The following is a 57,671-nucleotide window of genomic DNA, read 5'->3' as shown; positions in this document are numbered from 1 at the left end:
ACGTTCTCCATAGCGTTGGCGGTCTGTCGCAGCCGGGATTATGGCTGACGGCGATTGGTCTCTCGCAGGTGATCAGTAACGTGCCGTCCACCATTTTGCTGCTTAACTATGTTCCCCCTACGGTACTGCTGGCGTGGGCGATCAACGTCGGCGGCTTTGGGCTGCTGCCCGGCTCGCTGGCTAACCTCATCGCCCTGCGGATGGCCAACGATCGCCGCATCTGGTGGCGCTTCCATTTATGGTCAATCCCGATGCTGCTCTGGTCAGCGGCGGTCGGTTTCGGACTATTCCTTCTCATATAGTGCGCAATTTGTCAGTTTTTCCTGGCAAATGTATAGCAACGTCCTAGCTTTAGTGAACGGCATAGTGTGATGCCGCTCACTGACAGGACCGTTGCTGAACTATGGCAGAAGATCAAAACCCACCTGCTGACGAGCAGGATCAAAACAATAACGAGCGCAAGCGCCCGGGGAAAAAACCGTTAATTATCCTTGGCATCGTGGTCATCGTGATGGTGATTGTGGCGCTGGTCTGGTGGTTTATAACCCGTAACGAAGAGACCACCGACGACGCCTTCACCGATGGCGACGTAGTGACCATTGCCCCAAAAACGGCAGGCTACGTCACAGAACTTCGCGTACGGGATAACCAGCGCGTGAAAAAAGGGGATGTGCTGGTGGTGATCGATCCGCGTGATACCACCGCCCAGCGCGATCAGGCTCAGGCCCAGCTTGGGCTGGCGGTTGCGCAGTTGCATCAGGCGCAGGCGCAGCTGGCGCTCTCGAAGGTGCAATATCCCGCCCAGCGTGATGAAGCCAAAGCCCAGGTACTTAAAGCCCAGGCGGATATGGTCAACGCGCAGGCGGAGTACCGCCGTCAGCGCGGCGTTGACCCGCGCGCGACCACGCAACAAAGTATCGATGCCGCGAACGCTCAGCTGCGCAGTGCGCAGGCGGGGCTGGCCAGCGCCCAGGCGCAGCTGGAGGTGGCGGAGCAGGTCCAGCTGCAAATCCGCCAGCAGGAGACCAACGTCGAAGCCCGCGAACGGCAGGTCGATCAGGCCAGAGCGCAGCTGGAAACCGCCAACCTGAACCTCTCTTATACCGAAGTCCGCGCCCCGTTCGACGGTTTCGTCACCAAACGCAACGTCCAGCCCGGTACGCTGGTGCAGGCCGGCACGGCGCTGTTCTCGCTGGTTTCCCCGAACGTGTGGGTGGTGGCGAACTTTAAAGAGTCCCAGCTTGAGCGCATGAAGCCGGGCGACAAAGTGACCGTGTCCGTCGATGCCTGGCCGGATATGGAGCTGGAAGGCCATATCGACAGCATCCAGCAGGGCAGCGGCTCGCGCTTCTCCGCCTTCCCGTCGGAAAACGCCACCGGTAACTTTGTGAAGATCGTTCAGCGCGTACCGGTGAAAATCGTGATTGATAAAGGGCTGGATCCGAACAAGCCGCTGCCGCTGGGGCTGTCGGTGGAACCGAAGGTCACCGTGGAATGACGGATCACAGCCACGATAACTGGAAGCCCGCCAGTAACCCGTGGGCGGTGGCGATTGTGGTCACCCTGGCGGTGTTTATGGAAATTCTGGACACCACCATCGTCAACGTGGCGCTGCCCCACGTCGCGGGGTCGCTCTCGGCCAGCTATGACGAATCCACCTGGGTGCTCACCAGCTACCTGGTGGCGAACGGCATCGTGCTGCCGATTTCGGCCTTTCTCAGCCGCCTGTTTGGCCGCAAACAGTTCTTCCTGATCTGCATTGTGATGTTCACCATCTGCTCGTTCCTGTGCGGTATCGCCACCGAGCTATGGCAAATCATCCTGTTCCGCGTGATGCAGGGGTTCTTTGGCGGCGGGTTGCAGCCTACCCAGCAGTCGGTGCTACTCGACTACTTTAAGCCGGAGGACAGGGGCAAAGCCTTTGGCCTTTCATCCATTGCCATTATCGTCGCGCCGGTACTCGGCCCCACGCTGGGGGGCTGGATCACCGATAACTACTCCTGGCGCTGGGTGTTCTTTATCAATATCCCGGTAGGGATTGTGACGGTGCTGGCCATCTATCAGCTGCTGGAAGATCCGCCGTGGGAGAAAAAGTCGGAAGAGAAGCTCACCGTCGACTGGACGGGGATCGGCCTGATCGCCCTCGGTCTTGGCTGTTTGCAGGTGATGCTCGACCGGGGCGAAGATGATGACTGGTTTTATTCGAACTTTATCCGCACCTTCGCAGTACTGACGCTAGTCGGTATTATCGGCGCGATCTACTGGCTGATGTATGCCAGAAAGCCGGTGGTGGATCTGCACTGTATGAAGGACCGCAACTTTGCGATCTCCAGCCTGCTGATGGCGGGGATGGCGATGATCCTGTACGGCAGTTCGGTGGTTATTCCGCAACTGGCACAGCAGGATTTGGGCTATACCGCCACCTGGTCCGGGCTGGTGCTCTCGCCCGGCGCGGTGCTGATTGTGCTGACCATCCCGCTGGTGCTGAAGCTGATGCCGGTGGTGCAGACACGCTGGATCATCGCCTTCGGCTTTACCTGCCTGGCGGTGTCGTTCTTCTGGTCCCGCACGCTGACGCCGGATATCGATTTCGAAACGCTGGTGCTGTTCCGCAGCGCTCAGTCGATTGGACTGGGGTTCCTGTTTGTGCCCCTTACCACCATTGCTTTTATCTCGATCCCGAGGCGGCTTAACGCCGACGCGGCGGCGCTGTTTACCATGTTCCGCAACGTGGCCGGCTCGATTGGGATTTCGCTCTCGACGGCGGCGATCACCGAGCGCTCGCAGGCGCACAGCGCGCATCTGGCTTACCACGCTTCGCCGTTTAACGAGCAATTCCAGCTGGCGATTCGCGAAAGCGCCCAGGCGATCCAGAACTTCACCACTCAGGTGGGCGATCCGACCGGCATTGCCACCGGACGGATGTACCAGACGATGATCGAGCAGTCGCGCTTTCTGGCCTACATTGACGTCTTCACCATTCTGAGCGCGGTGGCCTTATTACTGATTCCGTTTTGTTTATTGCTCTCGCCGGTTAAGAGCGAGGGGAGTGCAGGAGCACACTGATGATACACAGACGTTTACACCCCCTGATGATAATGATGCTGCTGGTGGGTTGCGCCGTCGGGCCGGACTACCAACAGCCTGCACCGCTCGCCACCACGCACTGGAACGATAAGGGCGACAGCGCGGTGAAATCGCAAACTTCCTCCGCCGCCACTAACCCGCGCTGGTGGAAAACCTTCGGCTCGCCGCAGCTCGACAGCCTGATTGAACGCGCCATCGCCGGAAATCTGACGCTACAGCAAACCGTATTACGCATTGCCGGGGCGCGCGAACAGATTAACCAGGCCGGCGGGGCGTTTTTCCCGTCGGTGAATGGCAATGTGCAGGCGACGCGCCAGCAGCTTGGGCTGGAAGGGGAGCTAAAATCCCACGGTGTGTACGACCAGTTGAATAATGTCGATCCTGAACTGCGGGGCGCGTTAGGCCCGCTGACGCAGCCGATTAACCTCTATCAGGGCAGCTTCGACGCCCAGTGGGAAATCGACCTGTGGGGCAAGGTGCGCCGTCAGGTAGAAGCGGCCGAGGCGCAGCAGCGGGCAGCGATCGAGCAGCGTAACGATGCGCTGGTCTCGCTGGAAGCCGAAGTGGCGCGGGCGTGGCTACAGCTGCGTGGGGCGCAGAGCATCATTGCCACGCTTAATACGCAAATTGAAAGCGCACAGCAGACGCTGGATCTGACCGAAAGCCGCCAGCGGGGCGGGCTGTCGCCGCAGATGGACGTGGAGAACGCCCGGGCACAGTTGGGCAATCTTGAAGCCCAGTTGCCGCAGTATCAGGCGCAGGAACGCCAGGCGATGAACGGGCTGGCGATCCTCCTTGGCAAACCGCCGGGGGCGCTGGATGCCGAACTGCAATCCGTGCAGCCGATGCCTGCCCTGCCGGATATTGTGCAGACCGGTATTCCGTCCACCCTGGCGCGCCGTCGCCCGGACGTGCGCGAAGCGGAGGCGAATCTCCATGCCGCCACGGCGCAGATTGGCGTCTCGGTGGCAGAGCTGTTCCCGAGCTTTACCCTCTCCGGGCAGTTTGGCTTGCGCAACAGCGAATCCAATTGGCTAACCGACTGGAGCAGCCACTTCTACAGCTTTGGCCCGCAGGTTTCCATACCGATTTTCCAGGGCGGTCGGCTGGTCTCCAGCGTTAAGGTGGCGCGCGCGCAGCAGGGGGCGGCGGTGCTGGACTATCGTCAGACGGTGCTGACGGCGCTCGGCGACGTTGAAAACGCGCTGGTGAGCTATCGCACCGACCAGCAGCGTGAAGCGGGCCTGGCGAAAATCATTGATGCCCTGCAAAACGCCTTTGACCTGGCGAGCGACAGCTATCGTCAGGGGATCGCCAGCTTTATCGACGTGCTGGACGCCCAGCGGCAGCTGGCGCAGGCCGAGCAGCAGCGCGTGCAGGCGCAGGTGCAAAGCGCGCTCGATCTGGTGGCGCTCTACAAAGCCCTCGGCGGCGGCTGGGAGCCGTATCAGCAGGTGCGGCTGCCAGACTACAGCGTCTTTGGCGACGCCCCGCGCGGATAATCTTTTAACCGCGATGACTCTGGCCGGAACCGCGCAGCGAATCCGGCCTTTTTATTGGGCGCGAAATTAATATTTTGGCCGGACAAATTTAAGCATTATTTAACCAACATCAGGTTAATGACTGGCACAATAATTCCGTTCTTACTTACTTAAGGGAACTAAGAATGAGTTGGAATAAAGATGTTGCTATTTCACACCTCCGGTCACACGCTCTTGGTCGTTCGCATAACGAATGTGCGACTTTTACCAGAGAGGCTATAGCGGCAGGCGGCATTCGTCTGGAGAGAACGCTAAACGCAAAAGATTATGGGCCATCATTATTGCGGGCGGGATTTCGTGAAGTCCCGCCGGGTTCAACATTATTGAGCGGTGATGTCGCAGTGATCCAACCTTATCCGGGAGGAAACTCCAGTGGGCATATGACAATGTATGATGGGACACAATGGATCTCCGATTTCCGACAGCGCAGCATGTACCCTGGTCCAGGGTATCGCGCAGCTCAACCGACTTTCAAAATATACAGGATGAATTGATGCGAGCCGCAATAGTGTTAGGCGTATGCTTGCTCTCAGCTTGCTCAGTTAAGCCGGAACAGAGCGCGCCGACGCGAGTACATTCTTTTTACGCCACGTATCTGATGTCACTTACAAGTAGCGACAATGAATATTCGCCGTCTGATCTGCGCGTATATGTCTCTGCTGACACGATTAAGAGACTGGATGATATAGAGTCGATACCCGAACAAGACCTGCTTGGATCTGATTACTTCGCTTATGCGCAGGACTATGATCCCGCCTGGGTGTCGGCGTTAAATGTCGGGCCAGCCAAATCGTTTATGGGAGGTGAGGTTATGCCAGTCTGGATCGGGAGAGAAAACGGCGGAAAAGTAGAGTTGCAGGTATTCGTTCGTCGTGAGGCTGGCGCATGGAAGATATACAGGGTTCGTGATGTCACCGACAACTATGAGCATCCCATATTCAATGCCGGAGCAATTGCCCAGGCAAAAGTTGCAGCCGAAAGCGGGCTTTAAACGTTAAACAGGAACTTAGCCTCGGCAACTGCCGGGGCTTTTTATTTCCATCAACCTCACAAAAAACGATCCACACCTTTGATCGACATTTCATCTTCGCCTATATGACTAGTCATGAAATTTAAATGACTAGGCATAAAGGGAGCAACCATGAACAAATCACTGCCAGCCAACTTTTTATGGGGCAACTCGGTATCCAGCATGCAGACGGAAGGGGCCTGGAATGAGGGCGGGAAGGGGATGTCGGTGTATGACATTCGGGAAGCCGGTGAAAACATCTCTGACTGGAAAGTGGCGACCGACTCCTACCACCGCTACCGGGAAGATTTCGACCTGATGCAGGATCTGGGCATGAACTGCTACCGCTTCCAGATCTCCTGGAGCCGCATCTGCCCGCAGGGTGACGGCGAGTTCAACGACGAGGGCATCGCCTTTTACGACCGCTTTATTGACGATTTGCTCGCCCGCGGTATCGAGCCGATGGTCTGTCTCTACCACTTCGATATGCCGCTGGCGCTGGCGCAGGAGTACAACGGCTTCAACGATCGCCGCGTGGTGGACGCCTTTATCCGCTACGGCAAAAAGATGATCGACTGCTTCGCTGACCGGGTGAAGTACTGGCTGACCTTCAACGAGCAGAACATTTTCCATATGCCGGAAGCTTTTCGCATTTCCGGTTACATGAAAGGTGAGCAAACCCTGCGTGAGCTGTATGAGCTTCAGCACCATGCGATGGTGGCGCACATGACTCTGACCGAATACCTGCACCAGACTAAGCCGGGCAAGCTGATGGGCGGCATGCTGGCGCACCAGCTGATTTATCCGGCCACCTGCAAACCGCGCGATATCTTCTGCGCCCAGCAGTACGACGAATTCCTCAACCAGAACCTGCTGCGCGTCTTCGCGGGCCAGGGCTACAGCCCGGCGGTAATGGCGGTGGTGGAGCAGGAGGGCTTCGGCGATATCTACCGCGCAGACGATCTCGCGCTGTTTGCGCGCACGAAGAACGACTTTATGGCCTTCAGCTACTACGCCAGCAAAACGCTGGACAGCGATGCCATCCCGGAAGGCACGCCGGTTAACTATTACCTGCTGCACGGCGAGAAAAACAATCCGTACCTGAAGGCCACCGAGTGGAACTGGCAGATCGATCCGCTGGGCTTTCGCACCATCATCACCCGCTACGCCAACGACTGGCGGATGCCGGTATTCCCGATTGAGAACGGTATTGGGGTGATTGAGTCCTGGGATGGCGTGGATCCGGTTGAGGACACCTACCGCATCGACTACCACCGGGCGCACATCGAGGCGATGAAAGCGGCAATATTCGAGGATGGGGCAGAGGTGATGGGCTATCTCGGCTGGGGGTTGATTGACATTCTCAGCTCGCAGGGTGACATGCGCAAGCGCTACGGCGTGGTCTACGTCAACCGTGAAAATCACGACCTGAAAGACCTGAAGCGCGTGCCGAAGAAGAGCTACGCGTGGTTAAAACAGGTTATCCATACTAACGGACGCGAGATGTAAGCCGTACGCTGCCGGGCCGTTTTTGTGACTGATTAATGGGAACACTCCGCTATGTCTGAAACAAAAATAACACCGCACATGCAGTCTTTTGTCGATAAATTTGTAGAGTTCTCGGCGCGCCTGGCAAACCAGGTGCATCTTCGCTCCCTTCGCGATGCCTTCGCCACGGTAATGCCGATTTTCATCCTTGCCGGTCTGGCGGTGCTGGTGAATAACGTGGTCTTCCCGTGGATTTTTGCGGGCGACACGCTTACGCACTTTAAGGTGTGGGGCGAGGCGATTATCAACGGCACGCTGAACATCGCCGCGCTGCTGCTGGCCCCTATGATCGCCTGGTCGCTGGCGCGCAACAAAGATTTCGACAATCCGGTCTCGGCAGTGGTTATCGCCGTCAGCAGTTTCATTATCATGATGCCGATGCGCTTACAGATTACCCCCGTCGGCAGCGACGCCACGGTAAACGTCACCCAGGTGCTGACGTTCGCCAACATTGGCTCCACCGGGATTTTCGCCGGGGTGCTGATTGGGCTGCTCTCAACCGAGCTGTTTATCGCCATTTCACGGCTCAGAGCACTGCACATTTCGCTCGGGGAGAACGTACCGCCAGCGGTGAGCAAATCCTTTACCGCGCTGATCCCGACGATCCTCACGCTCTCCCTGTTTGCGCTGCTGGCGGCCATACTGGCGAACGTGCTGCACACGGATCTGATCCATCTCATTACGACATTTATTCAGCAGCCGCTGCGGTTGATCAACACCAGTCTGCCCGGGACGATTTTCATCTACAGCTTCGGTAACTTCCTGTTCACGCTCGGTATTCATCAGTCGGTGGTCAACAGCGTGGTGCTGGAGCCGTTCCTGCTGATCAATACCAATGAAAATATGCTGGCCTTCGCCAACGGCCAGCCGATCCCGCACATCATCAACAACATCTTTGTGCCGACCTTTGGCATGGTGGGCGGGACGGGCAGCACAATCTCATTGCTGATCGCTATCTTCATCTTCTCAAGACAGAAATCAGCGAAGCAGGTGGCGCGTCTGTCGCTGGCGCCGGGTCTGTTTAACATCAACGAGCCGGTGATTTTCGGCCTGCCGATAGTCTTTAACCTGCCGCTTATGATCCCGTTTGTGCTGCTGCCTGCTATCGGGATTTACTTTGCGTGGCTCTGTACCACGCTGGGGTTCATGTCGCGCTGCGTGGTGATGATCCCGTGGACGACCCCGCCGATCCTCAGCGCCTGGCTGGCGACGGCGGGGGACTGGCGCGCGGTGGTGGTGCAGTTGGCAATCATCGTATTTGGTGTATTCTTCTACCTGCCTTTCCTCAAGATTGCCGAGAGAGTGGCGATGAAAAACAGCGGGATAGAAAACTAACTGAAAGGAAGGACGATGGCGGCGAAGTACATCACCATAGCGCGGGAAATTAAGAAACGCATTATCACCCAGCAGTACGCCGCCAATGAACCACTGCCGGACCAGTTCGCGCTGGCGGCGGAGTTCAGCACCAGCCGGATGACCATTCAGCAGGCGATGCGTCAGCTGATTGTCGAAGGGCTGGTCTATACCCGACAGGGGCAGGGCACGTTCATCCGCAAAAATTTCCTCCAGCTTTCCCAGTGGGATCTCTCCGGCAGCGACTACTTCGGGGCGACCAAAACCTGGGAACATTTAGGCACGGTGACGAGCCAGGTGGTGCACTTCGAACTGCGCTTCCCGAACGAGAAAGAGCAGGCATCGCTGATGATAAATCCGGATACGCCGATCTATGACTTTATCCGTCTGCGTTTACTGAACGGTGAGCCGATGTCTCTGGACGCCACGGTAATGCCGCTCAATCTGGTCCCCGGTCTGAACAAAACCCATCTTGAAAGTTCGGTATTCCGGTATGTGCAGGAGACGCTGGGGCTGAAGATCATGGGATCGTATCGGGTGGTGCGGGCGCTGAAGCCCAGTGCGCTGGATATGCAGCACCTTGTCTGCGAGCCAACCGACCCGGTGCTGGAGGTAGAGCAGGTGATCTATCTGGAAGATGGTACGCCGCTGGAGTACGCCCATTGTCACTATCGCTATGACCATGGCGGCATCGTTATCGTGAATAACGGATAAAAAAAAGCGGACTTTAAGGTCCGCTTTTTTAATTATCACGATTAGTTTAAACGCACCGGCATACCGGAACGGTTCTGAATCGCCTGGTCAACGATGGTCGTGTCAACATCCGCCTGAGAGGTGACGGACTGCACCGCGCTGGTCAGCTTAATCGGTACGATTTCGTTGTTGTTGATCTGATCTTCGCTGGTGGACAGCGGGTTATGCACTTCAATGTAACGGCTGCCGTCCGGCTCTGACGTCGCTTTCACCGGTTCGTTAATGAACTGCACGCGCGTACCAACCGGCACGTTATCGAACAGGAATTTGATGTCTTCATTACGCAGACGCACGCAGCCGTGGCTTACGCGCAGGCCGATACCGAAGTTGGCGTTTGTACCGTGGATGGCATACAGACGACCAATGTACAGCGCGTACAGACCCATCGGGTTATCCGGGCCGGCAGGCACAACGGCTGGCAGCGGTTCACCGGCAGCAATGTACTCAGCGTGCATTTTGGCGGTCGGCGTCCAGGTTGGGCCCGCTTTCTTACGCTCCACTTTGGTGGTCCAGTTCAGCGGGGTGTCTTTACCCAGTTGACCGATACCGATAGGCAGAACGATCACGGTGTTGGTGCCTTTCGGGTAGTAATACAGACGCATTTCGGCGCTGTTAATTACGATACCTTCGTGCACGGTATCCGGCAGGATCAGCTGCTGTGGAATGTTGAGTACGGTACCCGCTTTCGGCAGATACGGGTCAACGCCCGGGTTCGCTTCCAGCATGTTAGACAGGCCGAGCTGATACTGCGCCGCGAAGTATTCCAGCGGCTGAGTGTTACCTTCCGGCACCGTCACCACCTGGTTTTCACCCACCAGACGGCTTCCGTCTGTCGGCAGGGGATACGTCACCGCAGACGCGGTCTTACAAAAACCTACTACGGCTAACGCCGCCGCAAAAAGCGTTGTTAATTTCATGTTCATGTTATGCGAGGTATCTAAGCCATTCTGGCGATGAGTTGATAAGTCTGAATCAGTAATGGGAGCGCATTATATGTGCATTCCCGTTAACTGGGAATTCAGATGTGTACGAAATCACATTTTTTTCGATTTTGTTAAAGTTTAGTGGATTACTGCAACACGGGATCTCAATTCGGAATTGTGGCATAATGCCGCGTTTATCACACTTTTCGCAGGAATCTCTCCGTGTTAGTTACCAGCAACGTCACTATGCAGTTTGGCAGTAAGCCGCTGTTCGAAAATATTTCCGTCAAATTTGGCGGCGGCAACCGTTACGGCCTGATTGGTGCCAACGGTAGCGGAAAATCCACCTTTATGAAGATCCTCGGCGGTGACCTGGAGCCAACGCTCGGTAACGTGTCGCTCGACCCTAACGAGCGCATCGGTAAGCTGCGTCAGGATCAGTTCGCCTTCGAAGAGTTCACCGTGCTCGACACCGTGATCATGGGGCATGCGGAGCTGTGGGAAGTGAAGCAGGAGCGCGATCGTATATACGGTCTCGCTGAGATGAGCGAAGAAGACGGTTACAAAGTGGCCGACCTGGAAACGCAATACGGCGAAATGGACGGCTACTCTGCGGAAGCGCGTGCGGGCGAGCTGCTGCTGGGCGTCGGCATTCCTGTTGAACAGCATTATGGTCCGATGAGCGAAGTTGCGCCAGGCTGGAAGCTGCGTGTGCTGCTGGCGCAGGCGCTGTTCTCTAACCCGGACATCCTGCTGCTCGACGAACCGACCAACAACCTGGACATCGACACCATCCGCTGGCTGGAGCAGACGCTGAACGATCGCGACAGCACCATGATCATCATTTCGCACGACCGTCATTTCCTGAACATGGTATGTACCCACATGGCGGATCTGGACTACGGCGAGCTGCGCGTTTATCCGGGCAACTACGATGAGTACATGACGGCGGCAACCCAGGCACGTGAACGTCTGCTGGCCGACAACGCCAAGAAGAAAGCGCAGATTGCGGACCTGCAATCCTTCGTCAGCCGCTTCAGCGCCAACGCCTCTAAGTCGCGTCAGGCGACCTCGCGTGCGCGTCAGATCGACAAAATCAAGCTGGAAGAGGTTAAAGCCTCCAGCCGTCAGAACCCGTTCATCCGCTTCGAGCAGGACAAGAAGCTGTTCCGTAACGCGCTGGAAGTGGAAGCCCTCACCAAAGGCTTCGATGAAGGCCCGCTGTTCAAAAACTTCAACCTGCTGCTGGAAGTGGGCGAGAAGATTGCCATCCTCGGCGCCAACGGCGTGGGTAAATCCACTATGCTGAAAACCCTGGTGGGTGAACTGCAACCGGACAACGGAACCGTGAAATGGTCTGAAAACGCGCAGATTGGTTACTACGCGCAGGACCATGAATATGAATTCGAAAACGATCTGACTGTCTTCGACTGGATGAGCCAGTGGAAGCAGGAAGGCGACGATGAGCAGGCGGTACGCAGCATTCTGGGGCGTCTGCTGTTCAGCCAGGACGACATCAAAAAGCCCGCCAAAGTGCTCTCCGGTGGTGAAAAGGGCCGTATGTTGTTCGGCAAGCTGATGATGGAAAAACCGAATATTCTGGTGATGGACGAACCGACTAACCACCTGGATATGGAATCGATCGAATCCCTGAACATGGCGCTGGAGATGTATCAGGGCACCCTGATCTTCGTCTCTCACGACCGTGAGTTCGTCAGCTCGCTGGCGACCCGCGTGATCGAAATTACGCCAGAGCGCGTGGTGGACTTCACCGGTAACTACGAAGATTACCTGCGCAGTAAAGGTATCGAGAGTTAAAAAATAGCCGGGTGGCGGCTTCGCCTTACCCGGCCTACATTTTATCCCCTCTCCCTGTGGGAGAGGGTTAGGGTGAGGGCTACAGGCCGCACTACACCACCCACTCGCCCCCTTCAACTCCATTCACCCGCAGCGTACGTTTTTCCTCCGCCGGTAATGATACCTTCAGCGCCTTCCATGCCGGACGATAGTCGCCGCGAGCGTTCACCTTCAGGTTGATACTTGCGCCATCACACACCATTTCCCATTCCACCCACAGCGCATTGCCGTTCAGGTAGCCCCAGCTTTCACCGTCGTCTTCAAACAGCAGCCCCGAGGTTGTGCCGACGCCTTTCACCGGGAACAGCTTCAGCTCACGGGTATCGTCTTTATCGGCGCTCACGTGACGGATGCGCTCGCTGAGCGGCAGACCGGCCCCGGCGCGCACCAGCAGCGGCAGTCTTTCCAGCGGCGCATCCAGGACGATGGATTGCCCGCCTGCATACCACGCGTGAGTGTAAAAATCGTACCAGCCCGTTTCGTTATCCGGCAGCCAGACGCGGCGCTCGCGCTGCCCGGCTTCGACGACGCTGGCGACCAGCAGGTCGCGGCCCAGCAGGAAGTCGTCGCACTCTTTGAAGGTTTGCGCATCGTGCTCGTGGTCGAGGAAGGTCGGGCGCAGCATCGGTTCGTCGTCGGCGTGCGCCTGCCAGAGCAGGGTGTAAAGATACGGCAGCAGGCGGTAGCGCAGCTCAATCGCGCCGCGGATGGCAGGCGTGACGCCCGGATACATCCACGGCTCGTTCACCGTGTGGTCATCGTTCCACGAGTGAATGGTAAAGCGCGGGTGCATCACGCCGTTCTGTACCCAGCGCACGAACAGCTCGGCATCCGGCTTGTTGCCGGAGAAACCGCCGACATCGTGACCGACGTTGAACAGTCCGGACAGGCTCATGCCCAGCCCCATGCGGATGTTATAACGCAGGGTGTCCCAGTTGGTGCGGTTGTCGCCGCTCCAGGTCTGAACGTAGCGCTGCATCCCGGCGCAGCCGGAGCGGGAGATCAGATACGGACGTTTCTCCGGCGCAAAGCGCTGCTGGGCCTCCAGCGAAGCGCGCATCATCAGCAGCGGCATCACCGGGCGAATGTGCTTGATGGCGATCTCCTGGCCGAAGCCATAGCAGCGCGCTTCCCCGTCCCACACTTCATACTCGTTGTTGTCGTTCCAGGTGGAGTCGATGCCCATCTCCAGCAGCTGCGTGGTCACGCCGTTCTGCCACCACTGCACCGTCTGCGGGTTGGTGAAGTCGAGGTGCGATCCTTCGTCATCCCAGAAGCTGGAACGTTCAGGCGCATCGGTTTCTGAATCGCGAATGAACAGGCCGCGTTCCGCCACTTCGCTGTAGCGGGGATGATCCTGCAACAGACAAGGCTTGATGTTGGCCGCAAGCCGCAGCCCCGCGTCGTGGAACGCCTGGCTCATCACCTTCGGCTGCGGCACTTTGTCGTAGTTCCAGTTAAAGACGTAGCGCTTGCCGTTAATCGAGGTATAGCCGGAGGAGAGCTGGAACGAGTCGCACGGAATGGCATGCTCTTCGCACAGGCGAATAAAGTTCATCAGCTGATTCTGCGCGTCCGGCGCGTCGGTGTAGTGCATGGTTGAGCCGCTGTAGCCCAGGCTCCATTTCGGTCCGAACAGCGTTTTTCCGGTCAGGCGAACAAAGGCTTTAGTGACGTCCAGCACGCGCTTGCCGGTAAAGATGTAGTAATCGATATCGCCCGCTTCCGCCTGCCAGCGGCGGTAGGCGGTGTGATAGTTGTCGATCTCGTTACCCAGATCCAGCCAGCAGCTGCTCAGGTTATCGTAGAACAGACCGTAGCTCACATCATCGCGACGGGTGAGGGTGAACGGGATGTGCTTGTACAGCGGATCGGTGCTGGCCGCGTTATAGCCCATCGCGTCCAGGTTACGCATCTCGTAGCGTTTGCCGTTGCGCTGTAAATCGCCCGCTTTCTCACCCAGACCGTAAAAACGTTCATCCTTACGGCGGCTGAGATAGTGCGCCACGCCGTCACCGTGGGCGTTCAGCAGGTAGGCGCTGGTCGGGCGGTCATTGACCAGCGGCTGCCACTCGCCCGCGTCATTGCGGTAGTGCCACTCCAGCCACAGCGGCTGGTGGACGGTGACGCGCAGCTGCTCGGTTGCCACGGTTAACGTATCGTCCTGCTGCGTCAGCGTCCAGGCGGGGCAGGAGAAGCCGCTGATATCGTCACGACGGCGACCTTCCCACGGCACGTCTTTTTCCGGTGCGATGCTCCAGGTGCGGTCCAGCGCCAGCTCGCCTTTACGCTTGATCAGCACGCGGAACAGGTTCTCTTCCAGCACATACAGGCACAGGCAGTGCTGGCTATCGACCAGCAGTTCCAGATGGTTTGCCGACTGCGTATCAAGGGTCCAGTTTTTCAGGGTTTTCATATGCAATACATCCACTATCAGGCGCGCTTCGCGCGACGTTCAGCAATAAATGCTACCAGGAAGAGAGCGCCAATCAGGTCAAAGAAGCCCATGGCGATAAAGAGCGGGTTAAAGCCGATTTTGTCGGCGGTCACACCGATTAACAGCGAGAACAGGAAGCTGGCGATCCACGCCGCCGAGCCGCGCATGCCGTTGACGGTCGCCATCTGGCCTTTGTCGAATGACTCCACGACCAGGGCGCTGAGCATGCAGGAGATGATCTGGTGCCCGAAGCCGCCGATGGAGATCAGCACGATGGTGATATACGGGTCGCGGGTAATGGCCACGATGGCCAGCGAGATCATCAGGAACGCGCCGGTCACGGAGCTGGCGACAACCGAGTTCACGCGGGAGCAGCCGAACAGGCGGGTATACAGACGCGTCAGGTAGCCGCTCGCCACGCTGCCGAGGTCGGCGGCGAGGAACGGCAGCCAGGCAAACATCGCAATCTGCTTCAGGTCCATGCCGTGCTCTTTGGCGAGGTACAGCGGCACCCAGAAGCTCAGCACCGCCCAGGCGGGTTCTGCCATAAAGGCCGGAATGGCGATACCGTAGAAACGTTTGTTTTTTGAAACGGTTTTCAGCGCGGTCAGGAAGGGCAATTTGACCGGCGCTGGTTCGTTATCCTGCTTGATAAACGCCAGCTCGTCCTTGCTCAGGTTCGGGTGCTGCTCGGGGTTGTGGTAGAACGCCCACCAGAGGATCACCCACAGCAGCGCCAGCACGCCGGTAAACATAAACGCGCCCTGCCAGCCGAACGAGGCGTGAGCAAAGTAGATGATAGGCGGAGCCAGCATCGCGCCGATGGAGAAGCCCACGCCTGCCCAGCCAGCAGCAACGGGACGCTCTGATTTCGGGAACCATTCGCCGATGGTTTTGGCGTTCGCCGGGGTGGCAGCGGCTTCTGAAGCCCCCATAAAGAAGCGCAGTATGGCCAGGTGCAGCCAGCTTCCGGCGCCCGCGTGGAAAATACACATCAGCGCCCAGATCCCGGCGCAGACCATAAAGCCAATCTTCAGGCCAATGACGTCAATCAGCCAGCCGCACAGGGGCTGGAAAATGGTATAGGCGATCTGAAACGCGCCGACGATCCAGGAGTATTGCTCGGTGGTGATCCCGAGGCTCTCTTTCAGCTCCGGAGCGAGAATACCTAAGGAATTTCGGGTGATGTAGTTAACGGTGACGCCCAGCAAGAATAGCACCAGCACGTACCAGCGCAGGTTCTTGATGACGCGACGGGTTTTGCTTGTCGCAATGGTGTTATTGATGTCCTGACTCATTTTACTCTCCACAAGACGGACGGTAAGGGGACGGAGGTTCAGGTGTCACACAGATTGTTATGCCTTTGATTTCAATCCGCTTATAATGCTTAAGTTGCTATACAACTAGTATGGAAGTTGTGTGACAAGTTCACCTTAAGGAAGAAAATGAGTGGGCAAAAGTGGATTTTGTGCAAAATTTCTCATAACCGACGAAAACACTCTGGCATGATGGCATTCACGTCAGTTATTGCCTGACACACACGCTATGAAAATTTTTTCATTTCGCAAATGGAGCCAGATCACAAAATGGACAAAAGGCTAAAAATCACCGAAATCGCGGCCCGTACGCAGCTCTCCATCAGCACCGTGTCGCGGGTGCTGGCGGGGAAAGCGAATACCAGCGAAAAAGCGCGTGCAAAGGTGCTGGCGTGCGCGCGCGAGCTGGGGGTAATGGACGGCATGGCGGCAGGGCGTCTGCTGCTTAACAGCCTGGTGGTTTTTGCCCCGCAGCGCGCTTTCGACGAGCGGTCCGACATCTTTTACTACCGCGTGATCCAGAGCGTGAGCAAAGCACTTGCCTCCCACGAGGTCCGGTTGCGCTACTGCGCGCTGGAGGAGAACGACAGCGACGCCCAGCTGTTTCTGGCGCGGATGAACGAGCCGGATACGCAGGCGGCCATTCTTCTTGGTATTGACGATCCGCATATCCACGATCTGGCGGTGGACGTGGGCAAACCCTGCATGCTGATTAACTGCCGCGACCGGCACATGCGTCTGCCTGCCGTTGCGCCGGATCACCGCGCCATCGGCGAGCGGGCGGCGGAGTACCTGTTCGAGATGGGACACCGCGAGGTGATGAACGTGCTGTGCCTGCGTCGCTACACGATGGAGCTGCGCCTGTCGGGGATCCGCGACGCGTGGCAGTCCCACAACCTGGCGTTCAACGACAAGCGCGATCTGCTGGTGGTGCCGAGCTTCAGCGCCAGAGAGACGGAGCAGCTGGTGAGCGATTGGCTAAATCAGCAGCAGGGAAAAGACCTGCCGACGGCGTTCCTGGTTGGCGGCGACTTTATGGCGGCGGGCACCATCAGCGCCTTACAAAACCACGGCCTGCGCGTGCCGCAGGACGTCTCGGTGATGAGCATCGACGGCTTTAACCTGGCGGCGATTCAGGATGTTCCATTAACAGCCGTGCATGTTCCCCGCGATGAGCTGGGAACGGAAGCGGTACACATGCTCCAGCAGCGGCTTATGCGCCTGGACGCGCCGGTAGGCACATTGCTGCTGAACGGCACGCTGGCCGTGCGGGAATCGGTACGGCGGATACGTCAGGGGAAACGACGCACCGCCGTGGAGCGGGAAGGGCTGTATGACAGCTAGACCATGCCCAGCGCGCGTTTGCCGTGGATGTTGAGATCGTTCACGGTAAAGCGGTCCTGCCAGGTTTTTTCATAATCCTCGCGCGGAAAGTCTCCCGGCGACGCGCCGGTTTCCAGCGCTTCCTTGACCTTCTTCGCATAGGCGAGGTTTTTCTCGCACATCGGTGCGGCGGGGATGTACATCACGTTGCCCCAGCCCTGCTGATCTTCCACCGGCGCGACGGAGTGGATCACATCGCAGTGCCACCACACCGAATCACCCGCCTCCAGCGCAGGAATGCTGGTCAGCGCCTCGATAAGCAGCGGGTGCCACTTCTCGGAAACCGGCAGCACGCGCCCAGGCGCCACGCCGCACAGCTCGTCCTCCGGCACGTCGTCCAGCAGCGGACGCAGCAGAATATAGGCCATTGCTTCCGGGATCGGCACCACGTGCAGCAGCCCCTGGCCGGGGATCATGTCCGACAGCGCCGTCCAGCCCTGGAAGGTGCGGAACACCGAGCATTTGGTGGTGTTATCGACGGTATACTCTTCCACTTCGGTACGGTGCGCGGCGTTCCACGGATCGTATTTCTCGACGTTGCCGTCAAACACGCGGGCGAAAACCTGCTGGTATGCCGGCAGCAGCCAGCGCTCCAGCGCGCCGGAGTCGGTATGCGCGCCCAGCCCTTTCGAGGTGGTTCCCGGCGGACGGCGGCGGATACGATCCGGGTAAATCACGCTCACGTCCGGGTCGAACCACTGCTTGCCGTTGCTCTCGAACGTCCATAAGCGGTTCAGGAACGACTGCACCTGCGCCATCTCTTCGCTCTGACGCGCCTGCATTTGCGCCTGCGACCAGTAGATCGGGTAAATCTCCGGACGGGAGGCGGTCAGGGTGCCGAAGAAGTTATCGCCTGGCCCTTTGTACACCTCGTCAAACTTGTTCAGATCGAGGTAGTCGAGCATCGACTGATCCCACGCCAGCGCCTGCTCGCGCGGGAAGTGACCTTTAATCACCGCGCAGCCGCGGCGCTTAACGGCCTCGCGCTGCGCGTCGGTAATCGTGCCGTTTTTCACATCGTTAAAAGGAATTACCGGCCAGACGGATTCACCTTTATTTTTGAGGGCGTTAATTTCCGCCACGCGGGTGGCAATGCTGTCGCTGAGCTTGTCGAACACCGCCTGCACGTCGCCGATCTGCGCGCGTAATTCACGTTTCAACTCACGGATTGCCGCTTTGTGATCCGCCGGCAAGGTTTCACTGGTAAAGGTCATAACTGCCTCGCATCTTTCATTCGAAAGTAAAAGTATCTACAAGCGATACTTTAAGTTAAAAATAAGTTAATGCAAGTTTAAAAACTTGACGTGCGCCACAGGACGGGAAAATGAGTGAGGGTGCCGGAGCAGGGCTCCGGCGAGAAGAGGATCAGGCGTCGAACGGGGAGTGCGCGTCGAGCACGGCCTGAATGACGTTCAGCGCGCCGTGATGGTTGTTGTCATCGGTGCTGTAGCGGCTGATTTCTTTGATGCTCTCTGCCGCGTTGCCCATCGCAAAGGAATATTTCACCAGCTTCAGCATCTCGGCATCGTTGCCGCTGTCGCCAATGGCCACGCACTCTTGCGGAGAGATTTTCCAGCGCTTCAGCAGGCGGCTGATGCCGTTAGCTTTGTGCAGGCCGGGGATAATCAAATCGACAAAACCGAAGCCGCTGGTGACGGGCTTCATGATGCCGTCCAGGGAGACATGCAGTTTATCGACCAGGTTCGGGATATCGCTGTCCGGCAGGTTCAGGGAGAACTTAAACAGCACGTCGTCAATTTCGCGGTAATCGCTGATGCGCTTTAAGCGGTGATAGTGCTTTGACATCAGCGCCACGAACGCGTCAGGGGCCTGGTCGCTGACGTAGGCACTCTCCAGCCCGCAGGCCACAAAGTTCAGCCCTTTGTCTTTCAGCAGTTCGCCAATCACGATCTGCGACTCATGGCGGGTCAGTTCGCCGTGGAAAATCTGTTCGCCGTGATCGAAGACCAGCGCGCCGTTTTCCGCCACGAAGGAGATTTGATCCTTCAGTTCCGGGAAAAACGAGATGAGCTGGTAATACTGGTTGCCGCTGGCGACAACAAATTCAATGTTGCGGGCTTTAAGCTGTTTAAACTGTGCCTGGAAGCGGTCACGATCGTACTGCTTGGCATCATCAAGGAAAGTTCCGTCCATATCGGTGACGATAACTTTTACGGTCATACTGTGCTCCTGGGTCACTGCGTTTTGAAACATTCTAATAACAAGGTGACGGGGAGCACAAATTTAATTTCATTCGAAAGTAAAAGCAAAACGGCAACCGAGGTTGCCGTTTTTAGTGTTTTCTCCCTCTCCCTCAAGGGAGAGGGGATACACTATTACAGCGTATGCTCAGTACGGGCGATAATATCGTCCTGCGCATCCGGCGACAGGGCGGTGAAGAACGCCGAGTAGCCCGCCACGCGCACCACCAGGTCACGATACTGATCCGGGTGTTTCTTCGCCTCCAGCAGCGTTTCGCGCGAGACGATGTTGTACTGGATATGCCAGCCCTTATGCACCTCGAAGAAGGTGCGCAGCAGCACCATCAGCTTCTGGCGATCGCTGTCGTTTTCCAGCGTTGACGGGTTCAGCTTCTGGTTCAGCAGCACGCCGCCGAGAATCGCTTCCGTCGGCAGTTTGCCCACCGAGCCAATCACCGCCGTCGGGCCGAGGTGGTCGGTACCGGAAGCCGGGCTGGCCCCTTCCGCCAGCGGGGTATGCGCCTTACGTCCGTCCGGTGTCGCCATCGTCGCCGCGCCAAACGGCACGTTCGCGGAGATAGAAGAAGTACCCGCGTAATAGTTACCGCCAATCGGGCCGCGGCCGTAGCGCGGGTTATGGTACTGCTTCAGCTCTTCAATGTAGGTCTGATAGGCGCGGGTCAGCAGCATATCCACGCTGTCGTCGTCGTTGCCGTACTTCGGCGCGCCGTTGATCAGGCGCTGGCGCAGCTGCTCGTGGGTCAGCCCGTCGAAATCATCCGCCAGCGCCGCCGCCAGCTGCTGCTGGCCGATAACACCCTGGTCAAACACCAGCTTCTTCACCGCCGCCAGGCTGTTGCCGAGGTTGGCGATCCCCACCTGTAGGCCGGAAACCCAGTCATACTTCGCGCCGCCTTGCTTAATGCTTTTCGCGCGCTCGATGCAGTCGTCAACCAGCGCCGAGCAGAGAATATCGTGGACGTTCTCTTCCAGCATAGTATCCACCACGTATTCAATTTCGATGGATTTGCGGGTGTAGTAGCGGATCTGGGTGTCCCACGCCGCCATCACCTCCTCGAAGTTATCGAAGTTACCGGCAGAGAGGGCTTTCTCCTGCGGCAGGAACACCTTGCCGCTGGTGGCGTCGCGGCCGCCTTCCAGCGCGGCCAGCATCACGCGGGCGAAGTTGATAAAGCTCATGCCGGTGCAGCGGTAGCCCCATTTGCCGCCCACCGCGGTTTCGATACAGCCAATGGCCGCGTAGTCGTAGGCGTCGTCGCGTTCAACGCCGAGCTTGATGAATTCCGGAATGACGATTTCGTCGTTGTTAAAGGCCGGCATGCCGAAACCGCAGCGGATCACCTGCACGCAGGCGTCGAGGAAGTCGTTGCTCATGCCCGCGTGGTAGCGCACGCTCAGGTTTGGCTGGGTGGAGCGCAGGCGGCCGCAGGATTCGAGGATCGCGTAGGAGAGCGGGTTGACCGCGTCCATTGGCTCGCCGTTGACCAGCTTCTGGCCGCCGATGGTGACGTTCTGATACAGCGGGCTGCCCGCCGAGGCTTTGGAGTGCGAGCCGGAGCGGATTTTGTTCACCTCCAGCAGCTTCAGCCAGCAGCTGTGCAGCAGCTCGATGGCGTGCTCGCGATCCAGGCTCTGGTCCAGCTCCACGTCGCGGCGATAGTACGGGTAAAGGTACTGGTCCATACGGGCGAAGGAAACGGAGTGACCGTTGGACTCAATTTGCAGGATTAGCTGAATGAAGTAGCACAGCTGTAGCGCCTGCCAGAAGGTTTTTGGCGGCTCGTGAGCAATCACGTCGCAGTTTTCTGCCATTGCCAGCAGCTCGTCGCGGCGGCTTTCGCGGGTTTCGGTCGCGGCCATCTCGCGCGCCAGATCGGCGAAGCGTTTGATGTGCAGGCTGACGGCTTCCAGCACGATATCAATGGCTTTCAGGAACTGATCGCCGTGCAGGTCTTCCAGCACCGTCAGGTTGATGCGTGAGCGGCGCTCGGCCACTTTCGCGCGCAGGCCGTCGAGCCCTTTCTCCAGCACCAGCGGGAAATTCACCGCCAGGTGTGCGTCACCGGAGGTCATGTTACCTTCCGCTTTGATGATGCCGGTTTCCAGCAGGCCCTTCTGCTCGTCGGTAAACATACCGTAGCAGCGATCCTGCACCGTCTGGCCGCGCCACCACGGGCAGATCGCATGCAGCACGCGCTTGTTCTCTTCGCTCACCGCAAAGCCCGCGCCCGGACGGTCCGCCAGATCGTCAATCTCTTTCTCAACCCAGGAGACGGTATATTCCGGGAAGATCGGCGCGGCACGCACTTCGCTGGCCTGGTTACCGATAATCAGCTCATCGTGCTTGATCCAGATGGTGCGCTTGGCCAGGTGGTGGGCGAGGGCCAGCGCGCGGCGCACCGGGATCGGCTTGTCCATGTGCTGCTGGTACATTTCGGTGTAATGCTGGGCGCGCTCGGTACAGACCGGCGGCTTCACGATATGCACCAGGGCCGTTTTGTGCGCCTTAATGCGCTCGCTGAGGGTGTTGAGATTCAGGGTGGTCATAAGTTTATCCTCGTAAGGTCGCGGTTAACCCTTTCTGGCAGGCATACTGCTGTGCGAAGTCCAGCAGGGCAGGGTTATCCAGCGGTTTGTCAGGGGCAGAGTAGGGTTGGCCGAGCAGGGTGTATTTGTTCATGCCCAGCGTGTGATACGGCAGAAAATGAATATCATCGACGCCGAGTTCATCGGCGGCGAAATTGGTAATGGCGGTAACGGACGCTTCATCGGCGTTAAAGCCCTGGATCAGCGGCACGCGGATGGTGATCGTTTTCCCGGCGGCGGCCAGGCGTTTCAGGTTGTCCAGGATGCGCTTAGCCGAACCGTCCGTCCACTGCTTGAAAACATCTCCGTCGACATGCTTCAGGTCGGCGAGGAACAGATCGACGTACGGTAATGACGGCTCGATATAGTGCCAGGGCACGTGAAGGCAGGTTTCAACGGCGGTATGAATGCCTTGTTCATGGCTGGCTTTAAACAGGGCGTGCGCCAGGTCAGGATTCATAAACGGCTCGCCGCCGGAAAGGGTGATCCCGCCGCCGCTGCGGTCGTAGAAGGGCTTGTCTCGCAGCACGGTGGCCATAATCTCCTCCACCTGCTTCTCTTCACCGCAGACGGTAAGCGCCTGGGTCGGACAGCAGTCGGTGAGGGCAGTGAGCGTCTCGTCGTTAAGCTTCTCACGATGAATGACCAGCCCGTTCAGCGCGCGTTCAACACACCCCGGCGCGGCCTGCTGACACAGTTCACAGCCGTCCAGGCACAGACGCGCATCAAACAGCACGTCCCGGCTGCGGGAGCGGCTTTCCGGGTTCTGACACCAGCGACAGCCCAGCGAGCAGCCTTTCAGGAATACCACGGTTCGAATACCTGGGCCGTCGTGGGTGGAGTAACGCTGTATATTGAAGATCATTTTTTTGCCCTCTGATTACATATGAAGATTAAATTACTTTCGAATGAAAGTTATCTTGATATGGGTCAATTCCTGAGCAGGTTTTGCTGTGATAGGGTAAGTGCAGGCTAAATTTGAGGGTGACATCATGGAACTTTATCTCGACACATCTGACGTTGCGGCAGTCAAAAAGCTGGCGCGTATCTTCCCGCTGGCGGGCGTGACCACTAACCCAAGCATTGTGGCGGCGGGTAAAACCCCCCTGGAAGAGCTGCTGCCCGCGCTGCACGACGCGCTGGGCGGCAGGGGCCGGCTGTTCGCTCAGGTGATGGCGAAGACTGCCGAGGGGATGGTGGAAGACGCACGTAAGCTGCGCGCGATAATCAATGACCTGGTGGTGAAAGTGCCCGTGACCGCTGAAGGGCTGGCGGCGATCAAGATGCTGAAAGCGGAAGGGATCCCGACGCTGGGTACGGCGGTGTACGGTGCCGCGCAGGGGATGTTGTCCGCACTGGCGGGGGCTGAGTATGTGGCCCCTTACGTGAACCGCGTGGACGCGCAGGGCGGGGACGGGATCCAGACGGTGGTCGAACTGCAACAGTTGCTGACCCTGCACGCGCCGCAGTCAAAGGTGCTGGCCGCGAGCTTTAAAACCCCGCGCCAGGCGCTGGACTGCCTGCTGGCAGGGTGCGAGTCCATCACGCTGCCGCTGGACGTGGCGCAGCAGTTTATTACCTCTCCGGCGGTGGATGCGGCAATTGTGAAGTTTGAGCAGGACTGGCAGGGGGCGTTTGGGCGGACGTCTATTTGATGGGTGTGGCCTGATGCCCTCACCCCAACCCTCTCCCACAGGGAGAGGGAGCAAACACTAAAACGGCAACCTGAAGGTTGCCGTTTGCTTTAACCTTCGCACACCTCACACCCGGGATTACGCATTAGCTTCATCTCGCGAAACTGGCAGGTCATCGCGTCATACATCACGATTTTACCCGCGGCGGGCGTGCCATAGTGCGCCAGCACTTTGATCGCCTCCATGGCCTGCAAGGAACCGATAACGCCAACCAGCGGCGCCATTACGCCCGCCTCGACGCAGGTGAGGGCATTCTCGCCAAACAGACGGCTCAGGCAGCGGTAGCAGGGCTCTCCTTCAGCGTAGGTGAAGACGGTGATTTGCCCCTCCATGCGGATGGCCGCGCCGGAAATCAGCGGCGTTTTATGGGCAAAGCAGCCCGCATTGAGCTGGTTGCGAATGGCGACGTTATCGGTGCAGTCCAGCACCAGGTCATGCCGTGCAATCTGCGCAAACAGCGCGTCGTCATCCAGCATCGCGTCAATCAGGGTGAACTGAACGTTGGGGTTAATGCGCGCCAGCGCCGTGCGTGCTGATTCCACTTTAGGCTGACCGACCGTCGCGTCGCTGTGCAGCGTCTGGCGTTGCAGGTTGGACACCGACACGGTGTCGAAATCCAGCAGCGTCATGCTGCCGACGCCCGCCGCAGCCAGGTATTGTGCTGCCGCGCAGCCCAGCCCGCCAAGACCAACAACCAGCACGCTGGCCGCCTTGAGCGCCTCCTGACCCTCGAAATCAAACCCGCGCAGCACGATCTGGCGGTTATAGCGCATCATCTCCGGGTCGCTCAGTTCCATCGTCATGTCAGCCTCCGAACAGGTGGTTAAAGCGTTCCACTTCAACCCATTCGCCCGCCTCAACGTGGCCGCGATCGCGCTCCAGCACGATAAAGCAGTTACCCTGGCTGAAGGAGCTAAAGATGTGCGAACCCTGATGCCCGGTGGTGCTCACCTCCAGCTCGCCGTCGGCGTTGCGCGCCAGAATGCCGCGCTGGAAATCGAGACGGCCCGGTGATTTTTTGAGGCGCGTTGCCGCCCGCACGCGCACACGTTCCGGCAGCGGGCTGGCATTGTTGCCTGAAAGCTTAGCCAGCAGCGGGATCACCAGCTGGTAGAAGGTCAGCGCGGCAGAGACCGGGTTACCCGGCAGGCCACAGAACCAGCTGTGCGGAAGTTTACCAAACGCGAACGGTTTGCCCGGCTTAATCGCCAGCTTCCAGAAGGCGATTTCACCCAGCTCTTCAAGCAAGGTTTTGGTGTAATCCGCTTCGCCAACCGAAACGCCGCCGGAGCTGATCACCACGTCGGCAGAGGCGTCAGCGTCGATAAACGCCGCGCGCAGTTTTTGCGGATCGTCAGGAATGATACCGAGGTTAATCACCTCGCAGCCCAGCTGCTCAAGCATCAGGTGCACCGCCAGACGGTTGGTGTCGTAAATCTGCCCCTCGTTCAGCGGCTGACCCGGAAGCTGTAGCTCGTCTCCCGTGGAGAACACCGCCACGCGCACTTTGCGGACCACGTCAATCTCCGCGATGCCAAGCGATGCCAGCACCGGCAGTTCGGCGACCGTCAGCTTTTGCCCGGCGGCAAAGACCGTTGCGCCCAGGGTAATATCTTCCCCGATATGGCGGATATTTTGTCCCGCTTTGACGCTGGCGGTAAAACGCACGCCGTCGTCCGTTTGTTCGGTCTCTTCCTGCATCACCACGGCTTCACAGCCCTTTGGCACCGGCGCGCCGGTCATAATACGCACGCAGGTGCCCGCTGGCCACTCACCGTTGAACGGCTGCCCGGCAAACGCTTTACCTGCCACCGGCAGCGGCTGACCCGTTTGCAGATCCGCCAGACGTACGGCATAGCCGTCCATCGCCGCGTTATTGAACCCCGGCACGTTCAGCGGCGAGACGATATCGCGCGCGGCAATACGGCCAAAACAGCGCACAAGCGGCAGCGTCTCAACGTCGTGCAGGGGAGTAATACGATCAAGCATCTGCGAGAGTGCCGTCTCAAGCGGCATCAGTCCGGCGGTAAAATCCATGGTGGGCTCCTGCGGAGTAACAACGAAAGCGCTCATTATGGCAGAAAAGTGCGGCTAACTGTATGACCCGATGGGTGTACGCTTTACATCACAGTTGCGTCTTTCTATATTCAAAAATCATCTGAAGATTCGTCGACGATAATGATATTTATAGAAAAAGCAGCCAGCCAGGCTGATGGGTGATGCGAAATGAGTAAAGCGGTTATCGCAATTCATGGCGGTGCCGGGGCAATCACCCGTGCACAGCTCAGTCCCGAGCAGGAGAAGCGTTATATCGATGCGCTGAACGTCATTGTGGAAACAGGCCAGCGGATGCTGGAAGCGGGCGACAGCGCGCTGGACGTGGTGACCGAAGCGGTGCGTCTGCTGGAGGAGTGTCCGCTGTTTAATGCCGGTATTGGCTCGGTCTTTACGCGCGATGAAACGCACGAGCTGGATGCCTGCGTGATGGACGGCGTCACCCTGAAAGCGGGCGCGGTAGCGGGCGTCAGTCGTCTGCGTAATCCGGTGCTGGCCGCGCGTCTGGTGATGGAACAAAGCCCGCATGTGCTGCTGGCCGGGGCGGGGGCGGAAAAATTTGCCGTCGAGCACGGTATGGACACGGTCTCGCCCGAGCTTTTTTCCACCGAGGAGCGTTACCGGCAACTGCTGGAGGCCCGTACAGCGGGGATGACGCAGCTGGACCATGCCGCGCCGCTCGATGAACGCAGCAAAATGGGCACGGTAGGCGCGGTGGCGCTGGATAAAGCCGGTAACCTCGCCGCCGCGACGTCGACAGGCGGCATCACCAACAAACTTCCCGGTCGCGTCGGCGACAGCCCGATGCCGGGGGCCGGGTGTTACGCCAATAACGCCACCGCGGCGGTGTCATGCACCGGCACCGGCGAAGTGTTTATCCGCGCGCTGGCGGCCTACGACATTACCGCACTAATGGATTACGGCGGATTAAGCCTGAGTGAAGCCTGCGAGCGGGTAGTGATGGAGAAACTGCCGGCGCTGGGCGGGATTGGCGGCTTAATTGCGGTGGATCGGGAGGGCAACGTGGCTCTGCCGTTCAACAGTGAAGGAATGTACCGGGCGTGGGGGTATGCCGGCGATGCGCCCAGCACAGGCATTTATCGTGAATAAGGGGGCATTGCGTGCCGCACCGTGAAGAGCTGGACAACTGCGAAGTGCTGGCTGTCCACCAACTGAATATTGCGTTTCAGGAAGAGTGGCAGTTCATCCCCGCAGTACAGAATTTATCGTTTTCGCTCAGGCGCGGCGAGACGCTGGCGATTGTTGGCGAATCAGGTTCTGGTAAATCCGTTACCGCGCTGGCGCTGATGCGTCTGCTTGAGCAGACGGGCGGGCAGGTCACCAGCGAGCGTATGCTGTTGCGCCGTCGCAACCGTCAGGTTATCGATCTCAACGAGCTGAGCGCGTCCCGGATGCAGGGTGTGCGCGGGGCAGATATTGCGATGATTTTTCAGGAGCCGATGACCTCCCTGAACCCGGTTTTCCCGGTGGGCGAGCAGATTGCCGAATCTATCCGCCTGCATCAGGGACTGAGCGGTGATGAGGCGCTCAGGGAGGCCCGACGCATGCTGGAGCTGGTGCGCATTCCGGAGGCGCAGGCCATCCTGGGCCGCTACCCGCATCAGCTTTCCGGCGGCATGCGCCAGCGGGTGATGATTGCGATGGCGCTGTCGTGCCGTCCGGCGGTACTCATTGCGGACGAACCCACCACGGCGCTGGATGTCACCATTCAGGCCCAGATCCTGCAACTGATTAAGGTGTTGCAGCAGGAGATGGAGATGGGGGTGATTTTCATCACCCACGATATGGGGGTGGTGGCGGACATTGCCGATCGGGTGCTGGTTATGCATCAGGGCAATGCCGTGGAAACCGGCACGGTGGAGCAGGTCTTTCATGCGCCGGTGCATTCTTATACCAAAGCGCTGCTGGCGGCGGTCCCGCGTCTGGGGGCCATGAATGGCAGTGATTTTCCGCGCCGTTTTCCGCTGATCTCACAGACCGAACAGGGTAAGCAGGAAGACGAAACCGAGCAGGATACGGTGGTTCCCGGCAGGCCAATCCTCGAAGTGCGTGACCTGGTGACCCGTTTCCCGCTGCGTAGCGGGATCCTCAATCGCGTGAAGCGCGAAGTGCATGCGGTTGAAAACGTCAGTTTTGATCTCTGGCCGGGCGAAACGCTGGCGCTGGTGGGGGAGTCCGGCTGCGGTAAATCCACCACCGGACGGGCGCTGCTCAGGCTGGTGGCGTCGCAGGAGGGGAGCATCACCTTCAACGGTGAGCGCATCGACACGCTACCTAACAGTAAATTGCAGGCGGTACGCCGGGATATTCAGTTTATATTCCAGGATCCTTATGCGTCGCTCGATCCGCGCCATACGGTGGGGTACTCGATTATGGAGCCGCTGCGGGTGCATAACCTGCTCGACGGTGAAGCCGCGCAGCGCCGCGTCGCGTGGCTGCTGGAGCGCGTGGGCCTGAAGCCGGAGCATGCCTGGCGTTATCCGCACGAATTTTCTGGCGGTCAGCGACAGCGTATCTGCATAGCCCGGGCATTAGCCCTGAATCCTAAGGTGGTGATTGCGGATGAGTCCGTGTCAGCGCTGGATGTCTCCATCCGCGCGCAAATCATCAATCTCCTGCTCGATTTACAGCGGGATTTAGGCATTGCGTTTCTGTTTATCTCCCACGATATGGCGGTGGTGGAGCGGATCAGCCATCGCGTGGCGGTGATGTACATGGGGCAAATAGTTGAAATCGGCCCCCGTCGGGCGGTGTTTGAAAACCCGCAGCACCCGTACACCCGCAAGCTGATGGCCGCCGTACCGGTTGCCGATCCTGAGCATCGTCACGCCCAGCGCGTGCTGTTGCAGGACGAAATGCCGAGCAATATTCGTAAACGGGGCGAAACCCTTGAGCGCGTGGCGCTGCGTGAGGTGGGTCCCGGTCATTTTGTCGCACCACCGCGTCAGGGCAATGCATTCTCGCGGTTATAACTTACAACAGGCAGGAGAACACAATGGTTCCTTTTGTTGCTCGTCAATGGCTGCTTGCCGCGAGCGTGACGGCTGCGCTGGCCGCCGCCCCCGCGTTCGCGGCGAAAGATGTGGTGGTGGCTGTGGGGTCTAACTTCACGACGCTGGATCCGTATGATGCTAACGACACCCTTTCTCAGGCGGTGGCAAAATCTTTCTACCAGGGGCTGTTCGGCCTGGACCGCGAGATGAAGCTGAAAAACGTGCTGGCGGAAGGCTATACCGTGTCGGACGATGGGCTGGTCTATACCGTTAAGCTCCGTACCGGCGTGAAGTTCCAGGACGGCACCGACTTCAACGCCGAGGCGGTTAAGATCAACCTGGACCGTGCCAGCAATCCGGAGAACGGTCTTAAGCGCTACAACCTGTATAAAAATATCGCCAGCACCGAGGTGGTTGACCCGGCGACGGTGAAGATCGTCCTGAAAGAGCCGTTCTCGGCGTTTATCAATATCCTGGCGCATCCCGCGACGGCGATGATTTCACCCGCTGCCCTGAAAAAATACGGCAAAGAGATTGGCTTCCACCCGGTGGGGACCGGACCGTACGAACTGCTTACCTGGAACCAGACCGATTATGTGAAGGTGAAAAAATTCGCCGGATACTGGCAGCAGGGGCTGCCGAAGCTGGATACAATCACCTGGCGTCCGGTCGTGGACAACAATACCCGTGCCGCGATGTTGCAAACCGGCGAAGCGCAGTTTGCCTTCCCGATCCCTTACGAACAGGCGGCGCTGCTGGCGAAAAACAGCAAGCTGGAGCTGGTGGCCAGCCCGTCGATTATGCAGCGCTACATCAGCATGAACGTCACGCAGAAACCGTTCGATAACCCGAAGGTGCGCGAAGCCATTAACTACGCCATTAACCGTCAGGCGCTGGTGAAGGTGGCCTTTGCCGGTTACGCCACTCCCGCGACGGGCGTGATGCCGCCAGCCATCGAGTATGCGCAGAGCTACCAGCCATGGCCGTACGATCCGGCGAAAGCGCGGGAGCTGCTGAAAGAGGCGGGCTATCCGAACGGCTTTAGCACCACGCTGTGGTCGTCTCATAACCACAGTACCGCGCAGAAGGTGCTGCAATTTACCCAGCAGCAGCTGGCGCAGGTGGGCATTAAAGCCAGGGTCACGGCGATGGATGCCGGACAGCGAGCGGCGGAAGTAGAAGGCAAAGGGCAGAAAGAGAGCGGCGTGCGGATGTTCTACACCGGCTGGACGGCTTCAACCGGTGAAGCGGACTGGTCCCTGTCGCCGCTGTTTGCTTCCCAGAACTGGCCGCCAACGCTGTTCAATACCGCGTTCTACAGTAATCCGCAGGTGGATAAAGATCTGGCCGATGCCCTGAAAACCACCAAACCGGAAGAGAAAGCGCGCCTGTACAAAGAGGCGCAGGACATTATCTGGAAAGAGTCGCCGTGGGTGCCGCTGGTGGTGGAAAAACTGGTCTCAGCCCACAACAAAGCGCTGACCGGTTTTTACATCATGCCGGATACGGGCTTTAGCTTTGATGACGCGGATTTAAAATAAAACTCATGCTGAATTATGTGTGTAAACGCCTGCTGGGGCTTATCCCGACGCTGCTGATTGTGGCCGTGCTGGTGTTTTTGTTTGTCCATATGCTGCCCGGCGATCCAGCGCGTTTGATTGCCGGACCGGAAGCGGATGCGACGGTTATTGAACTGGTGCGTAAACAGCTCGGTCTTGACCAGCCGCTGTACAGGCAATTTCTGCGTTACATTGGCAATGTCCTTCAGGGCGATTTCGGCATCTCAATGGTGTCGCGTCGTCCGGTGTCGGAGGAGATTGCCAGCCGCTTTATGCCTACCTTCTGGTTAACGATTGCCAGTATGAGCTGGGCGGTAGTGTTTGGCCTGGGAGCGGGGATTGTCGCCGCCGTCTGGCGCAACCGCTGGCCGGATAAGCTCGGTATGGCGCTGGCGGTCACCGGCATCTCTTTCCCGGCGTTTGCGCTGGGTATGCTACTGATGCAGATTTTCTCCGTTGAGCTGGGCTGGTTGCCGACCGTCGGGGCCGACACCTGGAAGCACTACATTCTTCCCTCTATGACGCTTGGCGCGGCCGTTGCGGCGGTGATGGCCCGGTTTACCCGCGCCTCGTTTGTCGACGTGCTGAGCGAAGATTACATTCGCACCGCGCGGGCAAAAGGGGTGAGTGAGAAATGGGTCATTCTGAAGCATGGTTTTCGTAATGCGATGATACCGGTGGTCACGATGATGGGGCTACAGTTCGGCTTCCTGCTGGGCGGCTCTATTGTGGTTGAGAAGGTCTTCAACTGGCCGGGGCTGGGGCGCCTGCTGGTCGACTCGGTCGATATGCGTGACTATCCGGTCATTCAGGCTGAAGTCCTGCTTTTCTCGCTGGAGTTTATTCTTATCAACTTAGTGGTGGATGTGCTGTACGCCGCCATTAACCCGGCCATCAGGTATAAGTAAGATGCGATTACTGAACTGGCGTCGCCAGGCAATTTTAAACGCTATGCCGGGGGTCAGGCCGGACCATATTCGCACCCCGTGGATTGAGTTCTGGCGTCGATTCCGTCGTCAGCCCGTCGCTATGGTCGCCGGGTTGTTTGTGTTACTGCTGATCCTGGTGGCGATTATCGCCCCCTGGTTAGCCCCGTTTGATGCGGAAAACTACTTCGATTACGACCGGCTGAACGATGGACCATCGATGATGCACTGGTTTGGCGTGGACTCGCTCGGGCGCGATATTTTCAGCCGCGTGCTGGTAGGGGCGCAGATCTCGCTGGCGGCCGGGGTCTTTGCGGTGCTGATGGGCGCAGCAATTGGCACCGTGTTGGGGCTGGTGGCCGGGTACTACGAAGGCTGGTGGGACCGCATCATCATGCGTATCTGCGATGTGCTGTTTGCCTTTCCCGGTATTCTGCTGGCGATTGCCGTGGTGGCGGTGATGGGCAGCGGCATGGCGAACGTCATCATCGCCGTGGCGGTATTCTCGATTCCCGCTTTCGCGCGTCTGGTACGTGGCAACACGCTGGTGCTGAAGCAGCAGACCTTTATCGAGTCGGCGCGCAGCATGGGAGCCAGCGATGCCACCATCCTGTTCAGCCATATTCTGCCGGGAACGGTCTCGTCTATCGTGGTCTATTTCACCATGCGCATAGGCGTGTCGATTATCTCGGCGGCCAGCCTGTCGTTTCTGGGGTTAGGCGCACAGCCGCCGACGCCGGAGTGGGGCGCGATGCTGAACGAGGCGCGGGCGGATATGGTGATTGCGCCACACGTGGCGATCTTCCCGAGCCTGGCGATTTTCCTGACCGTGCTGGCGTTTAATTTACTGGGGGATGGGCTGCGCGACGCGCTGGATCCGCGGATAAAAGGGTAGTGCTGTGGAATGTGCCGGGTGGCGGCGACGCCTTACCCGGCCTGGAACAGAGGCGTGGGGAGATTAAACCCGGCTGCCCCACAAATCATACTCGTCGGCGTTTTCGACCTTCACGCGAATAATATCGCCCGGCTTGACGTTGGTTTCGCCGTTCAGGTACACCGCGCCGTCGATTTCAGGCGCATCCGCCATGCTGCGGCCAATCGCGCCTTCTTCGTCCACTTCGTCGATAATCACCAGAATTTCGCGGCCCACTTTCTCCTGCAAGCGTTCAGCAGAGATCTGCTGTTGCAGCTGCATAAAGCGGTTCCAGCGCTCCTCTTTTACCTCTTCCGGTACCTGGTCCGCCAGCTCGTTGGCCGTTGCGCCTTCAACCGGGCTGTACTTGAAGCAGCCGACGCGATCCAGACGCGCCTCTTTCAGGAAGTCGAGCAGCATCTGGAAATCTTCTTCGGTTTCACCCGGGAAGCCGACAATAAAGGTGGAGCGCAGGGTCAGATCCGGACAGATTTCACGCCACTGCTTGATGCGCGCCAGCTGGCGGTCAACGGAGCCAGGGCGTTTCATCAGCTTCAGAATGCGCGGGCTGGCATGCTGTAGCGGGATATCCAGGTACGGCAGGATTTTGCCTTCCGCCATCAGCGGGATCACATCGTCAACGTGCGGGTACGGGTAGACGTAGTGCAGACGCGTCCAGATCCCGAGCTTAGCCAGCTGCTCGCACAGGCCGACCATGCTGGTTTTCACTGGCTCACCGTTGTGGAAACCGGAACGGTGTTTAACGTCCACGCCGTAGGCGGAGGTGTCCTGGGAGATGACCAGCAGCTCCTTCACGCCCGCGTCGGCCAGGCGTTTGGCTTCTGCCAGCACCTCGCCAATCGGACGGCTCACCAGATCGCCACGCATCGACGGGATGATGCAGAAGGTGCAGCGATGGTTGCAGCCTTCGGAAATTTTCAGGTAGGCGTAGTGGCGCGGCGTCAGCTTCACGCCCTGTTCCGGCACCAGGCTCAGGAACGGGTTGTGCTTTGGTTTGGGGACGTAGTGATGAACATGTTCCAGCACCTGCTCGTAGCTGTGTGGACCGGTGATCTCCAGCACCTTCGGGTGCACTTCACGGATCTGGTCTTCTTTTGCGCCCAGGCAGCCGGTCACAATCACTTTGCCGTTTTCCGTCAGGGCTTCACCAATGGCTTCCAGGGATTCCTGAACCGCGCTGTCGATAAAGCCGCAGGTGTTGACGATCACCATGTCGGCGTTGTCGTAGCTTGGCACCACGTCATAGCCTTCAGTGCGAAGTTCAGTCAGGATGCGTTCGGAGTCCACCAGGTTCTTCGGGCAGCCCAGGGAGACAAAGCCGATTTTCGGCGGGTGCGTAACATTGCTCATAGGTTAAAAATTCATCAATTATGGAGTTATCAGGGCAGGATTTTACAGCGTATCGCAGGGGATTTATACACTCTTGATGGCGCAGTTGAGGCCGGCAATCGTTGTAACATTGTAAAGAATGTTAATCAGTTATCGTTTATTGATCCCAGGCATTACATTGTACAAAAAATGACCTTATTCTTAATGAGGTAACATGGCTGACAGAGGAGGAATAGCATGTCCGTTGACAGACTGAAACGCGATCTGCTTAACAAGCTGATCAACGCCCGAATCGACCTGGCTGCATATCTGCAACTCCGCAAGGCGAAAGGGTATATGTCAGTCAGCGAAAGCGAAAATCTGCGTGATAACTTCTTTGAACTTTGCAATTTCATGCGTGAAAAAGCACCCATCCTGAAAGCGCACTACGCTGAAAGCGAATTAGTGGCGCTACGCCGCGCCGCCGAGGTGCTCTCCATTGCCGGGGTCTGTTTGATGAACGGACGTCACGACTGCCCGAATTTTATTGCCGTTAACGCGGAGAAGCTTGAAAACTGCCTGACCACGCTCGCGCTTTGCATCATGTGTCTGAACAAGCCGGAAACGCTTGCCCGGCACTGAACCCGGGGGAGGCAACTCCCCCTTCTGATTAAGCTTTTGTAAAAGTGGTAACGCACCCGGGAACAGTGGCTAATCTTTAAGCCATATGTCGATAAAGGAGTGCGTTATGCCTCGATCCTCGCTGATTTTCCTTCCAGTCTTGTTATTCCCGCTTTCACTGCTTGCAGCGCCTGAGACGGTTAAGGTCGACGTGCTACAGACAAAACTGGATCACCCCTGGTCGCTGGCGTTTCTGCCAGATAACAAGGGGCTGCTCATCACGCTCAAAGACGGGCAGCTTAAGCACTGGCAGGCAGGGAAAGGGCTCTCCGATCCGATTGTCGGCGTGCCGAAAGTGTGGGCGAGCGGCCAGGGCGGACTGCTGGACGTCGCGCTGGCCCCGGATTTTGCACAATCACGGCGGGTCTGGCTCAGCTTCGCCGAGGCAGGTAATGATGGCAAAGCGGGTACCGCGGTGGGCTATGGGCGGTTGAGCGATGACCTGTCGCGCATTGAGGGCTTCCAGGTGGTGTTCCGACAGATGCCGAAGCTCTCTACCGGCAACCACTTTGGCGGACGGCTGGTGTTCGACGGCAAAGGCCATCTCTTTATTGGCCTGGGTGAAAACAACCAGCGCCCGACGGCGCAGGATCTGGACAAGCTTCAGGGCAAGGTGGTGCGCCTGACGGAGGACGGAAAAGTGCCACCGGATAATCCGTTTGTGAACACCGCCGGAGCGCGCCCGGAAATCTGGTCCTATGGCATTCGCAACCCGCAGGGAATGGCGATGAACCCGTGGAGTGACACGCTGTGGCTCAACGAACACGGACCACGCGGTGGGGATGAGATTAACATTCCTGAGAAGGGCAAAAACTACGGCTGGCCCCTGGCGACGCACGGGATCAATTACAGCGGCCTGAAAATCCCGGAAGCGAAAGGCGAGCACGTTGAGGGCACTGAAAAACCGCTGTTTGTCTGGAAAGTGTCGCCCGCCGTCAGCGGCATGGCGTTCTACAACAGCGACGTCTTCCCGCAGTGGAAAAACAAGCTGTTTATCGGCGCGCTGAAGGAGAAAGACGTCATCGTGCTGAGCGTGAAGGGCAATAGCGTGACGGAGGATGGGCGAATTCTTGGGGATAAAGATCAGCGTATCCGCGATGTGCGCGTCGGGCCGGATGGTTATCTGTACGTGCTGACCGACGAGACGGACGGGCAGCTTTGGAAAGTCAGCCCGTCCGGGTCGTAATCAGGTCACCGGGATCATCACCACGTTGCGATACGCCGGGCGCTCGCTGAGCTGCTGGATCCAGCGCTCAAGGTGAGGGCGCGGGGTCCAGCTGAGACCCATGTTAGTGAGGTTCCAGACGAAGGGGGCGACGGCGATATCGCCCACGCCGAACGTGTCGCCGGAGAACCAGGTATGCTTCGCCAGTTCGTCGTCCATCATCGCAAACAGCGACTCACACGCATCCTGGGCGGCATGAATGGCGGGATAATCACGATCGGCTTCCGGCGTACGGATAAGCCCCATCAGGATCACGCGGTGCGTGGGGGAAAGCGTCTGGTTTGCCCAGTCCATCCATTTTTCGCCCTGCGCGCGCTGGGCCGGATTTTCAACCCACAGGCGACCCTGGCCGTACTGCGCGGCAAGATAACGCACAATGGTATTGGACTCCCACAGCGTGGCGTCTGTCTCGTCATCGCGCAGCAACGGCACCAGCCCGTTTGGGTTCATCGCCAGATAGTCGGCGTCTTTATTCACCCCGAACGCCATGCCAGCCATAATTTGGTTGAACGGTAAATCCAGCTCCTCCAGCGTCCAGAGCACTTTCTTCACGTTAGTCGAATTGTTCCTGCCCCACAGCGTAATCATATTTACTCCCGATGAGATGTGAATCCGAGTCAGCTTTTCGCCATGGTGAGATAAACCTAACAATTACGCAACAGATGCTAAAAAAAAACCCGCAATCAAAGCGTATCTGAATGTTATTGCATAAACTTTAAAAACTTTACCTGGAACAGGTTTCTTTGAAGGCTGTAGTGCGCTATTACTCATCGCTTCTTGCGACACGGTGATTGTGACGTGATTTTTAGAATGGACACTCGGGTGGCATTTATGACGCAAAAAACTTCTTCTCTGCGCAGCCTGGCGGCAGGCTCGGCGCTGCTTTTCCTTTTTGCCCCAACGCTTCATGCGGCGGAACAGACAGCGCCCGAAGCGCCGCCTGTTGATGCGCGCGCCTGGATCCTGATGGATTACGCCAGCGGGAAAGTGCTGGCGGAAGGTAACGCCGACGAAAAACTCGACCCGGCGAGCCTGACGAAAATTATGACCAGCTATGTGGTCGGCCAGGCGTTAAAAGCGGGCAAGATCAAGCTGAATGACATGGTCACCGTCGGGAAAGATGCCTGGGCGACCGGTAACCCGGCGCTGCGCGGCTCGTCCGTGATGTTCCTGAAGCCCGGTGATCAGGTCTCCGTTTCCGATCTGAATAAAGGGGTCATTATTCAGTCGGGAAATGATGCCTGTATTGCGCTGGCCGATTACGTCGCGGGCAGTCAGGACTCGTTTATTGGGCTGATGAATGGCTACGCGAAAAAACTGGGTCTGACCAATACCACCTTTAAAACCGTTCACGGCCTGGATGCGCCGGGTCAGTTCAGCACCGCGCGCGATATGGCGCTGCTGGGCAAAGCGCTGATCCATGACGTTCCGGATGAGTACGCCATCCATAAAGAGAAAGAGTTTACCTTCAATAATATTCGCCAGCCTAACCGTAACCGCCTGCTCTGGAGCAGTAACGTTAACGTGGACGGCATGAAAACCGGTACAACTGCCGGGGCCGGATACAACCTGGTGGCTTCTGCGACGCAGGGCGATATGCGCCTGATCTCGGTGGTGCTGGGCACGAAAACCGACCGCATTCGTTTTAACGAGTCAGAAAAACTGCTGACCTGGGGTTTCCGCTTCTTTGAAACCGTCACGCCGATTAAGCCGGACGCCACCTTCGTCAGCCAGCGCGTCTGGTTTGGTGATAAAAGTGAAGTAAACCTGGGGGCAGGTGAAGCGGGGTCCGTCACCATTCCACGCGGCCAGCTGAAAAACCTGAAAGCGAGCTATACCCTGACCGAGCCACAGCTGACCGCGCCGTTAAAAAAAGGCCAGGTGGTCGGGACGATAGATTTCCAGCTTAACGGCAAATCCATTGAGCAGCGTCCGCTGGTGGTAATGGAAGCGGTGGAAGAGGGCGGCTTCTTCAGCCGGATATGGGACTTTGTGTTAATGAAATTCCACGGCTGGTTTGGCAGCTGGTTCAGCTAAGTTTTTGCCGGGTGGCGCTGCGCTTACCCGGCCTACGTTCGAGCCGTTGTAGGCCGGGTAAGGCGAAGCCGCCACCCGGCATAACCTCAATACATCAACTTCACCTGCTGCGCTTTCGCGTATGCCACCAGCTCGTCATCCGGGCGGCAATCACTGACGATGGCGTCAAAGCGCGACAGTTCACCCATCCTTGCCGGACGGACCTTGCCAAATTTACTGTGATCAACCACCAGCACATGCTGCTGTGCGGCGTTGAGCGCCCACTGTTTCACCGGTAACTCTTCAAGATTAAAACAGGTTGCCCCCTGTTTCACATTCACGCCCGCCGCAGAGTAAAAGGCGATATCCGGGCATACATTGCTCAGCGTGTCCTGAATATTCAGCGGTTTGAAAATGGCGTTGCTGGCATGAAATTCGCCGCCACACAAAATCACCCGGCACGCCGGTTTCTCCTGCAAGGCAAGGAAGGTGTTTAGCGAATAACAGACGGCGGTAAACGGAACGGTGCTGTCGATGGCCTCGATGATCCACGGGGTTGTCGTACCGCAGTCAAAAAACAGCGTTTGATGCGGCTGCACCAGCGAGGCGGCGAGCCGCGCGGCTTTGCGCTTCTCCTCCACCAGGCGTGTTTTTTGATCGCTTAACAGATAATGGCTGGCGCTACGCGGCTCCAGAACAATATACCCGCCAAGCAGCACAACGGGGGCGCTGTCGCTGTTCAGATCGCGACGAATGGTCATTTCAGACACGCCAAGCAGGGTAGCGGCTTCCTTAAGATGCAGCTTATCGCTGCGCTTCAGCGCCTGGAGCAGCTGAGCAATGCGGTCATCGCGACGTGTTTCCATAGATCCTCGGGCTAAAAAAGTGAGCCCCCGCAGGGCGGGGGCTCAAGTGTAACCTGACGGACCGGGGTTAGTCACGTATCCAGCCTTTGCGGATCGGAAGGGCAAACAGAACGCGATAGGCCTGTGATAATCCACGATAAAGCGCCGGACCAAAGAGGCTCCACAGGATGGCTGCGCTGACGCAGCCCATCAGCCCCACCAGGAAACCGCCGACCATATCCAGCGGCCAGTGCACGCCCAGGTAGACGCGGGACCAGGCGATGGCGACCGCCACGCCCATCAGCACTACGCCGGACCACAGGCGATGCCAGAACAGGAAGGCCAGCGCAAAGGTGAAGATCACCGTGCCGTGATCGCTCGGGAACGAGTCGTCCGGCGCATGGTGCAGGAAGTTGTAGCCGACGCGATCGACAAACGGACGATCGTGTGGGAAGGCGTGGCCCAGCACGTAGCTTGCCAGCACGCTGACGCCGATCGCCATCGCCATTTTGATCACCAGATGGCGCTGGGCGGTGACCTGTGTACGAGGTCCCCATAACCAGAGGATCACCGCCAGCGCCGGTACAATGCTGATCACATCTTTCGCAATGAAGGTGGCGAGATCGATCATCCATTCCGGTGACGACGGCGTGGCGTTGAGCAGGTAAAACAGTTCGTAGTTCAGATTTTCTAACATAATCTCGTTACTCTTTAGCAAACCAGGCGGAAACCAGCCCGTAAACCAGCACCTGGGAAAACCAGACCCACCACCCGGCCCACAGGTTGTGAGAGAAAAAATGCGCGCCGCGCATGACCTGCCCGAATCCCATCAGCAGCCCCATAACAACGCCCAACGCGACAAAGGTCCAGGCCAGGCGTGGACGTTCACGCCAGAAGGCAAAAAACAGCCCCATCACCATAAACCCGCTTGAGGCGTGGCCGCCGGGAAAGCAGCGTCCCGGTCCGCTGTCGGCCGGAATCGCGCTGAACAGGGGATACGAGACGGCTTTGCCGCCATACTCCACCAGATCCCACGGACAGCTGTGGTGGCTCATGCTTTTCAGGGCTCCTACAACGAGCGCGCCCAGACCCATCAGAAGCGCGGCCGTCACCAGCCGGGCATTGCGTCTGTAAGCCCCGTAAACCAGCGCGATGACGGCCAGGGCAATGGCCACATATTTCGCCAGCCGATGGTTGAGCAGATCCAGCAGCGGATTTTGCTGTAGCGGGAAATGATGCGTCGCCGCGTCATACCAGAAGCCGGTGATCCATCGGTCAAGCGATTCATCGCGCGAAAGCCAGGTAAAAAGCAGCGCAAGGACGATCAGCACGAAAAGCTGATAACCATAAAAGCGGGCAGGCAAACGGTAAAGGCGTTTTGTCTTATTTGTCGGTAACTTAGATAATTCTGAAGGGCTGACGGCGTGTGTCATAGTTTCGGTCAATAACGTGAAATAGCACTATCATAAGGAGGGCAACTTAAGGAAACCTTAAACAACAACGATAAGTGCGTTATTTCTGTTATTTCACGTTAATTTGCTATCTCAGACAGCGGCAATTCATTACACTCATCGCGATTTTTTCATATTAAAGAGATTGCATGATAAACCGTTCTTCTTCCGGTAATCGTCTGGGTCGTCAGGCGTTACTTTTTCCTCTGTGTCTGGTGCTTTACGAATTCTCTACCTACATCGGCAACGACATGATCCAGCCAGGCATGCTGGCTGTGGTTGAGCAGTACAACGCAGGTATTGAGTGGGTACCTACATCGATGACCGCCTATCTCGCGGGCGGCATGTTTTTACAGTGGCTTTTAGGGCCGCTGTCGGATCGTATTGGCCGCCGCCCGGTGATGCTGACGGGCGTGGTATGGTTTATCGTCACCTGTCTCGCCACGCTGCTGGCGCAGAACATTGAGCAGTTCACGTTGCTGCGTTTTCTTCAGGGCGTGAGCCTGTGCTTTATTGGTGCCGTGGGCTACGCCGCTATTCAGGAGTCGTTTGAGGAGGCGGTATGTATCAAAATTACCGCGCTGATGGCGAACGTGGCGCTGATTGCACCGCTTCTGGGGCCGCTGGTGGGAGCCGCATGGGTCCACGTCGCGCCGTGGGAAGGGATGTTCGTGCTCTTTGCCGCGCTTGCGGCCATCTCTTTCTTTGGTCTGCACCGTGCGATGCCGGAGACCGCCACCCGCCTGGGCGAAAAGCTCTCGCTTAAAGAGCTGGGGCGTGACTATAAGGCGGTGCTGCAAAATGGCCGTTTCGTCGCGGGCGCACTGGCGACGGGCTTTGTCAGCCTGCCGCTGCTGGCGTGGATTGCCCAGTCGCCGGTCATTATCATCAGCGGCGAACAGCTTAGCAGCTATGAGTATGGCCTGTTACAGGTGCCGATTTTTGGCGCGCTGATTATCGGTAACCTGGTGCTGGCGCGTCTGACGTCACGCCGTACCGTGCGTTCGCTGATTATTATGGGCGGTTGGCCCATAGCGGCAGGGCTGATTATCGCGGCGGTGGCGACCGTAGCCTCGTCTCATGCGTACCTGTGGATGACGGCGGGGCTGAGCATTTACGCGTTTGGTATCGGCGTGGCGAATGCCGGTCTGGTACGCCTGACGCTGTTCGCCAGTGAAATGAGTAAAGGCACGGTCTCTGCCGCGATGGGGATGCTGCAAATGCTGATTTTCACCGTCGGAATTGAGGTGAGCAAGCATGCTTATGCGTTTGGCGGAAACGGGCTCTTCAGCCTGTTCAATCTCGCAAACGGTGTGCTGTGGGTAGGTCTGATGGTGGTGTTCCTGAAGGACAAACGCGTCGGAAACGCGCTGCAACCGTAATCCTTATTCCCTCTCCCCCGTGGGCGAGCTCGGGACAGTTCCCTCTCCCTGTGGGCTGAGGGATCCCCAGTAATTTGAAAGCAAAAGCGATAACGTTGCCTCAGAATAACTGAGGGCTTTCAGCGATGCCTCGGTCCGGCTGTAAATCGCTGAGGCGTTTCCTGTAGGCCGGGGCGAGGCGCAGGGATGCGCCGAGAGGGCGGGCTTTACAGGGATGTTACCTCCGCCCGTCCCCGATAAGCCGGAAGGAATAAGCCGAAGGCACCGCGAAGCGGCGATTTTCCGCCGGGAGCCCGGGTCGCCAGGGTGGTGGCGACTGAGCCACCCTGGCACGTTCACCGCTCATGTCGCTACAGAGTAGCAAGGAACATAAAGTGAACGGAATGACCACCAGAGCCGTATGTTCCCCCTCACCCCAGCCCTCTTCCTCAAGGGAGAGGGGGCCGTCTGTGCAGGCATTATTTTGTGGGGAACCCTCAGCCCTGTGGGAGAGGGTTAGGATGAGGGCACCAGAGCGCACGGAATCAATTAAACGGCGCCTCCCCGTCCAGCACCCTATCAATTACGTCCAGCACCCCTTCGTCATTATTGTTCGGCGCTTCATAGCGGGCCACCGCCTTAATGTGCGGTCTGGCATTGGCCATCGCGAAGCCAAACCCAGCCTGGCGCAACATCTCCACGTCGTTACCGCTGTCGCCAAAGGCCACCACTTCACTGTCCTCAATGCCCCAGCGCGCTTGCAGGATCCGCAGGCCGTTAGCTTTGTGTACGCCGGGGATAATCAGGTCGATACTACCGTGTCCCGTGGTCACCGGCACCATGATGTCGCCAAGCTTCTCATGCAGCAGCGCCTGAATGCGCGGAATTTCGTCGTCAGAGACGTTTAGCCCGAATTTGAAGAAAATATCGTTGAGGTTGTCAAAGCTGCTGACGCTTTCAAGGCGGTGATAGTATTTCGCAGCAATCTCTTTGAAGAGGTCGTTATACGTTTTCAGCGTGTAGGCGCTGTTTTTTCCGCAGGCAATTATCTCAATGCCGGGCACGTCGTTTAACAGGGTGGCGACGGTCAGAAAATGCTCTTTCGACAGTTCGCCGTTAAACACGTCTTCGCCCGCATCTACCACCCAGCCGCCGTTTTCGGCGACGAAGGCAATTTCATGGGCGATCTCCGGGAAAAATGAGATCAGCTGGTAGTACTGGTTTCCGCTGGCGACCACAAAACGGATGCCTTGCGCTTTCATGCGCGCGTACTGCGCCAGAAAACGCGCGCGGTTATAGGTTTTCGCATCGCTCAGGAAGGAGCCATCCATGTCGACTGCAATCAGTTTAACGCTCATATCCCTTCTCCATTGACGTTGTTTCTGCTTCCGGTTTTGCCACCGCTCGCGCCACCAGGGCGGCAATAATGACTAACCCTAATACCACCAGCATCGCGCTGCGTAACCCGTAGTGCTCACCGAGGAATCCAAGCAGCGGCGGGCCCACCAGGAAAGCGAGGTAGCCCGTGGTCGCCACGACGCTCACGCGCGTCGGCGCGTCGGGGCCGGTATCGCTGGCAGCGGAAATGGTCAGCGGGAAGCCAAGGGAGGCGCCCAGTCCCCACAGGATCACCGACACGCCGGCAATCCAGTCCACATCCACAAAGATAATCATCGCGATGCCCAGCCCGCCCAGCAGGGCGCTGGCACGGACGACAGCCACGCGGCTGTAACGGTCGATAAACCAGCCCCCGGTAAAGCGTCCGACGGTCATGCCGAGCGTAAACCCGGCGTAAATCAGCGAGCCGGAGGTGGGGCTAAATCCGTGCCCGTCCACCATCAGCAACGGTAGCCAGTCGTTGGCGGAGCCTTCAGCAAACGCCATCGCCAGCACCACCACGCCAATCAGCATTAGCTGGAAATCACGATAAAAGGGCAACCCTTTTTCCGCAGACTTCTGTTCGTCCGTGGCGTGTTGTCCTGTGCCTGCGGGAATAGCCCTGATGCCGGTGAGGATCGGGATAATACAGACCAGCGCCGCCAGCAAAATGTGCACATTGGCCGCAATGCCCAGCGCCGTCAGCGCCATCCCCACGCCCGCGCCCGCCAGCGTGCCGAGGCTGTAAAAGCCATGCATCATCGGCAGCACCGTTTTGTTCATCGCCTGTTCGACGGCGGCCCCCTCGACGTTAATGGCCACTTCCGCCGCACCAAAGCTGCCGCCAAATACCATCAGCCCAAGGGCAAACATCAGCGGCGAGGCGAACCACAGCGCCACGCTCAGACCGAGCATTCCCACCACGGCGCAGCACATGGTGGTGCGAATCACCGCGCGCGTGCCAAAGCGCTTCACCAGCCAGGCCGAGCAGAGGATGCCGCTCATCGAGCCAATCGACAGGCCAAACAGTACGATCCCCATCTCCGCCGTCGAGACGGACAGCGTATCGCGGATTGCCGGGGTGCGCGTTGCCCAGGAAGCCATCAGCAGCCCGGGGATGAAGAAGAACATAAACAGCGCCCACATGCGCAGATGCAGGGCTTTGCGAGGAGAAGTTAGCGTCATTGGGATCAGCACCAGAAGTACAACAATAGCGACAACACTAGCAACTTTGTGTACATTTGTACACAAACTGGATGAGGATTTTATGAGCAGACCACCGAACGACCCTAACCGCCGCGAGAAGATACTCCAGGCGACGCTGGACACCATTGCTGAGCACGGTATTCATGCCGTCACGCACCGCAAAATTGCCACCTGCGCAGGCGTGCCGCTGGGGTCGATGACCTACTATTTCGACGGGATGGAGTCGCTTCTGGAGGAGGCATTCACGTGGTTTACGCAACAGATGTCTCAGCAGTACCGGGATTTCTTCGCGGGGGTGACCGGGCGGGAGAGGGCGTGCGAGGCCATTACCACGCTGATCCACAGTTCAGCCGTGACCACGCCACACAATATGGCGCTGATGTATCAGTTATACGCGTTTATGCACCGCAGCGCCGCGCTGAAAACGGTGATGCAGGACTGGATGAAGATGAGCCAGACTACGCTTGAGCAGTGGTTTGATCCGGCCACCGCCCGTGCGCTGGATGCGTTTATCGAGGGGATGACGCTGCATTTTGTAACCGACCGGTCGCCGTTAACCCGGGAGGAGATCCGGGTGATGGTGGGGCGGATTGCAGGCGAGGATACCGTCTGATAGCGCTCGCCCCGGCCACGCCTGATGTCAGGAGATTTTTTTCCCGCTGGCGTCAACGACGACTTCGCCATCTTCCTTCGTAAATGCCCCTTTTTGCGCGTCCGGAAGGATGTCGAGAACGACTTCAGAAGGGCGGCACAGACGGGTACCCAGCGGCGTCACCACAATCGGACGGTTAATCAGAATAGGGTATTGCAGCATGAAATCGATAAGCTGGTCGTCGGTGAAATGTCCCTGTGAAAGGCCCAGTTGCTCATAAGGCTCGACGTTTTTGCGCAGCAGATCGCCTATGGAAATCCCCATATCTGCAATCAGCCTTGTCAGTTCATCACGCGACGGTGGGTTCTCAAGATAGAGAATAATTTCGGGTTCCGTACCGCTGTTGCGGATCATCTCCAGCGTATTGCGCGACGTGCCGCAGGCCGGGTTGTGGTAGATAGTGATATGGCTCATATCCGTTACTCATTACAGTGTGAAGGAGAGACGTAGCGCCAGCGCGGCAAGCGTCACAAAGAGAACTGGCAGCGTCATTATGATGCCCGTCCTGAAATAGTAGCCCCAGGTAATAGTCATGTTTTTCTGTGCCAGCACATGAAGCCATAGCAGGGTAGCCAGGCTCCCGATGGGGGTAATTTTCGGCCCCAAATCGCAGCCAATCACGTTAGCGTAAATCATCGCCTCTTTAACCAACCCTGTTGCAGCACTACCCTCAATGGAGAGCGCGCCAATCAGCACCGTTGGCATATTGTTCATTATGGATGACAGGAAGGCGGTGATAAATCCGGTTCCCAGCGTGGTGACCCAGAGTCCGTACCCGGCTAAGTAATCAAGAACGCCTGAAAGAGACTCCGTCAGCCCGGCGTTGCGCAGGCCATACACCACCAGATACATCCCCAGCGAGAAGATAACAATTTGCCACGGCGCGCCGCGCAGCACTTTTCCGGTGTTAATGGCGTGCCCGCGTTTAGCAACGGCAAACAAAATCAGCGCGCCAGTTGTTGCGATAGCGCTGACCGGGATACCCAGAGGTTCAAGCACAAAGAAACCGACGAGCAGTAGCAGCAGCACGATCCAGCCCGTTCTGAACGTCGGCAGGTCGTGAATGGCCAAAGCAGGCTCGCGGAGTTTTGCCAGGTCATATTCCGGCGGTATTTCCTTGCGGAAGAACAGATGCAGCATCACCAGCGTTGCGGCAATTGCGGCGATATCAACCGGGATCATCACCGAGGCGTATTCGCTAAAGCCCAGCTTAAAGAAGTCCGCCGACACAATGTTGACCAGGTTGGAGACAATCAGCGGCAGGCTGGCGGTATCGGCGATAAATCCCGCCGCCATCACGAACGCCAGCGTGGCCTGCTTGCTGAACCCCAGCGCCAGCAGCATGGCGATAACGATAGGCGTCAGGATCAATGCCGCACCGTCATTGGCGAACAGCGCCGCCACGGCCGCACCCAGCAGCACGATCCAGGTAAACAGCAACCGCCCGCGACCGTTTCCCCAGCGAGCAACGTGCAGCGCCGCCCACTCGAAAAAACCGGACTCATCCAGCAGCAAACTGATAACGATTACCGCGATAAACGTGGCCGTCGCATTCCAGACGATGTTCCAGACCACCGGAATATCGTTAACGTGGATCACACCGCTCGCCAGCGCCAGCGCGGCGCCAATGGTGGCACTCCAGCCGATACTGAGCCCTTTGGGCTGCCAGATAACCAGTACCAGCGTAAACAGAAAAATAGCCCCTGCCAGAAACATCTTTTACTCCGTTATATCTGTTTTTGTGAATGTGTCGTGGTCAGCAAGAGCCCGGGAGGCGGTTTTTCAGCTTCATACGTGTCTCTTCTCGCAGGCAGTTCCAGCTGTTATCGATAACGGTTGCCGCCCACGCGGGCATGTTGGGAGAGAGACGGTAGTAGATCCATTTACCCTCACGACGATCGATGACCAGCCCGGCCTCGCGCAGTAAGGCCATATGGCGCGAGACTTTCGGCTGCGGCTCGTTGGTAGCGGAGCAGAGATCGCAGACGCACAACTCGCCCGCCTCACGCAGAAGCATGACGATGGAGAGGCGCGTTTCGTCGGAGAGGGTTTTGAAGAGCTGAACGGGGTGAAGCATCTGGGGATCCTGCGTGTTTTTTTATCATATACATTAAATCATATATGTTTGTGGCAGGTGAGGGAAGGGCAATAAGGGCAAATAAATGCCCTCAGTGAAGTACCACTACGTTGAGCCGTCGTCTTTGAGCCACAGACAGGGCGGGATTAGAAGATTAATGATTCCTGGTTTTGTTGAATATCTTCAATGTTATGAGACAGACGATCGTTGCAGATGTTAACAGAATCAAAATATCAATATTTGTATATGTTTCGTACATTGTCTCCCCATCAATATCACCATAGATGAAGCCGCAAATAGCAGTTGCAACGTCGTGGTTAATATAAGCTGTTGAAGGACCCAGCATACGTCCTGCCAGGAAGCTAATTAACACAAACCAGACGGCCTTAAGTAGTCTTGAGCCCCATTTACGGGCAAGGGTAGTGATATCCACCGTCAATAACCTCAATACAATTGCACGCGATATGTGAACGCATACATGGGACCTAAATAAATTCCGGTTTCAGAAGAGCGATTCCGAAATTGGAGTGGTGAGCGAGCTTTATGTAGACTTCTGCCGCTATACCCGGATGAAGCCTTCATTCCTTTTCCTGTCATCAGGTGGATTAATTCGTTCCAGCTTATGCCAGCTGCCTGTATCGAAGTTCAAACCCGATCATATCTACGCTCAATCGTTGTTCTTTTAAGATATTGACCAGGCAAAATTTAACCGCGCAAGAAGATCAGCTATACCGCCATGGAAATAAGGTAGTGTTATAAGTAATTGATAGGGAAGGGTATTAATTTCAGGAAACAAAAAACCCATCAACCTTGAACCAAAACGGCGGGGTTGATGGGCTCCACAAATTGGGGACATCAAAGAAAAGCAGTGGCACTAGTTATGACTGCACCCTGCGTAAAAAGTTCTGCGCGTAACGAAAATTTTTTGCGCCACACGCAAACTTGAGATTTATCCGAGTCCTGGCCAGATAATGATGATCAGCGTACCTGCCAGCGTCAACAGTACGTTGGCGATCGCGTACGTGCCTGCATAGCCCAGCGCCGGGATATTGCTGCGCGCGGTGTCGCTGATGATCTCCATCGCCGGTGCGCAGGTGCGCGCGCCCATCATCGCGCCGAAGAGCAGGGCGCGGTTCATGCGCAGCACGTAGGCGCCGAACAGGAAACAGATCACCACCGGTACCAGGCTGACGATAAGTCCGGAAACCAACATTTGCCAGCCGACCGCGCCCAGGCCGTTGCCAATGCCGCTCCCGGCGCTTAAGCCGACACCCGCCATAAAGACCATCAGACCGAACTCTTTCACCATGTTCAGCGCCCCCTGAGGGATATAGCCGAAGGTGGGATGGTTCGCTCGCAGGAAGCCCAGCATGATCCCGGCGAACAGCAGACCGGCTGCGTTACCAATGCCGAAGCTAAAGTTGCTGAACTGGAAGGTGATCATCCCGATCATCAGGCCGACAATGAAGAAGGCGCAGAAGGCTAACAGGTCCGTCACCTGGCTGTGGATCGAGATAAAGCCGATACGGTCGGCAACGGTTTTAACACGTCGGGCATCGCCGCTAACCTGCAACACATCGCCTTTATTGAGCACCACGTTATCGTCGATAGGCATTTCAATCTGGCTGCGGATCACGCGGTTGAGGAAACAACCGTGGTCGGTCAGCTTCAGCTGTGCCAGACGGCGGCCCACGGCATTGTGGTTTTTCACCACAATCTCTTCGGTGACAATACGCATGTCCAGCAGGTCGCGGTCAAACACCTCTTTCCCGTTGCGGAAGCTCGGATCGAGACGCGCGTGGGCGTCCGGGTAGCCAACAAGGGCGATGTCATCGCCCATCTGGAGCACCGCGTCACCGTCCGGGTTTGCCAGAATGCCGTTACGACGGATACGTTCGATGTAGCAGCCGGTCTGACGGTAGATCCCCAGCTCGCGCAGGTTTTTCCCGTCGGTCCAGGCAACCAGCTCCGGCCCGACGCGGTAGGCGCGGATCACCGGCAGGTAAACTTTACGTTTGGAGTCCGTGTCCAGGCCGCGCTCGCGGGCGATGGTCTGGGCGCTGGTCTGGAGATCCTGATGCTGAAGTTTTGGCAGATAGCGCGCGCCAACAATCAGGCTCACCAGACCAATCAGATAGGTCAGGGCATAGCCCAGACTCAGGTTGTCCAGCGCGGAGGAAAGCGGCGTGCCGGCCATGCCAGAATGACGAAGCGTATCGCCCGCGCCGACAAGCACCGGTGTGGAGGTCATCGAGCCTGCCAGCATACCGGCCGTTAAGCCGATGTCCCAGCCAAACAGCTTGCCCAGCCCTAACGCAATCAGCAGGGCGCTGCCGACCATCACCAGCGCCAGCATCAGGTAATTTTTGCCGTCTCGGAAGAAAATGGAAAAAAAGTTCGGACCGGCTTCCACGCCTACGCAAAAAATAAACAGCATGAAACCTAAGTTAAGCGCGTCCGTGTTAATACTGAAATGTTGTTGACCTAATAACAGGGAGACGACTAAAACGCCAATGGAATTACCAAGTTGAACTGAACCCAGGCGTAATTTACCCAGACAAAGGCCCAGCGCCAGTACCACAAATAATAACAGGATGTAATTCCCATTTAACAAGTCTGCGACGTTTATATTCACGGAGGCTAACTTCTTGTTTACCAGTAAGTTGTTGAATGAAAGGACTATTTGGGCTACTGTTTTCAGAGTCAGGGAATCACTTTGCATCTCCCTGCTTCCTGATAAATACCCTAAACACTAGCAGTCGGTTAGTTTAATCGTAATAGCTACCGACAGCCACCTATTATCGCACGACTTCTGTGCGTGCTTTGGCAAGGATTGCCGCATTGCTTTATCTGACTGGGCGTTCACCGGACGATTTTTGTATTTGATAGAGATAAGTCAGGAGGATAGTTTGAACTTTAAACGAAACTGGGCTGGCGTAATCAGCTGTTTTTTGCTGTTTACGGTCGTTTGCATGTCACTCGCTTTTAACGTGAAAGGCGCCTTCAGAGCGTCCGGTCATCCCGAGCTGGGCCTGTTGTTCTTCATCCTGCCGGGGGTAGTAGCCGGTTTTCTCTCACGTAAAGGCGAGGTGGTGATGCCGCTTATTGGGGCAATGCTTGCGGCCCCGCTCTGCCTGCTTCTGATGCGCGTGCTGTTTCTCTCGTCGAGAAGCGTCTGGCAGGAAGTGGCGTGGCTACTGAGTGGCGTTTTCTGGTGTGCGCTGGGCGCGCTCTGTTTCTTATTTACGCGCAGCCTGCTGCAACAGCGGAAGCACCGTAAATAAAAACGCCCTCAGGGTGAGGGCGTCTTCGCATTACTGAGCCGCAAACAGGCCCAGGTGTTCTTTGGCGTAGGCCTCAAAATCGGTGCAGCCGCCGATGTGTTTCTGATCGAGGAAGATCTGCGGCACGGTTTCAACCGGTTTACCCACAGTTTTTTCCAGATCGGCTTTAGTGATGCCTTCCGCGTGGATATCCACGTAACGGAAGTTGAAATCATCACGTTCTTCAGTCAGTTTCTCTGCCAGCTCTTTCGCGCGTACACAGTAAGGGCATCCTGGACGACCAAAAATTACTGCAAACATTTCTCTCTCCTCAAAAAACAAGCCTGACGGCGAATAGCGCCTATAGTGCACGATAACCTGCCGTCATGGAAAGAAGGTTTCACCTGTCACTTTGATACAGTCAGGCTATGTTTCGCCAATTACATCAGGTGGATCATTGCCTATACTGGCTGCCATACGTTTTACGCAACACAAAGAGAGACAAAATGACGCCAACCATTGACCTGCTTCGTTCCCACCGTTCCATTCGCCATTTCACCGATGAGCCGATTACCCAGGCGCAGCGGGACGCGATCATCGACAGCGCAAGAGGCACCTCCAGCTCCAGCTTTTTGCAGTGCAGCTCCATTATCCGCATCACCGATCCGGCGATGCGTGAGCAGCTGGTAACGCTGACGGGCGGACAAAAGCACGTTGCCCAGGCGGCTGAGTTCTGGGTGTTCTGCGCCGATTTTAACCGTCACCTGCAAATATGCCCTGAGGCCGAGCTGGGGCTGGCGGAACAGCTGCTGCTGGGCGTTGTGGATACGGCACTGATGGCGCAAAACGCGTTCACGGCGGCGGAATCTCTGGGGCTTGGCGGCGTCTATATTGGCGGGCTGCGTAACAACATCGAAAGCGTGACGGAACTGCTGAAGCTGCCGAAACACGTGCTGCCGCTGTTTGGTCTGTGCCTCGGCTGGCCGGCGGATAACCCGGATCTGAAGCCGCGCATTCCTGCTGCGATGCTGGTGCATGAAAACCACTACCAGCCGGTCGACCAGGACGTTCTGCATCAATACGATGAAGAGCTGGCGAACTACTATCTGACGCGTGACAGCAACAACCGCCGCGACACCTGGAGCGACCATATTCGTCGCACCATCATCAAGGAGAACCGCCCGTTCATTCTCGACTACCTGCACAAACAGGGCTGGGCAACGCGGTAGTCCATTCCTCCTGCGCCTCGTGTATGATAGGCAGGCTTTTACCATGTCTTTAGAGAGGTGCAGGGTGAAAATTGCCATATTGTCCCGGGATGGAACGCTCTATTCATGTAAACGCCTGCGAGAAGCGGCGGCGAAACGCGGACATCAGGTTGAGATCCTCGATCCGATGTCCTGCTATATGAACATCGACCCTGCGGCGTCGTCGATTCATTACAAAGGCCGCAAACTCCCGCATTTTGATGCGGTAATTCCCCGTATTGGCTCCCAGATCACCTATTACGGCACGGCCGCGCTGCGTCAGTTTGAAATGCTGGGAAGTTATCCGCTCAACGAGTCCGTGGCGATCTCCCGCGCCCGCGATAAGCTGCGCTCGCTGCAACTGCTGGCGCGCCAGGGGATCGATCTGCCCGTCACCGGGATTGCCCACTCCCCGGACGACACCAGCGATTTAATCGATATGGTGGGCGGTGCGCCGCTGGTCATTAAGCTGGTGGAAGGTACGCAGGGTATTGGAGTGGTACTGGCGGAGACGCGTCAGGCGGCGGAAAGCGTGATCGATGCGTTTCGCGGTCTGAATGCCCATATTCTGGTGCAGGAGTATATTAAAGAGGCTAAAGGGTGCGACATCCGCTGCTTTGTGGTGGGCAATGAAGTGGTGGCCGCTATAGAGCGGCAGGCGAAAGAGGGCGATTTTCGCTCTAACCTTCACCGCGGCGGTATCGCACGGGTGGCCCTTATCAGCGAGCGCGAGCGTGAGATTGCGGTGAAAGCGGCGCAGACGCTGGGCCTGGACGTGGCGGGGGTCGATCTGCTGCGTGCCGACCGCGGGCCGTTGGTGATGGAAGTTAACGCCTCGCCGGGGCTGGAAGGGGTGGAAAAAACCACAGGCGTCGATATTGCAGGTAAAATGATCGCATGGATTGAACGCCATGCGACGCCGGGATTTTGCCTGAAAACGGGCGGTTAAATGGATCGGCGCGCACTTTTTGCGTAATCTGGACAACGTTTTTATTTAAGAGGCTGCACTGCGATGGATTTACAGGTCGTACCTACACTGGATACGTTACGTCAATGGCTCGATGATGCCGGTATTACTTTCTTCGAATGCGACTCCTGCCAGGCGCTGCATCTGCCTCACATGCAAAATTTCGACGGCATTTTCGATGCCAAAATCGATCTGATTAACGACGTGATCCTTTTCTCCGCGCTGGCTGAAGTAAAGCCGTCCGCGCTGCTGGCGCTGGCATCCGATCTGTCAGCGATCAACGCCAGTTCTTTGACGGTGAAAGCGTTTCTTGACATACAGGATGATAATCTGCCAAAGCTGGTGGTTTGCCAGTCTTTATTCTCCGGCGCGGGGCTCTCCTTCAAGCAGTTCGCCTGGTTTATGCGCCTGAGCGAAGAGCAAATTTCCATGGTCATGATGGAAGCCAACGCACATCACCTGCTGTATAGCGCGGAAGATGACGCCGAGAATAATGATGCATCTCCCAATTTTCTCCACTAAGCCTGTCTGACTTTTGCGCAGTCGCTGCCAGAGCGGCTGCATAACACCGTTTTTTCTGCTGCTTTTAACCTTTCTTTAAAGAATTTTTCACCTCCTCTCCGGCCGTTTCGGCTTATCACGTAGACATAATCTGCATAAAAAATTGATAAAAGGCGTTTTTTCGTCTGGGCTATAGCCGGAGACACGGGCTACAGTTATTCTTGCGGTGCTTAAAAAAGCGAGCGGAACCTGCCGGGATGAGGGGGGTATTTTATTTCGGGCAGAGCGACAAACTATGCATGATTATTGCATATCTTCAGGCTGCACAGTTTTGGTTCGTTTGTTAACGAACTTTCAGAAGGAATAACAATATGATCGCCTTGAATAAAAAATGGTTATCGGGTCTGGTTGCGGGTGCTCTGATGGCCGTCTCTGCCGGCACGCTCGCTGCGGAACAAAAAACGCTGCACGTCTATAACTGGTCTGACTATATTGCGCCGGATACCGTCGCCAATTTTGAAAAAGAGACCGGCATTAAGGTTGTCTACGACGTATTCGATTCCAACGAAGTGCTGGAAGGCAAACTGATGGCGGGCAGCACCGGTTTCGACCTGGTGGTGCCGTCGGCAAGCTTCCTGGAGCGTCAGCTGACCGCCGGTGTCTTCCAGCCGCTGGACAAGAGCAAATTACCGAACTGGAAAAATCTCGATCCGGACGTGCTGAAGCTGGTGGCGAAGCACGACCCGGACAACAAATACGCGATGCCTTACCTGTGGGCGACCACCGGTATTGGCTATAACGTGGATAAAGTCAAAGCGGCGCTGGGCCCGGACGTCAAGCTGGACAGCTGGGACGTGGTGCTGAAGCCGGAAAACCTCGAGAAGCTGAAAAGCTGCGGCGTCTCTTTCCTCGATGCGCCGGAAGAGATTTTCGCCACCGTGCTTAACTATCTCGGCAAGGATCCAAACAGCAGCAAGGCTGACGACTACACCGGTCCGGCGACCGACCTGCTACTGAAGCTGCGTCCAAATATTCGCTACTTCCACTCCTCTCAGTATATCAACGACCTGGCGAACGGGGATATCTGCGTGGCCATCGGCTGGGCGGGCGACGTCTGGCAGGCGGCGAACCGCGCGAAAGAGGCAAAAAACGGCGTGAATGTTTCCTACTTCATTCCGAAGGAGGGGGCGCTGGCGTTCTTCGACGTCTTCGCGATGCCGGCTGATGCGAAAAACAAAGAGGAAGCGTATCAGTTCCTCAACTACCTGATGCGTCCGGACGTGATTGCTCACATCAGCGACCACGTCTACTACGCCAATGGTAACAAGGCCTCCGAGCCGCTGGTGAGCGAAGAAATCCGCAATAATCCGGCGATCTACCCGCCAGCCGATGTGTTTGCCAAGCTCTTCACCCTGAAAGTGCAGGAACCAAAAATTGACCGTGTGCGTACCCGCGCGTGGACCAAGGTGAAAAGTGGTAAGTAACGGCGTTTGATATCGTTGCCCGGTAGCGCCGTCGCTTACCGGGCTGACAAATACCGTAGGCCGGGCAAGCGTTAGCGCCGCCCGGCGATGCGCACCCTGACGGTGCGTTTGCACCAGTGTTGATCTATGCCGGAGAGCACCCCGTGAATGACGCGATCCCCCGCCCGCAGGCGAAAGTCCGTAAAGCGCTGACCCCGCTTCTTGAAATTCGAAACCTCACCAAATCCTTCGACGGCCAGCATGCCGTGGACGATGTCAGCCTGACGATCTACAAAGGTGAAATATTTGCTTTGCTCGGCGCATCCGGCTGCGGTAAATCGACCCTGCTGCGCATGCTGGCCGGGTTTGAACAGCCCACCGCCGGGCAGATCGTGCTGGATGGGGTAGACCTCTCCAGCGTGCCGCCGTACCAGCGGCCCATCAACATGATGTTCCAGTCCTATGCCCTGTTCCCGCACATGACCGTCGAGCAGAACATCGCCTTCGGCCTGAAGCAGGACAAACTGCCGAAAGCCGAAATCACCGCGCGCGTGGCGGAGATGCTGAGCCTGGTGCATATGCAGGAGTTTGCGAAGCGTAAGCCGCATCAGCTTTCCGGCGGCCAGCGTCAGCGCGTGGCGCTGGCAAGAAGTCTGGCGAAGCGTCCAAAATTATTACTGCTCGACGAGCCGATGGGCGCGCTGGATAAAAAGCTGCGCGACCGGATGCAACTGGAAGTGGTGGATATCCTCGAGCGCGTGGGGGTGACCTGCGTGATGGTGACTCACGACCAGGAAGAGGCGATGACCATGGCCGGGCGCATTGCGATCATGAATCGCGGTAAGTTCGTGCAGATCGGCGAGCCGGAAGAGATTTACGAACACCCGACAACCCGCTACAGCGCGGAGTTCATCGGCTCGGTGAACGTATTCGAAGGGCTGCTGAAGGAACGCCAGGACGACGGTCTGGTGATTGAATCGCCGGGGCTGGTGCACCCGCTGAAGGTTGATTCTGATAACTCCGTGGTCGACAACGTGCCGGTTTACGTTGCCTTGCGCCCGGAAAAAATCATGCTTTGCGATGAGCCGCCCGCCGATGGCTATAACTTTGCCGTGGGCGAAGTGGTGCACATTGCCTATCTCGGCGATCTGTCGATTTACCATGTGCGCCTGAAAAGCGGCCAGATGCTCAGCGCCCAGTTACAGAACGAACACCGGTATCGCAAGGGACAGCCAACCTGGGGCGACGAAGTGAGCCTGTGCTGGGATGCGGACAGTTGCGTAGTCCTGACGGTATAAGGAGCGGTCATGAGCACACTTGAACCTCCAGCCCGCGTCAAAAAACCGGGCGGTTTCGCGCTCTGGCTGGCGCGCATACAGATGGCGCATGGCCGCAAGCTGGTCATCGCCATGCCCTATATCTGGCTGATCCTGCTGTTTCTGCTGCCGTTCCTGATCGTCTTTAAGATCAGCCTGGCGGAGATGGCGCGGGCGATCCCACCGTATACCGATCTGTGGGAGTGGGCCGACGGGCAGCTGACGCTGACCGTAAACCTCGGTAATTTCCTGCAACTGACCGACGATCCGCTCTATTTCGAAGCCTATTTGCAGTCGTTACAGGTTGCGGCTATTTCTACGATCTGCTGCTTGTTGATGGGCTACCCGCTGGCGTGGGCAGTGGCGCACAGCAAGCCGTCGACGCGAAATATTTTACTGCTATTGGTCATTTTACCGTCGTGGACGTCGTTCCTGATCCGCGTGTACGCGTGGATGGGGATCCTGAAGAATAACGGCATACTGAATAACTTCCTGCTGTGGCTTGGGGTGATCGACCAGCCGCTGACGATCCTGCATACCAACCTTGCGGTGTATATCGGGATTGTCTATGCCTATCTGCCGTTTATGGTGCTGCCGATCTATACGGCGCTGACGCGTATTGATTACTCGCTGGTGGAAGCCTCGCTGGATCTCGGCGCACGCCCGTTGAAGACTTTCTTCAGCGTCATTGTGCCGCTCACCAAAGGCGGGATCATCGCCGGATCGATGCTGGTGTTTATCCCGGCTGTCGGGGAGTTTGTGATCCCGGAACTGCTCGGCGGCCCGGACAGCATCATGATTGGCCGCGTGCTATGGCAGGAGTTCTTCAATAACCGCGACTGGCCGGTGGCCTCGGCGGTGGCGATCGTCATGTTACTGCTGCTGATCGTGCCGATCATGTGGTTCCATAAACATCAGCAGAAACAGATGGGAGACCACGGATGAACAACTTACCGGTAGTACGCTCCCCGTGGCGAATTGCGATCCTGATTATCGGCTTTACCTTCCTTTATGCGCCGATGCTGATGCTGGTGATCTACTCGTTCAACAGCTCTAAGCTGGTCACCGTCTGGGCGGGCTGGTCGACGCGCTGGTACAGCGAGCTGTTCCACGATGATGCGATGATGAGCGCGGTGGGGCTGAGCCTGACCATTGCGGCGCTGGCGGCGACGATGGCCTGCGTGCTGGGCACGATTGCCGCGCTGGTGATGGTGCGCTTTGGCCGTTTCCGCGGGGCAAATGGTTTTGCGTTTATGATCACCGCCCCGCTGGTCATGCCGGACGTGATCACCGGGCTGTCGCTGCTGCTGCTGTTTGTCGCGCTGGCGCACGCCATCGGCTGGCCAGCGGATCGCGGGATGCTCACCATCTGGCTGGCGCACGTCACCTTCTGTACGGCATATGTGGCGGTGGTCATCTCCTCGCGGCTGCGCGAGCTGGATCGCTCCATTGAAGAGGCGGCGATGGATCTCGGCGCCACGCCGCTGAAGGTCTTTTTCATCATCACGCTGCCGATGATTATGCCGGCGGTGATCTCCGGCTGGCTGCTGGCGTTCACGCTCTCGCTCGACGATCTGGTTATCGCCAGCTTTGTGTCGGGACCGGGCGCGACGACGCTGCCGATGCTGGTCTTCTCCAGCGTGCGGATGGGGGTGAATCCGGAGATCAACGCCCTGGCCTCCATCATCCTTGGCGTGGTCGGAATTGTCGGATTTATCGCCTGGTATTTGATGGCGCGCGCGGAAAAACAGCGTGTGCGCGATATCCAGCGTGCAAGACGCGGCTGAAGGAATTACTATTTCCAGTGATGTGCCGCGTATGACGCGGCACTGTTTTTCAGGGAAGTAAAAACATTGGGATTCTTACAAAAAACACGTCATTCGCACGCCCGTCCGAACGTCCCTGCGCTGGTGCAGGTGGCGGCGCTCGCCATTATTATGATCCGCTGTCTGGATGTGCTGATGATAATGAACACGCTGGGTCCGCGCGGAATGGGGGAATTTATTCACCGCAGCGCGCAGACGTGGAATCTGACGCTGGTGTTTCTCAGCAGCCTGATGCTGGTGTTTATTGAGATCTACTGTGCGTTCTCGCTGGTGAAAGGCGGTAACTGGGCGCGCTGGGTGTATCTGCTGACGCAGATCACCGCCGCAGGCTACCTGTGGGCCGCCTCGCTGGGCTATGGCTATCCGGAGCTGTTCAGCATACCCGGTGAGTCGCGACGTGAGATTTTCCATTCACTGGTGATGCAAAAACTGCCGGATATGCTGGTTCTGTTCCTGCTATTTGCACCAGCTTCGAGCCGGCGGTTCTTCCGCCTGCAATAATGTGTATAATCGCAGCCCTCTTGTTTCTTAAGGTTTTCATATGCAGTGCGCACTCTACGACGCCGGACGCTGCCGCTCCTGTCAGTGGATAGAACAGCCGGTCTCTCAACAACTCACCGCCAAAATGGCCAACCTGCAACAGCTGCTGGCAGCACACGCGGTGGGCGAGTGGTGCGCACCCGTCAGCGGCC

General features: G+C 57.4%; 54 protein-coding genes (2 of these 54 only partly in view). 32 read left to right on the top strand and 22 right to left on the bottom strand.

Translation table 11 applies throughout. The annotated features are described in order from the left end of the window. The 9 genes from CU081_RS20785 to CU081_RS20745 form a co-directional block, all read left to right on the top strand. A protein-coding gene (locus tag CU081_RS20785; RefSeq protein WP_022650658.1) for an anion transporter crosses the window boundary here: on the top strand, window positions 1-302 show its end. The gene continues 808 nt to the left of window position 1, outside the view; the window shows 302 of its 1,110 coding nt (coding positions 809-1,110); the start codon falls outside the window, past its left edge; it ends in the stop codon at window positions 300-302. A 101-nt stretch (window positions 303-403) separates the two neighbouring features. Next, entirely contained in the window at window positions 404-1,498 is a 1,095-nt protein-coding gene (locus CU081_RS20780) for an HlyD family secretion protein (RefSeq protein ID WP_058647485.1), read from the top strand. Beyond that, entirely contained in the window at window positions 1,495-3,066 is a 1,572-nt protein-coding gene (locus tag CU081_RS20775; protein WP_015571056.1) for a DHA2 family efflux MFS transporter permease subunit, read from the top strand. The genes CU081_RS20780 and CU081_RS20775 overlap by 4 nt, the downstream gene beginning before the upstream one ends. Next, window positions 3,066-4,589, top strand: a complete 1,524-nt coding sequence (locus tag CU081_RS20770) for an efflux transporter outer membrane subunit (RefSeq protein WP_058647486.1) — start codon at window positions 3,066-3,068, stop codon at window positions 4,587-4,589. Before CU081_RS20775 ends, CU081_RS20770 begins: the two co-directional genes overlap by 1 nt. Before the next feature lie 164 nt (window positions 4,590-4,753). Next, on the top strand, window positions 4,754-5,122 hold the full coding sequence (locus CU081_RS26650; RefSeq protein WP_071787975.1) for an NlpC/P60 family protein: 369 nt from the start codon (window positions 4,754-4,756) through the stop codon (window positions 5,120-5,122). Further along, window positions 5,122-5,619 carry a YbjP/YqhG family protein gene (locus CU081_RS20760; RefSeq protein WP_022650661.1) on the top strand — a complete coding sequence of 166 codons (498 nt, stop codon included), beginning with the start codon at window positions 5,122-5,124 and terminating at the stop codon, window positions 5,617-5,619. Before CU081_RS26650 ends, CU081_RS20760 begins: the two co-directional genes overlap by 1 nt. 150 nt (window positions 5,620-5,769) lie before the next feature. Beyond that, entirely contained in the window at window positions 5,770-7,146 is a 1,377-nt protein-coding gene (locus tag CU081_RS20755; RefSeq protein WP_022650662.1) for a glycoside hydrolase family 1 protein, read from the top strand. A 51-nt stretch (window positions 7,147-7,197) separates the two neighbouring features. Then, window positions 7,198-8,520, top strand: coding sequence for a PTS sugar transporter subunit IIC (locus CU081_RS20750; RefSeq protein WP_022650663.1), 1,323 nt, complete (start codon window positions 7,198-7,200; stop codon window positions 8,518-8,520). Between the two features lie 15 nt (window positions 8,521-8,535). Then, entirely contained in the window at window positions 8,536-9,252 is a 717-nt protein-coding gene (locus CU081_RS20745; RefSeq protein ID WP_015571043.1) for a GntR family transcriptional regulator, read from the top strand. 41 nt (window positions 9,253-9,293) lie between these two features. Here CU081_RS20745 and ldtB read toward each other — a convergent pair whose 3' ends face one another. Continuing rightward, window positions 9,294-10,214 (bottom strand): L,D-transpeptidase, encoded by a 921-nt coding sequence (gene ldtB, locus CU081_RS20740; protein ID WP_003858435.1) that lies wholly within the window; start codon window positions 10,212-10,214, stop codon window positions 9,294-9,296. Window positions 10,215-10,436: 222 nt separating this feature from the next. On the opposite strand from ldtB, the gene CU081_RS20735 reads away from it, so the two are divergent. Continuing rightward, on the top strand, window positions 10,437-12,032 hold the full coding sequence (locus CU081_RS20735) for an ABC-F family ATPase (protein WP_003858434.1): 1,596 nt from the start codon (window positions 10,437-10,439) through the stop codon (window positions 12,030-12,032). Window positions 12,033-12,123: 91 nt separating this feature from the next. On the opposite strand, the gene CU081_RS20730 is transcribed toward CU081_RS20735, so the two are convergent. Together CU081_RS20730 and CU081_RS20725 are read right to left on the bottom strand one after the other, a co-directional pair. Next, window positions 12,124-14,487: a glycoside hydrolase family 31 protein gene (locus tag CU081_RS20730; protein ID WP_022650664.1), complete on the bottom strand. Its 2,364-nt coding sequence runs from the start codon at window positions 14,485-14,487 to the stop codon at window positions 12,124-12,126. A 17-nt stretch (window positions 14,488-14,504) separates the two neighbouring features. After that, the gene (locus tag CU081_RS20725; RefSeq protein ID WP_008501189.1) at window positions 14,505-15,806 is read right to left on the bottom strand and encodes an MFS transporter; all 1,302 of its coding nucleotides are present in this window, start codon (window positions 15,804-15,806) and stop codon (window positions 14,505-14,507) included. 288 nt (window positions 15,807-16,094) lie between these two features. Between CU081_RS20725 and CU081_RS20720 the strand changes: the two genes are divergently transcribed. Beyond that, window positions 16,095-17,168 (top strand): LacI family DNA-binding transcriptional regulator, encoded by a 1,074-nt coding sequence (locus tag CU081_RS20720; RefSeq protein ID WP_008501190.1) that lies wholly within the window; start codon window positions 16,095-16,097, stop codon window positions 17,166-17,168. Here the strand turns inward: CU081_RS20720 and CU081_RS20715 are convergent. From CU081_RS20715 to CU081_RS20700, 4 genes are all read right to left on the bottom strand, one after another. Further along, entirely contained in the window at window positions 17,165-18,421 is a 1,257-nt protein-coding gene (locus tag CU081_RS20715) for a DUF1479 domain-containing protein (RefSeq protein ID WP_022650665.1), read from the bottom strand. The genes CU081_RS20720 and CU081_RS20715 overlap by 4 nt on opposite strands. A 151-nt stretch (window positions 18,422-18,572) precedes the next feature. Next, complete coding sequence (locus CU081_RS20710; protein WP_003858430.1) at window positions 18,573-19,388, bottom strand: Cof-type HAD-IIB family hydrolase; 816 nt, start codon at window positions 19,386-19,388, stop codon at window positions 18,573-18,575. 155 nt (window positions 19,389-19,543) lie between these two features. Continuing rightward, window positions 19,544-21,976, bottom strand: a complete 2,433-nt coding sequence (locus tag CU081_RS20705) for a formate C-acetyltransferase/glycerol dehydratase family glycyl radical enzyme (protein ID WP_058647487.1) — start codon at window positions 21,974-21,976, stop codon at window positions 19,544-19,546. Window positions 21,977-21,980: 4 nt separating this feature from the next. Beyond that, complete coding sequence (locus CU081_RS20700) at window positions 21,981-22,880, bottom strand: glycyl-radical enzyme activating protein (RefSeq protein WP_022650667.1); 900 nt, start codon at window positions 22,878-22,880, stop codon at window positions 21,981-21,983. 127 nt (window positions 22,881-23,007) lie between these two features. On the opposite strand from CU081_RS20700, the gene fsa reads away from it, so the two are divergent. Continuing rightward, window positions 23,008-23,670, top strand: a complete 663-nt coding sequence (gene fsa, locus CU081_RS20695; RefSeq protein ID WP_022650668.1) for a fructose-6-phosphate aldolase — start codon at window positions 23,008-23,010, stop codon at window positions 23,668-23,670. Window positions 23,671-23,759: 89 nt separating this feature from the next. Here fsa and moeB read toward each other — a convergent pair whose 3' ends face one another. Both moeB and moeA read right to left on the bottom strand, forming a co-directional pair. Then, entirely contained in the window at window positions 23,760-24,512 is a 753-nt protein-coding gene (gene moeB, locus CU081_RS20690; RefSeq protein WP_022650669.1) for a molybdopterin-synthase adenylyltransferase MoeB, read from the bottom strand. A 1-nt stretch (window position 24,513) separates the two neighbouring features. Then, window positions 24,514-25,746, bottom strand: coding sequence for a molybdopterin molybdotransferase MoeA (moeA, locus tag CU081_RS20685; RefSeq protein ID WP_058647488.1), 1,233 nt, complete (start codon window positions 25,744-25,746; stop codon window positions 24,514-24,516). A gap of 189 nt (window positions 25,747-25,935) precedes the next feature. Between moeA and iaaA the strand changes: the two genes are divergently transcribed. Genes iaaA through gsiD form a run of 5 tightly spaced genes read left to right on the top strand, consistent with a single transcriptional unit; the run spans window position 25,936 to window position 32,158 of the window. Further along, window positions 25,936-26,874, top strand: coding sequence for a beta-aspartyl-peptidase (gene iaaA, locus CU081_RS20680; protein ID WP_022650671.1), 939 nt, complete (start codon window positions 25,936-25,938; stop codon window positions 26,872-26,874). An 11-nt stretch (window positions 26,875-26,885) separates the two neighbouring features. Next, the gene (gsiA, locus tag CU081_RS20675; RefSeq protein WP_022650672.1) at window positions 26,886-28,757 is read left to right on the top strand and encodes a glutathione ABC transporter ATP-binding protein GsiA; all 1,872 of its coding nucleotides are present in this window, start codon (window positions 26,886-26,888) and stop codon (window positions 28,755-28,757) included. Between the two features lie 23 nt (window positions 28,758-28,780). After that, window positions 28,781-30,319 carry a glutathione ABC transporter substrate-binding protein GsiB gene (gene gsiB, locus CU081_RS20670; protein ID WP_003858426.1) on the top strand — a complete coding sequence of 513 codons (1,539 nt, stop codon included), beginning with the start codon at window positions 28,781-28,783 and terminating at the stop codon, window positions 30,317-30,319. Window positions 30,320-30,324: 5 nt separating this feature from the next. Continuing rightward, a complete protein-coding gene (gene gsiC / locus CU081_RS20665) occupies window positions 30,325-31,245 on the top strand; it encodes a glutathione ABC transporter permease GsiC (protein ID WP_006809475.1) in 921 nt (306 codons plus the stop codon). Between the two features lies 1 nt (window position 31,246). Then, entirely contained in the window at window positions 31,247-32,158 is a 912-nt protein-coding gene (gene gsiD / locus CU081_RS20660) for a glutathione ABC transporter permease GsiD (RefSeq protein ID WP_022650674.1), read from the top strand. A 63-nt stretch (window positions 32,159-32,221) separates the two neighbouring features. On the opposite strand, the gene rimO is transcribed toward gsiD, so the two are convergent. Beyond that, on the bottom strand, window positions 32,222-33,547 hold the full coding sequence (gene rimO / locus CU081_RS20655; RefSeq protein WP_022650675.1) for a 30S ribosomal protein S12 methylthiotransferase RimO: 1,326 nt from the start codon (window positions 33,545-33,547) through the stop codon (window positions 32,222-32,224). 216 nt (window positions 33,548-33,763) lie between these two features. Between rimO and bssR the strand changes: the two genes are divergently transcribed. Continuing rightward, window positions 33,764-34,147, top strand: coding sequence for a biofilm formation regulator BssR (gene bssR, locus CU081_RS20650; protein ID WP_003858412.1), 384 nt, complete (start codon window positions 33,764-33,766; stop codon window positions 34,145-34,147). A gap of 106 nt (window positions 34,148-34,253) precedes the next feature. Beyond that, on the top strand, window positions 34,254-35,372 hold the full coding sequence (locus CU081_RS20645) for a PQQ-dependent sugar dehydrogenase (protein WP_022650676.1): 1,119 nt from the start codon (window positions 34,254-34,256) through the stop codon (window positions 35,370-35,372). Here CU081_RS20645 and CU081_RS20640 read toward each other — a convergent pair whose 3' ends face one another. Next, a complete protein-coding gene (locus CU081_RS20640; protein WP_003858411.1) occupies window positions 35,373-35,999 on the bottom strand; it encodes a glutathione S-transferase family protein in 627 nt (208 codons plus the stop codon). A 243-nt stretch (window positions 36,000-36,242) separates the two neighbouring features. Here CU081_RS20640 and dacC point away from each other — a divergent pair, with 243 nt between their 5' ends. Next, window positions 36,243-37,448 carry a serine-type D-Ala-D-Ala carboxypeptidase gene (dacC, locus tag CU081_RS20635; RefSeq protein WP_022650677.1) on the top strand — a complete coding sequence of 402 codons (1,206 nt, stop codon included), beginning with the start codon at window positions 36,243-36,245 and terminating at the stop codon, window positions 37,446-37,448. 86 nt (window positions 37,449-37,534) lie between these two features. Here dacC and deoR read toward each other — a convergent pair whose 3' ends face one another. The 3 genes from deoR to CU081_RS20620 all read right to left on the bottom strand — a co-directional run bounded on the left by deoR (window position 37,535) and on the right by CU081_RS20620 (window position 39,705). Continuing rightward, window positions 37,535-38,293 (bottom strand): DNA-binding transcriptional repressor DeoR, encoded by a 759-nt coding sequence (gene deoR, locus CU081_RS20630; protein WP_022650678.1) that lies wholly within the window; start codon window positions 38,291-38,293, stop codon window positions 37,535-37,537. A 67-nt stretch (window positions 38,294-38,360) separates the two neighbouring features. After that, window positions 38,361-38,969, bottom strand: a complete 609-nt coding sequence (gene ybjG / locus CU081_RS20625; protein WP_003858405.1) for an undecaprenyl-diphosphate phosphatase — start codon at window positions 38,967-38,969, stop codon at window positions 38,361-38,363. A 7-nt stretch (window positions 38,970-38,976) separates the two neighbouring features. After that, window positions 38,977-39,705, bottom strand: a complete 729-nt coding sequence (locus tag CU081_RS20620; protein ID WP_022650679.1) for a phosphatase PAP2 family protein — start codon at window positions 39,703-39,705, stop codon at window positions 38,977-38,979. 167 nt (window positions 39,706-39,872) lie between these two features. On the opposite strand from CU081_RS20620, the gene CU081_RS20615 reads away from it, so the two are divergent. Further along, window positions 39,873-41,105 (top strand): MFS transporter, encoded by a 1,233-nt coding sequence (locus CU081_RS20615; RefSeq protein ID WP_022650680.1) that lies wholly within the window; start codon window positions 39,873-39,875, stop codon window positions 41,103-41,105. Between the two features lie 524 nt (window positions 41,106-41,629). Here the strand turns inward: CU081_RS20615 and CU081_RS20610 are convergent. Together CU081_RS20610 and CU081_RS20605 are read right to left on the bottom strand one after the other, a co-directional pair. Then, window positions 41,630-42,442 (bottom strand): Cof-type HAD-IIB family hydrolase, encoded by an 813-nt coding sequence (locus CU081_RS20610; protein ID WP_022650681.1) that lies wholly within the window; start codon window positions 42,440-42,442, stop codon window positions 41,630-41,632. Next, window positions 42,432-43,646, bottom strand: coding sequence for an MFS transporter (locus tag CU081_RS20605; protein WP_022650682.1), 1,215 nt, complete (start codon window positions 43,644-43,646; stop codon window positions 42,432-42,434). The genes CU081_RS20610 and CU081_RS20605 overlap by 11 nt, the downstream gene beginning before the upstream one ends. 82 nt (window positions 43,647-43,728) lie before the next feature. Between CU081_RS20605 and CU081_RS20600 the strand changes: the two genes are divergently transcribed. Beyond that, on the top strand, window positions 43,729-44,280 hold the full coding sequence (locus tag CU081_RS20600) for a TetR/AcrR family transcriptional regulator (protein WP_022650683.1): 552 nt from the start codon (window positions 43,729-43,731) through the stop codon (window positions 44,278-44,280). Window positions 44,281-44,307: 27 nt separating this feature from the next. Here CU081_RS20600 and arsC read toward each other — a convergent pair whose 3' ends face one another. The 5 genes from arsC to CU081_RS20575 form a co-directional block, all read right to left on the bottom strand. Then, window positions 44,308-44,733 (bottom strand): glutaredoxin-dependent arsenate reductase, encoded by a 426-nt coding sequence (arsC, locus tag CU081_RS20595; protein ID WP_022650684.1) that lies wholly within the window; start codon window positions 44,731-44,733, stop codon window positions 44,308-44,310. Window positions 44,734-44,745: 12 nt separating this feature from the next. Beyond that, the gene (locus CU081_RS20590) at window positions 44,746-46,035 is read right to left on the bottom strand and encodes an arsenic transporter (protein WP_022650685.1); all 1,290 of its coding nucleotides are present in this window, start codon (window positions 46,033-46,035) and stop codon (window positions 44,746-44,748) included. Between the two features lie 40 nt (window positions 46,036-46,075). Then, the gene (locus CU081_RS20585; RefSeq protein ID WP_022650686.1) at window positions 46,076-46,396 is read right to left on the bottom strand and encodes a metalloregulator ArsR/SmtB family transcription factor; all 321 of its coding nucleotides are present in this window, start codon (window positions 46,394-46,396) and stop codon (window positions 46,076-46,078) included. 154 nt (window positions 46,397-46,550) lie between these two features. Beyond that, on the bottom strand, window positions 46,551-46,829 hold the full coding sequence (locus CU081_RS20580) for a hypothetical protein (protein ID WP_003858398.1): 279 nt from the start codon (window positions 46,827-46,829) through the stop codon (window positions 46,551-46,553). Window positions 46,830-47,345: 516 nt separating this feature from the next. Beyond that, a complete protein-coding gene (locus CU081_RS20575; RefSeq protein ID WP_032610193.1) occupies window positions 47,346-49,031 on the bottom strand; it encodes an aspartate:alanine antiporter in 1,686 nt (561 codons plus the stop codon). Between the two features lie 274 nt (window positions 49,032-49,305). On the opposite strand from CU081_RS20575, the gene CU081_RS20570 reads away from it, so the two are divergent. Then, entirely contained in the window at window positions 49,306-49,680 is a 375-nt protein-coding gene (locus tag CU081_RS20570) for an inner membrane protein YbjM (RefSeq protein WP_017384878.1), read from the top strand. A gap of 30 nt (window positions 49,681-49,710) precedes the next feature. On the opposite strand, the gene CU081_RS20565 is transcribed toward CU081_RS20570, so the two are convergent. Continuing rightward, window positions 49,711-49,980 (bottom strand): GrxA family glutaredoxin, encoded by a 270-nt coding sequence (locus tag CU081_RS20565; protein ID WP_006809455.1) that lies wholly within the window; start codon window positions 49,978-49,980, stop codon window positions 49,711-49,713. A 185-nt stretch (window positions 49,981-50,165) separates the two neighbouring features. Here CU081_RS20565 and nfsA point away from each other — a divergent pair, with 185 nt between their 5' ends. The 9 genes from nfsA to rlmC all read left to right on the top strand — a co-directional run. Beyond that, window positions 50,166-50,888 (top strand): nitroreductase NfsA, encoded by a 723-nt coding sequence (nfsA, locus tag CU081_RS20560; protein ID WP_003858388.1) that lies wholly within the window; start codon window positions 50,166-50,168, stop codon window positions 50,886-50,888. 64 nt (window positions 50,889-50,952) lie between these two features. Then, entirely contained in the window at window positions 50,953-51,855 is a 903-nt protein-coding gene (gene rimK, locus CU081_RS20555; protein WP_032608931.1) for a 30S ribosomal protein S6--L-glutamate ligase, read from the top strand. Window positions 51,856-51,918: 63 nt separating this feature from the next. Next, window positions 51,919-52,395 carry a YbjN domain-containing protein gene (locus tag CU081_RS20550; protein WP_003858385.1) on the top strand — a complete coding sequence of 159 codons (477 nt, stop codon included), beginning with the start codon at window positions 51,919-51,921 and terminating at the stop codon, window positions 52,393-52,395. 350 nt (window positions 52,396-52,745) lie between these two features. Then, window positions 52,746-53,858, top strand: coding sequence for a spermidine/putrescine ABC transporter substrate-binding protein PotF (potF, locus tag CU081_RS20540; RefSeq protein WP_022650689.1), 1,113 nt, complete (start codon window positions 52,746-52,748; stop codon window positions 53,856-53,858). Window positions 53,859-54,001: 143 nt separating this feature from the next. Continuing rightward, the gene (potG, locus tag CU081_RS20535; RefSeq protein WP_017693732.1) at window positions 54,002-55,135 is read left to right on the top strand and encodes a putrescine ABC transporter ATP-binding subunit PotG; all 1,134 of its coding nucleotides are present in this window, start codon (window positions 54,002-54,004) and stop codon (window positions 55,133-55,135) included. Window positions 55,136-55,144: 9 nt separating this feature from the next. Continuing rightward, the gene (potH, locus tag CU081_RS20530; protein WP_003858381.1) at window positions 55,145-56,098 is read left to right on the top strand and encodes a putrescine ABC transporter permease PotH; all 954 of its coding nucleotides are present in this window, start codon (window positions 55,145-55,147) and stop codon (window positions 56,096-56,098) included. Next, window positions 56,095-56,940, top strand: a complete 846-nt coding sequence (gene potI, locus CU081_RS20525) for a putrescine ABC transporter permease PotI (protein ID WP_003858378.1) — start codon at window positions 56,095-56,097, stop codon at window positions 56,938-56,940. The genes potH and potI overlap by 4 nt, the downstream gene beginning before the upstream one ends. A gap of 42 nt (window positions 56,941-56,982) precedes the next feature. Beyond that, the gene (locus tag CU081_RS20520; protein WP_100185515.1) at window positions 56,983-57,480 is read left to right on the top strand and encodes a YbjO family protein; all 498 of its coding nucleotides are present in this window, start codon (window positions 56,983-56,985) and stop codon (window positions 57,478-57,480) included. Between the two features lie 40 nt (window positions 57,481-57,520). After that, window positions 57,521-57,671, top strand: partial view of a 23S rRNA (uracil(747)-C(5))-methyltransferase RlmC gene (gene rlmC / locus CU081_RS20515; protein ID WP_003858373.1) — the 5' portion only. The gene runs 977 nt beyond the window's last position; 151 of the gene's 1,128 nt are visible here — the first part of the coding sequence; it begins with the start codon at window positions 57,521-57,523; its stop codon lies beyond the right edge, outside the window.

The organism is Enterobacter sp. CRENT-193 (assembly GCF_002787395.1).
In the GTDB taxonomy this organism is placed as follows: Bacteria; Pseudomonadota; Gammaproteobacteria; order Enterobacterales; family Enterobacteriaceae; genus Enterobacter; species Enterobacter hormaechei_C.
Note: the sequence above shows the minus strand (reverse complement) of the source record. Positions and strands in the feature narration are given on the sequence as shown.

Coding starts and splice junctions, on each gene's coding strand:
- CU081_RS20780 (WP_058647485.1), top strand. CDS start 404: ATGGCAGAAGATCAAAACCCACCTGCTGACGAGCAGGATCAAAACAAT.
- CU081_RS20775 (WP_015571056.1), top strand. CDS start 1,495: ATGACGGATCACAGCCACGATAACTGGAAGCCCGCCAGTAACCCGTGG.
- CU081_RS20770 (WP_058647486.1), top strand. CDS start 3,066: ATGATACACAGACGTTTACACCCCCTGATGATAATGATGCTGCTGGTG.
- CU081_RS26650 (WP_071787975.1), top strand. CDS start 4,754: ATGAGTTGGAATAAAGATGTTGCTATTTCACACCTCCGGTCACACGCT.
- CU081_RS20760 (WP_022650661.1), top strand. CDS start 5,122: ATGCGAGCCGCAATAGTGTTAGGCGTATGCTTGCTCTCAGCTTGCTCA.
- CU081_RS20755 (WP_022650662.1), top strand. CDS start 5,770: ATGAACAAATCACTGCCAGCCAACTTTTTATGGGGCAACTCGGTATCC.
- CU081_RS20750 (WP_022650663.1), top strand. CDS start 7,198: ATGTCTGAAACAAAAATAACACCGCACATGCAGTCTTTTGTCGATAAA.
- CU081_RS20745 (WP_015571043.1), top strand. CDS start 8,536: ATGGCGGCGAAGTACATCACCATAGCGCGGGAAATTAAGAAACGCATT.
- ldtB (WP_003858435.1), bottom strand. CDS start 10,214: ATGAACATGAAATTAACAACGCTTTTTGCGGCGGCGTTAGCCGTAGTA.
- CU081_RS20730 (WP_022650664.1), bottom strand. CDS start 14,487: ATGAAAACCCTGAAAAACTGGACCCTTGATACGCAGTCGGCAAACCAT.
- CU081_RS20725 (WP_008501189.1), bottom strand. CDS start 15,806: ATGAGTCAGGACATCAATAACACCATTGCGACAAGCAAAACCCGTCGC.
- CU081_RS20720 (WP_008501190.1), top strand. CDS start 16,095: ATGGACAAAAGGCTAAAAATCACCGAAATCGCGGCCCGTACGCAGCTC.
- CU081_RS20715 (WP_022650665.1), bottom strand. CDS start 18,421: ATGACCTTTACCAGTGAAACCTTGCCGGCGGATCACAAAGCGGCAATC.
- CU081_RS20710 (WP_003858430.1), bottom strand. CDS start 19,388: ATGACCGTAAAAGTTATCGTCACCGATATGGACGGAACTTTCCTTGAT.
- CU081_RS20705 (WP_058647487.1), bottom strand. CDS start 21,976: ATGACCACCCTGAATCTCAACACCCTCAGCGAGCGCATTAAGGCGCAC.
- CU081_RS20700 (WP_022650667.1), bottom strand. CDS start 22,880: ATGATCTTCAATATACAGCGTTACTCCACCCACGACGGCCCAGGTATT.
- fsa (WP_022650668.1), top strand. CDS start 23,008: ATGGAACTTTATCTCGACACATCTGACGTTGCGGCAGTCAAAAAGCTG.
- moeB (WP_022650669.1), bottom strand. CDS start 24,512: ATGACGATGGAACTGAGCGACCCGGAGATGATGCGCTATAACCGCCAG.
- moeA (WP_058647488.1), bottom strand. CDS start 25,746: ATGGATTTTACCGCCGGACTGATGCCGCTTGAGACGGCACTCTCGCAG.
- iaaA (WP_022650671.1), top strand. CDS start 25,936: ATGAGTAAAGCGGTTATCGCAATTCATGGCGGTGCCGGGGCAATCACC.
- gsiB (WP_003858426.1), top strand. CDS start 28,781: ATGGTTCCTTTTGTTGCTCGTCAATGGCTGCTTGCCGCGAGCGTGACG.
- gsiC (WP_006809475.1), top strand. CDS start 30,325: ATGCTGAATTATGTGTGTAAACGCCTGCTGGGGCTTATCCCGACGCTG.
- gsiD (WP_022650674.1), top strand. CDS start 31,247: ATGCGATTACTGAACTGGCGTCGCCAGGCAATTTTAAACGCTATGCCG.
- rimO (WP_022650675.1), bottom strand. CDS start 33,547: ATGAGCAATGTTACGCACCCGCCGAAAATCGGCTTTGTCTCCCTGGGC.
- bssR (WP_003858412.1), top strand. CDS start 33,764: ATGTCCGTTGACAGACTGAAACGCGATCTGCTTAACAAGCTGATCAAC.
- CU081_RS20645 (WP_022650676.1), top strand. CDS start 34,254: ATGCCTCGATCCTCGCTGATTTTCCTTCCAGTCTTGTTATTCCCGCTT.
- CU081_RS20640 (WP_003858411.1), bottom strand. CDS start 35,999: ATGATTACGCTGTGGGGCAGGAACAATTCGACTAACGTGAAGAAAGTG.
- dacC (WP_022650677.1), top strand. CDS start 36,243: ATGACGCAAAAAACTTCTTCTCTGCGCAGCCTGGCGGCAGGCTCGGCG.
- deoR (WP_022650678.1), bottom strand. CDS start 38,293: ATGGAAACACGTCGCGATGACCGCATTGCTCAGCTGCTCCAGGCGCTG.
- ybjG (WP_003858405.1), bottom strand. CDS start 38,969: ATGTTAGAAAATCTGAACTACGAACTGTTTTACCTGCTCAACGCCACG.
- CU081_RS20620 (WP_022650679.1), bottom strand. CDS start 39,705: ATGACACACGCCGTCAGCCCTTCAGAATTATCTAAGTTACCGACAAAT.
- CU081_RS20615 (WP_022650680.1), top strand. CDS start 39,873: ATGATAAACCGTTCTTCTTCCGGTAATCGTCTGGGTCGTCAGGCGTTA.
- CU081_RS20610 (WP_022650681.1), bottom strand. CDS start 42,442: ATGAGCGTTAAACTGATTGCAGTCGACATGGATGGCTCCTTCCTGAGC.
- CU081_RS20605 (WP_022650682.1), bottom strand. CDS start 43,646: ATGACGCTAACTTCTCCTCGCAAAGCCCTGCATCTGCGCATGTGGGCG.
- CU081_RS20600 (WP_022650683.1), top strand. CDS start 43,729: ATGAGCAGACCACCGAACGACCCTAACCGCCGCGAGAAGATACTCCAG.
- arsC (WP_022650684.1), bottom strand. CDS start 44,733: ATGAGCCATATCACTATCTACCACAACCCGGCCTGCGGCACGTCGCGC.
- CU081_RS20590 (WP_022650685.1), bottom strand. CDS start 46,035: ATGTTTCTGGCAGGGGCTATTTTTCTGTTTACGCTGGTACTGGTTATC.
- CU081_RS20585 (WP_022650686.1), bottom strand. CDS start 46,396: ATGCTTCACCCCGTTCAGCTCTTCAAAACCCTCTCCGACGAAACGCGC.
- CU081_RS20565 (WP_006809455.1), bottom strand. CDS start 49,980: ATGTTTGCAGTAATTTTTGGTCGTCCAGGATGCCCTTACTGTGTACGC.
- nfsA (WP_003858388.1), top strand. CDS start 50,166: ATGACGCCAACCATTGACCTGCTTCGTTCCCACCGTTCCATTCGCCAT.
- CU081_RS20550 (WP_003858385.1), top strand. CDS start 51,919: ATGGATTTACAGGTCGTACCTACACTGGATACGTTACGTCAATGGCTC.
- potF (WP_022650689.1), top strand. CDS start 52,746: ATGATCGCCTTGAATAAAAAATGGTTATCGGGTCTGGTTGCGGGTGCT.
- potH (WP_003858381.1), top strand. CDS start 55,145: ATGAGCACACTTGAACCTCCAGCCCGCGTCAAAAAACCGGGCGGTTTC.
- potI (WP_003858378.1), top strand. CDS start 56,095: ATGAACAACTTACCGGTAGTACGCTCCCCGTGGCGAATTGCGATCCTG.